This is a genomic window from Streptococcus sp. HPH0090, assembly GCF_000411475.1.
Taxonomy (GTDB): domain Bacteria; phylum Bacillota; class Bacilli; order Lactobacillales; family Streptococcaceae; genus Streptococcus.
In genome coordinates this window covers 575,016-632,686 of sequence record NZ_KE150464.1, presented here as the reverse complement: position 1 = coordinate 632,686, position 57,671 = coordinate 575,016, and the positions used below count along the sequence as shown (strand labels likewise).

The 57,671-nt window shown below is 36.3% G+C and carries 57 protein-coding genes and 2 other annotated features (2 of these 59 cut by a window edge); of the genes, 50 read left to right on the top strand and 7 right to left on the bottom strand.

Annotated elements, in window-relative coordinates:
* From uvrB to HMPREF1481_RS05065, 4 genes are all read left to right on the top strand, one after another.
* A protein-coding gene (uvrB, locus tag HMPREF1481_RS05085) for an excinuclease ABC subunit UvrB (RefSeq protein WP_016465974.1) crosses the window boundary here: on the top strand, nucleotides 1-318 show its 3' portion. It extends 1,671 nt beyond the left edge of the window; the window shows 318 of its 1,989 coding nt (coding positions 1,672-1,989); its start codon lies off the left edge, out of view; its stop codon occupies nucleotides 316-318.
* A gap of 42 nt (nucleotides 319-360) precedes the next feature.
* Nucleotides 361-1,365: an acyltransferase gene (locus HMPREF1481_RS05080; protein WP_016465973.1), complete on the top strand. Its 1,005-nt coding sequence runs from the start codon at nucleotides 361-363 to the stop codon at nucleotides 1,363-1,365.
* 920 nt (nucleotides 1,366-2,285) lie between these two features.
* On the top strand, nucleotides 2,286-2,720 hold the full coding sequence (locus HMPREF1481_RS05070) for a hypothetical protein (protein WP_016465970.1): 435 nt from the start codon (nucleotides 2,286-2,288) through the stop codon (nucleotides 2,718-2,720).
* 19 nt (nucleotides 2,721-2,739) lie between these two features.
* Nucleotides 2,740-3,207: an 8-oxo-dGTP diphosphatase gene (locus tag HMPREF1481_RS05065; RefSeq protein WP_016465969.1), complete on the top strand. Its 468-nt coding sequence runs from the start codon at nucleotides 2,740-2,742 to the stop codon at nucleotides 3,205-3,207.
* Here HMPREF1481_RS05065 and HMPREF1481_RS05060 read toward each other — a convergent pair.
* Together HMPREF1481_RS05060 and HMPREF1481_RS05055 are read right to left on the bottom strand one after the other, a co-directional pair.
* Nucleotides 3,204-3,719 carry a transcription repressor NadR gene (locus tag HMPREF1481_RS05060; protein WP_016465968.1) on the bottom strand — a complete coding sequence of 172 codons (516 nt, stop codon included), beginning with the start codon at nucleotides 3,717-3,719 and terminating at the stop codon, nucleotides 3,204-3,206. The genes HMPREF1481_RS05065 and HMPREF1481_RS05060 overlap by 4 nt on opposite strands.
* An 11-nt stretch (nucleotides 3,720-3,730) precedes the next feature.
* Entirely contained in the window at nucleotides 3,731-4,258 is a 528-nt protein-coding gene (locus HMPREF1481_RS05055) for an ECF transporter S component (protein ID WP_016465967.1), read from the bottom strand.
* A 691-nt stretch (nucleotides 4,259-4,949) separates the two neighbouring features.
* Nucleotides 4,950-5,085: a sequence feature (ribosomal protein L10 leader region), on the top strand.
* Between the two features lie 38 nt (nucleotides 5,086-5,123).
* On the opposite strand from HMPREF1481_RS05055, the gene rplJ reads away from it, so the two are divergent.
* The 14 genes from rplJ (at nucleotide 5,124) to HMPREF1481_RS04985 (ending at nucleotide 20,743) form a co-directional block, all read left to right on the top strand.
* Entirely contained in the window at nucleotides 5,124-5,624 is a 501-nt protein-coding gene (rplJ, locus tag HMPREF1481_RS05045) for a 50S ribosomal protein L10 (protein ID WP_004252632.1), read from the top strand.
* Nucleotides 5,625-5,700: 76 nt separating this feature from the next.
* A complete protein-coding gene (rplL, locus tag HMPREF1481_RS05040; protein WP_001196963.1) occupies nucleotides 5,701-6,069 on the top strand; it encodes a 50S ribosomal protein L7/L12 in 369 nt (122 codons plus the stop codon).
* Between the two features lie 158 nt (nucleotides 6,070-6,227).
* Nucleotides 6,228-7,196, top strand: coding sequence for a hypothetical protein (locus HMPREF1481_RS05035; protein ID WP_016465965.1), 969 nt, complete (start codon nucleotides 6,228-6,230; stop codon nucleotides 7,194-7,196).
* 230 nt (nucleotides 7,197-7,426) lie between these two features.
* Nucleotides 7,427-11,038 carry a type IIG restriction enzyme/methyltransferase gene (locus tag HMPREF1481_RS05030; RefSeq protein WP_016465964.1) on the top strand — a complete coding sequence of 1,204 codons (3,612 nt, stop codon included), beginning with the start codon at nucleotides 7,427-7,429 and terminating at the stop codon, nucleotides 11,036-11,038.
* Nucleotides 11,039-11,052: 14 nt separating this feature from the next.
* Nucleotides 11,053-12,099 (top strand): hypothetical protein, encoded by a 1,047-nt coding sequence (locus HMPREF1481_RS10570; protein WP_016465963.1) that lies wholly within the window; start codon nucleotides 11,053-11,055, stop codon nucleotides 12,097-12,099.
* 289 nt (nucleotides 12,100-12,388) lie between these two features.
* The gene (locus tag HMPREF1481_RS05025) at nucleotides 12,389-12,745 is read left to right on the top strand and encodes a hypothetical protein (RefSeq protein ID WP_016465962.1); all 357 of its coding nucleotides are present in this window, start codon (nucleotides 12,389-12,391) and stop codon (nucleotides 12,743-12,745) included.
* Nucleotides 12,732-14,006 carry an FtsK/SpoIIIE domain-containing protein gene (locus tag HMPREF1481_RS05020; protein ID WP_016465961.1) on the top strand — a complete coding sequence of 425 codons (1,275 nt, stop codon included), beginning with the start codon at nucleotides 12,732-12,734 and terminating at the stop codon, nucleotides 14,004-14,006. Before HMPREF1481_RS05025 ends, HMPREF1481_RS05020 begins: the two co-directional genes overlap by 14 nt.
* Before the next feature lie 326 nt (nucleotides 14,007-14,332).
* Nucleotides 14,333-15,016, top strand: coding sequence for a rolling circle replication-associated protein (locus tag HMPREF1481_RS05015; RefSeq protein WP_016465960.1), 684 nt, complete (start codon nucleotides 14,333-14,335; stop codon nucleotides 15,014-15,016).
* Nucleotides 15,003-15,227, top strand: a complete 225-nt coding sequence (locus tag HMPREF1481_RS05010) for a DUF3173 family protein (protein WP_016465959.1) — start codon at nucleotides 15,003-15,005, stop codon at nucleotides 15,225-15,227. The genes HMPREF1481_RS05015 and HMPREF1481_RS05010 overlap by 14 nt, the downstream gene beginning before the upstream one ends.
* Before the next feature lie 18 nt (nucleotides 15,228-15,245).
* Nucleotides 15,246-16,424 (top strand): tyrosine-type recombinase/integrase, encoded by a 1,179-nt coding sequence (locus HMPREF1481_RS05005; protein WP_016465958.1) that lies wholly within the window; start codon nucleotides 15,246-15,248, stop codon nucleotides 16,422-16,424.
* A 460-nt stretch (nucleotides 16,425-16,884) separates the two neighbouring features.
* Nucleotides 16,885-17,256, top strand: a complete 372-nt coding sequence (locus tag HMPREF1481_RS05000) for a GFA family protein (RefSeq protein ID WP_003097717.1) — start codon at nucleotides 16,885-16,887, stop codon at nucleotides 17,254-17,256.
* 35 nt (nucleotides 17,257-17,291) lie between these two features.
* Nucleotides 17,292-18,209: a glycine--tRNA ligase subunit alpha gene (glyQ, locus tag HMPREF1481_RS04995; protein ID WP_016465957.1), complete on the top strand. Its 918-nt coding sequence runs from the start codon at nucleotides 17,292-17,294 to the stop codon at nucleotides 18,207-18,209.
* A 212-nt stretch (nucleotides 18,210-18,421) separates the two neighbouring features.
* Nucleotides 18,422-20,458 carry a glycine--tRNA ligase subunit beta gene (glyS, locus tag HMPREF1481_RS04990; RefSeq protein WP_016465956.1) on the top strand — a complete coding sequence of 679 codons (2,037 nt, stop codon included), beginning with the start codon at nucleotides 18,422-18,424 and terminating at the stop codon, nucleotides 20,456-20,458.
* A gap of 27 nt (nucleotides 20,459-20,485) precedes the next feature.
* Nucleotides 20,486-20,743: a DUF896 family protein gene (locus HMPREF1481_RS04985; RefSeq protein ID WP_016465955.1), complete on the top strand. Its 258-nt coding sequence runs from the start codon at nucleotides 20,486-20,488 to the stop codon at nucleotides 20,741-20,743.
* An 84-nt stretch (nucleotides 20,744-20,827) separates the two neighbouring features.
* Here the strand turns inward: HMPREF1481_RS04985 and HMPREF1481_RS04980 are convergent, their stop codons facing one another.
* Genes HMPREF1481_RS04980 through HMPREF1481_RS04970 form a run of 3 tightly spaced genes read right to left on the bottom strand, consistent with a single transcriptional unit; the run spans nucleotide 20,828 to nucleotide 23,649 of the window.
* The gene (locus HMPREF1481_RS04980; protein ID WP_016465954.1) at nucleotides 20,828-22,072 is read right to left on the bottom strand and encodes an NAD(P)H-dependent oxidoreductase; all 1,245 of its coding nucleotides are present in this window, start codon (nucleotides 22,070-22,072) and stop codon (nucleotides 20,828-20,830) included.
* 17 nt (nucleotides 22,073-22,089) lie between these two features.
* The gene (locus HMPREF1481_RS04975) at nucleotides 22,090-22,695 is read right to left on the bottom strand and encodes an NADPH-dependent FMN reductase (protein WP_016465953.1); all 606 of its coding nucleotides are present in this window, start codon (nucleotides 22,693-22,695) and stop codon (nucleotides 22,090-22,092) included.
* 30 nt (nucleotides 22,696-22,725) lie between these two features.
* Nucleotides 22,726-23,649 (bottom strand): FAD:protein FMN transferase, encoded by a 924-nt coding sequence (locus HMPREF1481_RS04970; protein ID WP_025173271.1) that lies wholly within the window; start codon nucleotides 23,647-23,649, stop codon nucleotides 22,726-22,728.
* A gap of 318 nt (nucleotides 23,650-23,967) precedes the next feature.
* Here HMPREF1481_RS04970 and nox point away from each other — a divergent pair, with 318 nt between their 5' ends.
* Nucleotides 23,968-25,347 carry a H2O-forming NADH oxidase gene (nox, locus tag HMPREF1481_RS04965; protein WP_004252642.1) on the top strand — a complete coding sequence of 460 codons (1,380 nt, stop codon included), beginning with the start codon at nucleotides 23,968-23,970 and terminating at the stop codon, nucleotides 25,345-25,347.
* A 58-nt stretch (nucleotides 25,348-25,405) separates the two neighbouring features.
* On the opposite strand, the gene HMPREF1481_RS04960 is transcribed toward nox, so the two are convergent.
* Both HMPREF1481_RS04960 and HMPREF1481_RS04955 read right to left on the bottom strand, forming a co-directional pair.
* Nucleotides 25,406-26,266 carry a YitT family protein gene (locus HMPREF1481_RS04960; RefSeq protein ID WP_016465951.1) on the bottom strand — a complete coding sequence of 287 codons (861 nt, stop codon included), beginning with the start codon at nucleotides 26,264-26,266 and terminating at the stop codon, nucleotides 25,406-25,408.
* Between the two features lie 56 nt (nucleotides 26,267-26,322).
* Nucleotides 26,323-27,975: an Rqc2 family fibronectin-binding protein gene (locus HMPREF1481_RS04955; RefSeq protein WP_016465950.1), complete on the bottom strand. Its 1,653-nt coding sequence runs from the start codon at nucleotides 27,973-27,975 to the stop codon at nucleotides 26,323-26,325.
* 104 nt (nucleotides 27,976-28,079) lie between these two features.
* On the opposite strand from HMPREF1481_RS04955, the gene ybeY reads away from it, so the two are divergent.
* From ybeY to obgE, 31 genes are all read left to right on the top strand, one after another.
* Nucleotides 28,080-28,577 carry an rRNA maturation RNase YbeY gene (gene ybeY, locus HMPREF1481_RS04950; protein ID WP_016465949.1) on the top strand — a complete coding sequence of 166 codons (498 nt, stop codon included), beginning with the start codon at nucleotides 28,080-28,082 and terminating at the stop codon, nucleotides 28,575-28,577.
* Nucleotides 28,558-28,953 (top strand): diacylglycerol kinase family protein, encoded by a 396-nt coding sequence (locus tag HMPREF1481_RS04945; protein ID WP_016465948.1) that lies wholly within the window; start codon nucleotides 28,558-28,560, stop codon nucleotides 28,951-28,953. Before ybeY ends, HMPREF1481_RS04945 begins: the two co-directional genes overlap by 20 nt.
* A gap of 17 nt (nucleotides 28,954-28,970) precedes the next feature.
* Nucleotides 28,971-29,870, top strand: coding sequence for a GTPase Era (gene era / locus HMPREF1481_RS04940; protein WP_016465947.1), 900 nt, complete (start codon nucleotides 28,971-28,973; stop codon nucleotides 29,868-29,870).
* A gap of 48 nt (nucleotides 29,871-29,918) precedes the next feature.
* On the top strand, nucleotides 29,919-30,743 hold the full coding sequence (gene mutM, locus HMPREF1481_RS04935; RefSeq protein WP_016465946.1) for a DNA-formamidopyrimidine glycosylase: 825 nt from the start codon (nucleotides 29,919-29,921) through the stop codon (nucleotides 30,741-30,743).
* Nucleotides 30,743-31,348: a dephospho-CoA kinase gene (gene coaE, locus HMPREF1481_RS04930; protein ID WP_016465945.1), complete on the top strand. Its 606-nt coding sequence runs from the start codon at nucleotides 30,743-30,745 to the stop codon at nucleotides 31,346-31,348. Before mutM ends, coaE begins: the two co-directional genes overlap by 1 nt.
* Nucleotides 31,335-32,534, top strand: a complete 1,200-nt coding sequence (locus HMPREF1481_RS04925) for a multidrug efflux MFS transporter (protein WP_016465944.1) — start codon at nucleotides 31,335-31,337, stop codon at nucleotides 32,532-32,534. The genes coaE and HMPREF1481_RS04925 overlap by 14 nt, the downstream gene beginning before the upstream one ends.
* Entirely contained in the window at nucleotides 32,534-32,683 is a 150-nt protein-coding gene (gene rpmG / locus HMPREF1481_RS10645; protein WP_001809104.1) for a 50S ribosomal protein L33, read from the top strand. The genes HMPREF1481_RS04925 and rpmG overlap by 1 nt, the downstream gene beginning before the upstream one ends.
* Nucleotides 32,684-32,722: 39 nt before the next feature.
* Nucleotides 32,723-32,956 (top strand): preprotein translocase subunit SecG, encoded by a 234-nt coding sequence (gene secG, locus HMPREF1481_RS04920; RefSeq protein WP_016465943.1) that lies wholly within the window; start codon nucleotides 32,723-32,725, stop codon nucleotides 32,954-32,956.
* A 95-nt stretch (nucleotides 32,957-33,051) separates the two neighbouring features.
* On the top strand, nucleotides 33,052-35,394 hold the full coding sequence (gene rnr, locus HMPREF1481_RS04915; protein ID WP_016465942.1) for a ribonuclease R: 2,343 nt from the start codon (nucleotides 33,052-33,054) through the stop codon (nucleotides 35,392-35,394).
* A complete protein-coding gene (gene smpB / locus HMPREF1481_RS04910; RefSeq protein ID WP_006150623.1) occupies nucleotides 35,357-35,824 on the top strand; it encodes an SsrA-binding protein SmpB in 468 nt (155 codons plus the stop codon). Before rnr ends, smpB begins: the two co-directional genes overlap by 38 nt.
* Before the next feature lie 14 nt (nucleotides 35,825-35,838).
* Nucleotides 35,839-36,699: an SAM-dependent methyltransferase TehB gene (tehB, locus tag HMPREF1481_RS04905; RefSeq protein ID WP_016465941.1), complete on the top strand. Its 861-nt coding sequence runs from the start codon at nucleotides 35,839-35,841 to the stop codon at nucleotides 36,697-36,699.
* 187 nt (nucleotides 36,700-36,886) lie between these two features.
* Complete coding sequence (locus tag HMPREF1481_RS04900; RefSeq protein ID WP_025173270.1) at nucleotides 36,887-38,035, top strand: Card1-like endonuclease domain-containing protein; 1,149 nt, start codon at nucleotides 36,887-36,889, stop codon at nucleotides 38,033-38,035.
* Nucleotides 38,036-38,116: 81 nt separating this feature from the next.
* Nucleotides 38,117-39,073, top strand: a complete 957-nt coding sequence (locus HMPREF1481_RS04895) for a competence protein CoiA (protein ID WP_016465939.1) — start codon at nucleotides 38,117-38,119, stop codon at nucleotides 39,071-39,073.
* A gap of 18 nt (nucleotides 39,074-39,091) precedes the next feature.
* The gene (gene pepF, locus HMPREF1481_RS04890; RefSeq protein ID WP_016465938.1) at nucleotides 39,092-40,894 is read left to right on the top strand and encodes an oligoendopeptidase F; all 1,803 of its coding nucleotides are present in this window, start codon (nucleotides 39,092-39,094) and stop codon (nucleotides 40,892-40,894) included.
* Nucleotide 40,895: 1 nt separating this feature from the next.
* Nucleotides 40,896-41,609 carry an O-methyltransferase gene (locus HMPREF1481_RS04885; protein WP_016465937.1) on the top strand — a complete coding sequence of 238 codons (714 nt, stop codon included), beginning with the start codon at nucleotides 40,896-40,898 and terminating at the stop codon, nucleotides 41,607-41,609.
* A gap of 74 nt (nucleotides 41,610-41,683) precedes the next feature.
* The gene (prsA, locus tag HMPREF1481_RS04880) at nucleotides 41,684-42,673 is read left to right on the top strand and encodes a peptidylprolyl isomerase PrsA (protein ID WP_016465936.1); all 990 of its coding nucleotides are present in this window, start codon (nucleotides 41,684-41,686) and stop codon (nucleotides 42,671-42,673) included.
* A gap of 212 nt (nucleotides 42,674-42,885) precedes the next feature.
* Nucleotides 42,886-44,097, top strand: a complete 1,212-nt coding sequence (gene ftsW, locus HMPREF1481_RS04875; protein ID WP_016465935.1) for a cell division peptidoglycan polymerase FtsW — start codon at nucleotides 42,886-42,888, stop codon at nucleotides 44,095-44,097.
* A 23-nt stretch (nucleotides 44,098-44,120) separates the two neighbouring features.
* Nucleotides 44,121-46,946, top strand: a complete 2,826-nt coding sequence (ppc, locus tag HMPREF1481_RS04870) for a phosphoenolpyruvate carboxylase (RefSeq protein WP_016465934.1) — start codon at nucleotides 44,121-44,123, stop codon at nucleotides 46,944-46,946.
* Nucleotides 46,947-47,040: 94 nt separating this feature from the next.
* Nucleotides 47,041-47,255 (top strand) — a binding site (T-box leader).
* 134 nt (nucleotides 47,256-47,389) lie between these two features.
* Entirely contained in the window at nucleotides 47,390-48,388 is a 999-nt protein-coding gene (trpX, locus tag HMPREF1481_RS04865; protein WP_016465933.1) for a tryptophan ABC transporter substrate-binding protein, read from the top strand.
* A 61-nt stretch (nucleotides 48,389-48,449) separates the two neighbouring features.
* Entirely contained in the window at nucleotides 48,450-49,316 is an 867-nt protein-coding gene (locus HMPREF1481_RS04860; RefSeq protein ID WP_016465932.1) for an ABC transporter permease, read from the top strand.
* On the top strand, nucleotides 49,313-50,071 hold the full coding sequence (locus HMPREF1481_RS04855; RefSeq protein WP_016465931.1) for an ABC transporter ATP-binding protein: 759 nt from the start codon (nucleotides 49,313-49,315) through the stop codon (nucleotides 50,069-50,071). Before HMPREF1481_RS04860 ends, HMPREF1481_RS04855 begins: the two co-directional genes overlap by 4 nt.
* A gap of 242 nt (nucleotides 50,072-50,313) precedes the next feature.
* The gene (gene dnaG / locus HMPREF1481_RS04850; RefSeq protein ID WP_016465930.1) at nucleotides 50,314-52,074 is read left to right on the top strand and encodes a DNA primase; all 1,761 of its coding nucleotides are present in this window, start codon (nucleotides 50,314-50,316) and stop codon (nucleotides 52,072-52,074) included.
* Nucleotides 52,075-52,076: 2 nt separating this feature from the next.
* The gene (rpoD, locus tag HMPREF1481_RS04845) at nucleotides 52,077-53,186 is read left to right on the top strand and encodes an RNA polymerase sigma factor RpoD (RefSeq protein ID WP_004252673.1); all 1,110 of its coding nucleotides are present in this window, start codon (nucleotides 52,077-52,079) and stop codon (nucleotides 53,184-53,186) included.
* A gap of 17 nt (nucleotides 53,187-53,203) precedes the next feature.
* Nucleotides 53,204-53,533 (top strand): metal-sulfur cluster assembly factor, encoded by a 330-nt coding sequence (locus HMPREF1481_RS04840; RefSeq protein ID WP_000331926.1) that lies wholly within the window; start codon nucleotides 53,204-53,206, stop codon nucleotides 53,531-53,533.
* Nucleotides 53,534-53,634: 101 nt separating this feature from the next.
* The gene (locus HMPREF1481_RS04835; protein WP_033587487.1) at nucleotides 53,635-54,687 is read left to right on the top strand and encodes a glycosyltransferase family 4 protein; all 1,053 of its coding nucleotides are present in this window, start codon (nucleotides 53,635-53,637) and stop codon (nucleotides 54,685-54,687) included.
* Nucleotides 54,688-54,695: 8 nt separating this feature from the next.
* Nucleotides 54,696-56,012 carry a glycosyltransferase family 4 protein gene (locus HMPREF1481_RS04830; RefSeq protein ID WP_016465928.1) on the top strand — a complete coding sequence of 439 codons (1,317 nt, stop codon included), beginning with the start codon at nucleotides 54,696-54,698 and terminating at the stop codon, nucleotides 56,010-56,012.
* 25 nt (nucleotides 56,013-56,037) lie between these two features.
* Nucleotides 56,038-56,229 carry a PspC domain-containing protein gene (locus HMPREF1481_RS04825; RefSeq protein WP_006150624.1) on the top strand — a complete coding sequence of 64 codons (192 nt, stop codon included), beginning with the start codon at nucleotides 56,038-56,040 and terminating at the stop codon, nucleotides 56,227-56,229.
* 145 nt (nucleotides 56,230-56,374) lie between these two features.
* A complete protein-coding gene (locus tag HMPREF1481_RS04820; RefSeq protein ID WP_016465927.1) occupies nucleotides 56,375-56,824 on the top strand; it encodes a hypothetical protein in 450 nt (149 codons plus the stop codon).
* A 20-nt stretch (nucleotides 56,825-56,844) separates the two neighbouring features.
* The gene (locus HMPREF1481_RS04815) at nucleotides 56,845-57,282 is read left to right on the top strand and encodes a hypothetical protein (protein ID WP_016465926.1); all 438 of its coding nucleotides are present in this window, start codon (nucleotides 56,845-56,847) and stop codon (nucleotides 57,280-57,282) included.
* 170 nt (nucleotides 57,283-57,452) lie between these two features.
* Complete coding sequence (locus HMPREF1481_RS10640) at nucleotides 57,453-57,587, top strand: DUF4044 domain-containing protein (RefSeq protein WP_000863850.1); 135 nt, start codon at nucleotides 57,453-57,455, stop codon at nucleotides 57,585-57,587.
* Nucleotides 57,588-57,662: 75 nt separating this feature from the next.
* A protein-coding gene (gene obgE / locus HMPREF1481_RS04805; RefSeq protein ID WP_016465925.1) for a GTPase ObgE crosses the window boundary here: on the top strand, nucleotides 57,663-57,671 show its 5' portion. The gene runs 1,302 nt beyond the window's last position; only the first 9 of its 1,311 coding nucleotides appear in the window; its start codon is at nucleotides 57,663-57,665; the stop codon falls past the right edge of the window.

Here is a 57,671-nt window from a genome sequence, read left to right as displayed (position 1 = left end):
GCTGATACTATGACTCAATCTATGCAAAAAGCCATCGATGAAACAGCCCGTCGTCGTAAAATCCAGATGGCTTATAATGAAGAGCATGGTATTGTCCCACAAACCATCAAGAAGGAAATCCGTGACCTGATTTCTGTCACAAAAGCTGTGGCTAAGGAAGAGGATAAAGAAGTCGATATCAATAGTCTTAACAAACAAGAACGCAAAGAATTGGTTAAGAAACTGGAAAAACAAATGCAAGAAGCCGTCGAAGTGCTTGACTTTGAGTTGGCAGCGCAAATCCGTGATATGATGCTGGAAGTGAAGGCTTTGGATTAAAGAGAGAAAAAAGTAATAGAGTGGGAAGGGGAGGATATATTAGTGAAAAATTCTAGACATTTAGGGATTGAATTTTGTAGAATTTTAGCTATGTTGATGATTTGTAATTTACATGTTCTGGGCATGGGAGGAATTCTAGAGAAAGTTTCTACTCAAAAAAACCTTTATTATATTTTTGCAAATTCTTTAGAAGCTTTTTCATACTCAGCAGTAAATATTTATATTTTAATCAGCGGCTATGTCGGACTTAATTCAAAATTTAGTTATAAAAAAATGTTTAGCTTTTGGTTGCAAATCATTTTTTATACGATTTCAATTACATTAATCTTCGCATTTTTTTCAAAATTATCTGTTAACACAAGTGATTGGTTCTCTGCTTTTACACCAATTAGCCATGGTCAATACTGGTATATGAGTTGTTATTTCGCACTAATGTTAGTGGCTCCATTTTTAAATCAAGCTATATTAACAATAAAGCAAGAATTGTTATTACCTATTGTTATTGGTGGGTTTGTATATTTCTCGATTATTCCAACAATATTTAAACAAGATTCGTTAGGATTGTGGGGTGGTTATAGTGTATTGTGGATGATACTTCTTTATATGATAGGGGCTATCATTAATAGATTGGAATTTGCAAATCGTTTTAAAGTTTGGCAAGTTGCTGGAATTATTATCTTACTGACAAGTTTAACTTTTCTATTGCACAGCCTTGGTTATGACCAGTGGAGAAGTTATATATCTCCAACGGTAGTTCTTCAAGGGATTTCAATTTTTCTATTATGTTTAAATCTTAAAAATCTTCCTTTTACTTTGAAAAAAATAGTTTTATTGATATCTCCTTTAACATTAGGGGTATATCTGTTTCATGTTCACCCTCTTATTTTCAGAAGGATTTTACCTAACATCTATTCTTTAATTGACGGACAGAAATTCGTTATATTTGTTATTAACATTCTCTTAATGTCACTTCTAATATTTATTGTAGGTGCATTTATTGAGTATTTAAGAAAAAAACTATTTATATTTATTTCTGGTAAATTATAATATCAAAAATTATTCTCTAACAAAAAAACTTATATTAAATAGGTCGAATCTTTATTTTTAAATGATGAATTATAAGGAAAGATTAATAAAAAATGAGAAAGAATGACAGTACACAGAAAACATCAAAAAAACACTATAAGCCAAATCGAAAAATGAGCTGGCTAGATAAAGTAAAATTGTGGTTGCTACAGCATTCAAAAATAGCTTTTCTATTAGATAGTAGTATATTTTTTTTATCAGTTTTTGCGATACTCTATTTGTTGCTTGGGACAACTCTTCTTCCAAAACCATATCAAAACCTCAATTATGTCTTTCCACTTTATATGAATCTTGTATTCTTAGTGCAAGCTTGATCATATTAATTTCGCAGTATAATGATAATAAAAAGAGAGAAGAAGAAAATGGGGAAAATCAACTCAAATGAAAAATCATAAAGGAAAATTAAAAAGGAAAAAGAAATTATCCAGGTTAGAGAAGTTCAATCTGTGGTTAGATTCTCATAAGCTGTTGGCCTTCTTAGTGGATTTTATAGTTTTATTATCAATAACTGGACTAATAGGTATTGTTTTTCAAGTAATTATCCTTATACCAAGCCCTTATAAACATATGTACTACATGTTTCCGCTCTACTGTAATATACTTTTGATATTTGCTAGGTTCTATGCTTATTATCTGAGAGAAGTTTGTTCAACTAAGAAAAATTTTAAAGATTATCTGGAACCGTTTCTTTATAACTGTTTTATTTTTATAATTCACTTGACAATCGGAATTGGAACACCGACTCACCACGTTTTACCCTCTCTCTTATCCCTAGATCACCGTTACATTTGGTTCCCTATAGCAACCTATCTGGTCTTTTTTTCCGTAGCTGCTTTAACGATATTGTTTATGAACTATATTGAAAAGAAAAGGAGTTAATTATGAGAAAACATCTATCTATATTTAGGATTCTTTACTTACTGTTTTTGCTATTTGCCCTAATTCATTTTATCTTAGGTTTATTTGGTTTAGCTTTTACCCCAGTTTTGTGGAATGTCTGGTTCTTTGGCCTCTGCTTAACCCTATTTATTCATCCATGGACTATCTTCTATAAATCTAGAATCTTTCAATGGCATCATTTGATTTTTCAAGCTCTCAGCGGATTCTTTGCTCTCATAATCTGGTTTGTGGTATTTTTCTTTTTCTCCATGGTTCCAGATTCATCTATGCCTATCAATATAGACTATCAGGTGAATAGTAAAGATAAGGAAATCAGAATTATTAGAGGATCCCTGCTCCATGAAATTCATGAATATCATGACGTAGTTAATCCTTTGATTATGAAATCTAAAGTTAAGTATAAGATAGAAAATTAAAGATTAGAAAGTGAGTCCTATGTCTCGAGCACAATTAACCATTCTAACCAATATTTGTATGATTGAAGATCTAGAAAGGCAGCGCGTGGTTATGCAATATCGCTCTCCTGAAACCAACCACTGGTCTGGCTATGCCTTTCCAGGAGGACATGTCGAAGACGGAGAGGCTTTTGCTGAATCTGTCATTCGTGAAATATACGAGGAAACAGGTCTGACGATTCAAAATCCTCAACTTGTCGGCATTAAAAATTGGCCACTGGATACAGGTGAGCGCTACATTGTCTTTTGTTACAAGGCGACTGAATTTACGGGTACTCTCCAGTCCTCTGAAGAAGGAGAAGTGTCATGGGTACAAAAAGACCAGATTCCAAATTTGGATCTGGCCTATGATATGTTACCTTTGATGGAGATGATGGAAGCTCCAGATAAGTCAGAATTTTTCTACCGTCACCGTACAGAGGACGGCTGGGAAAAAAGAACTTTTTAATCCTTTACCAAATACCCTAACTTGTCCAAGGCCTTCTCGATATAGAGGAGGTCTTGTTTGCTTTCTGCCTCAACCAAATGATAGTGGATTCCATCTGTTAATTCTGACAATGGTCTAAAGTCTGAAGATTCAGCTTGGTTTAAAAAGTGTTCCACGTCTCGTCTACAACTCAACTTGAGAAGTGTTTCAATTTCTCCGTAGACAGGATGGTCAATGAGAATATTTTGTACCCGACCACCGTTATCAACAATAGCAAGTAGTTCTGGTTCCATGTCTTCCTCTTTATGTTTGACCTTAAAGAGTTTGTGAACAAAAGGATTGGCTTTATTTTCTTTATATATATAGCCACGATTGGTTGATAGAATGGGAGCTCCATTAGCGCGAAGTACAGCGATATCCTGGACAATAATCTGTCGAGTCACGTGAAAATATTCTGCTAAACTTTGGCCGTTCATTGGCTTTTGAGCTTCCTTTAAAAGTTGAATAAGTGATTCTTTGCGGTCTTTAGTCATGGTTTACTTTCTTAACGGCGTTTTTTTAAGGCTTTATACACAGCCAGTGCCAAGTAATAGTCTATCATACTATGAACAATAGTTCCAAAACCAACTAATACAAACAAAACGTAGAACATATTTTTTAAGTCTGTTCCTGTACTAGCATAGAAGATGATACAAGCAAAGACTTCCGCGATAGCATGTACTAAACCAAGTACAAAGTTGAAAATCAATGAAGATTTCTTATTGTCCAAGGTTTGAGGATGTTTTTGAAGGTAGAAAGCACCTAGCGTTCCAAAGAAGATGTGAGAGAAAGCGCGAAGTACGATGACAATTGGATAACCCGCTAGCAGGAAGCCGATACTAGAAGCAACGATGACAAAAATTGCCATCCAAGGCGAGAGAAACATAGCGATAAAAATAGCTACGTGACTTCCAAGAGTGTAGGAAGCGGGTGGGATAACGATTTTAAATGGCATCACTAAAGGAATCAAAATAGCGATAGCTGTCAGCAATGCGGTTAAAGTCATGAATTGGGTTTTCTTTTTTGTATTCATAATAACTCCTTTTCTGTATATACAGTTGTATAGTACACTAAATATTTTTCCTCGTCAAGAGAGAAATTGAATTTTGAAGGAAAAATAGTTAAAATAAAGTAAAGTATCTTAGAAAGAGTAGAGAGTCAAGATGATAGATATCATTTATCCAATTTTTATCATTCATTACATATCTAAGCAGAAAAAAACAGGATTCCAAGTATCAAAATTCACAACATTTACAGCCTATAGTTTTTTGATTATCTCTTTAATCAGAATTGCATTTGGATCCTTAGGACTATTCCTTTTCTCGATTCCCATATTCGGTTTCCTCTATTTTGCAGTTATAGGTGAAATTCTTTTTCATATTAGCATCATTTACGGAATCATTTTACTTTTCTTGTCCTTTACGCTATTCCTAGACAGTCAAAAAAGTAACCAAGAACTTCTAATCATGGAAAAAACTCCCTTTATCTTTTATCTACTAATGTTAAGTGTTCACGCACTCTTGATCTATTCAACATTAGTACCGATACTTTCTATTCATGATAAAATGTAAATGCCCTTTATCAATGACTTGTAGTGAAATATAAGAAACATCGAGACAATATACAGTATAATGAAGTGAATAGTCTATATGTTTTCTTTTAAAAAATTAAATTTTTTTTAATAAAAGTGCTTGCTTTGAAATGACAGATATGATATACTTATAAACGGTTTGAAAAAACTGCCTAAGACAGTAGGGGAGCTCGACTCATAAATATCCTACCGAGGACAAAACGTATCATGTAAAAAGAAGCGTATTGTACTTTCGTGTCTAGGTTTGGGCGCGTTTTTCTTTTGGAAAAATTCCCCAAGCAAAATAATTACGGAGGTGAACACACTAATGAGTGAAGCAATTATTGCTAAGAAAGCGGAACTAGTTGACGTAGTAGCTGAGAAAATGAAAGCTGCTGCATCAATCGTCGTTGTAGACGCTCGTGGTTTGACAGTTGAACAAGATACAGTTCTTCGTCGTGAGCTTCGTGGAAGCGAAGTTGAGTATAAAGTTATCAAAAACTCAATCTTACGTCGTGCAGCTGAAAAAGCTGGTCTTGAAGATCTTGCATCTGTTTTTGTTGGACCATCTGCAGTAGCATTTTCTAACGAAGATGTTATCGCACCAGCGAAAATCTTGAACGACTTTGCTAAAAACGCTGACGCACTTGAAATCAAAGGTGGTGCAATCGAAGGCGCTGTCGCATCAAAAGAAGAAATCGTTGCTCTTGCAACTCTTCCAAGTCGCGAAGGACTTCTTTCTATGCTCCTTTCTGTACTTCAAGCGCCAGTGCGCAACGTTGCTCTTGCAGTCAAAGCGGTTGCAGACAACAAAGAAGACGCAGCTTAATTATAAGCTACGCATCGTAGCCTAGCTACAAAAAATTATAAAAATTAAATTTAAACTTATTTTGGAGGAAATAACAATGGCATTGAACATTGAAAACATTATTGCTGAAATTAAAGAAGCTTCAATCCTTGAATTGAACGACCTTGTAAAAGCTATCGAAGAAGAATTTGGTGTAACTGCAGCTGCTCCTGTAGCTGTTGCTGCAGCTGGTGCTGCTGACGCTGGTGCTGCTAAAGACTCATTTGACGTTGAATTGACAGCTGCTGGTGACAAAAAAGTTGGCGTTATCAAAGTTGTACGTGAAATCACTGGTCTTGGACTTAAAGAAGCTAAAGAACTTGTTGATGGTGCACCAGCACTTGTTAAAGAAGGCGTTGCAACTGCAGAAGCTGAAGAAATCAAAGCTAAATTGGAAGAAGCTGGAGCTTCAGTTACTCTTAAATAATCGTTCATTGATTGTTTAAGGGGGAAAGCCGAGTTTAAAGGCCTTTAGTTAATAGTAAAGGCGATAGAATAGGAAATGTTTCTTTAGAAACTTCCCCACAAACACCCCCACAATTTTTTGTGGGGGTGTTTTCTAAAATTTATTAAGGATTTAAACTTATGGTTGATGTATTAATTTATAATACTGTTGGTAATTATATTAATAAGAAGTTTAATGGTAAAAAAACAATTCCTCTTTCAAAAAAGGATTTTATAAGATATCTTATAAATGCTGGTGGTTTTAGGAATAAAGGTGTGTCCTTTAACGGACAAAGATTTTATTTTCATTTAGTTAATATGGCTTTAACAGAGAGTAATCAGAAGTTTTATATGACAAGTGACTATTCTAACTCGGAATCATCTATTAAATCAGCTATCTCTTATTTTATTGGCATACTATCAGCATATGCAATTGCTGAAAAAGAATATAAAATTCCTTATTTGTATCATCTAAAGGATCCTGCTATCTCCAGAATAGTAAACACCACTAAACACTTTCCTGATTTCTTTGGTTTAGGATATGGTAGTATAAATAATGCTTATTTAATTGAAGCTAAAGGTAGTGTGAAGAGTAGTATAGATAAGAAAACTATAACTAAAGCAAAAAAACAGGTTAACTCAATTGGTCAATTAACATTTAAGGAGTCTTCTGGTAATTCCCATAATATAACTCGCTTTAAGAGACATATAACAGCTTCTTATTTCCAAAATGATGAATTAAAATTTTGTGATGTTGATCCTAACTTTGACGGAGACTTAGAATACTATTTAGACGCAAATGTGGCAATTCTTCGCTATTACAAAAATATAATGGAATTGTTAGTATATAGTAATAAAAAGATAGAAGTTAAAAAAATAAATGAAGTAGAATATTCTTTAGTTGATTTTGAAGGTTATCAGATTGGAATTAATACAAGGATATTCAAATTATTAAAAGAATACTCGGGTAATATTAATAATTTACCTGAAGATTGTAAACTTTATAATTCGATTACAGAAATTTCAATGTATAGTTATGAAAACACTCCAACTTCATTAAGAGAAAACAAATCAATTTCTCTAGGAAGAGATGGTATAATTGTCATCTAAATTTATTCTTTAAAAAAAGTATTAAATAGTATATTATTAATAGCCATAAGCGAGTGACAGTTTTAAAAAACTTTATTTCGTCTGAAAATACATAGAAACACCCCACCAACTTTATGTAGGGGTGTTTATTTTTTATAAAATTGATGTATAATTATATTGTGTTATTTACTAATCTATTTAAGAATTTATAGATTTTATTTTATCAATTAAAATTTTTTGTAGGAGTTATTATGGCGATAAAAGAATTAAGTTTAAAAGGTTCTATGAACCGTTCTGTTCAAGCGATTATGCCATTAGATGAAGATAAGGAAGCCTTTGGGAAAAAGTTAAACAATTATCTTACTCTTTTATATGATAATCAAAGGGAATCTGAGGAATATCAAAAGAATTTATTGAAATCTTTTCTCGAAAAGCTTTTACCACATAATTTTATAAATACATCAAATAGAATAGATTTAGCTATTTATAACGGGAAAGATTCAAATTCTACTTTAGGCGTTATTTTTGAACATAAAAGTTTAACAAATAAATCAGAGATGATGGCTAAAGATAAAATTAATTCTAAGGCTTTTCAAGAGATTGTAGCTTATTACTTAAGAGAAAGATTATTTGAACATAATCTAGAGATAAAAAAATGCATTGTTACAAACGGTCTATCATGGTTTGTGATTGAAGCGAAAGAAATCGAAAAATATTTTACAAAAAACAAGAAGTTAGTAGATCTTGTAACTAAATTTAAAAATAATCAACTATCTAGTAATACGACTGATTTTCTTTATAATGAAGTAATCTCTCCAGCAATAGATTTAGCGATTGATAAAGGGATAGAAATAGCCCATTTTGATTTACGAGATGCACTTGTCAAAAATAGTAAGTCAATTGAAATAAAGAAAAATAATCTGACTCAATTATACCGTTTCTATACTGCAGAAAATCTTTTAAATAAGGAGATATTTACTGATTCAAATAAGTTAAATAAGAATTTCTATGATGAGCTTTTATACTTGATGGGACTTGAAGAATCTAAAGTAGGAACTTCAAAAATTATTTCTCGATTGAAACCGTCTAAACGCCAACAATACTCATTTGTTGAAAATATTATTGATAAATTGGAAGTTAAAGATGTTCCAAAAGATAGACAAGAAGATATTGCGATTCAATTAACCGTCATTTGGATGAATAGAATTCTATTTTTAAAACTTTTAGAATCTCAGTTAGTTCTATTTAACAAAGACGAATCATATCGCTTTTTAACATATGATAAATTATCGAGTTTCGAAGAAATTTATACATTGTTCTTTGCTGTTCTAGCTAAAAAAATAACTGATAGAAAAGAACGGGTTCAAAAAGAATTTGGTTATATTCCCTATTTAAATTCATCACTTTTTGAAGAAAATGAATTAGAAGTTTCTCGTGATGGTATTGGTATTGATCGTTTACCAGAAGGTGATATTGAAATTTATTCGAAAACATCGCTTAAAGGTTCTAATAATAAAAGAAAAAGTGGAAAAATAAATTTTATTCAGTATTTATTTGAATTTTTGGATTCCTATGATTTCTCGACTAGTATTTCTCATCACGAAAAATCAAAAAATGACCTTATTAATGCTTCAGTACTAGGTTTGATTTTTGAAAAAATTAATGGGTATCGAGATGGTTCTTTCTATACACCAGGTAACATTACTATGTATATGTCTCGAAAAGCGGTTCGAATGGCAGTGGTTGATAAAATAAATGATGCCATGTCATGGAACTGTAGAAGTATAGAGGATGTGAAATTTCAAATTCGATCTACGGAAATCGCTAAAAAGGTTAGTGATATAATTGACCAGATTAAAATTTGTGATCCTGCTGTAGGTTCAGGGCATTTTTTAGTATCCGTTTTAAACGAAATTATTGCCCTAAAAAGTGATTTAAATGTTCTTTTTGATTCTGAAGGAAATTATATCGGTAATATAATTCAATGTTACGTTATTAATGACGAGTTAATTATTCAAGATATGTCTGGTAATAATTTTGTGTATCAGGTAGGGAATGATTTATCAGAACGAATTCAAAAAGCTATATTTACTCAAAAAAGGATAATTTTAGAAAACACTTTATTTGGTGTAGATATTAATCCAAGTTCAGTAAATATTTGTCGTTTGCGTCTATGGATTGAACTATTAAAATCTTCATACTACTATAAGGATGATGAAATTAATCAACCAGTTTTAACAACTTTACCAAATATCGATATTAATATTAAGGTTGGGGATAGTCTACTTCATAAATTTGATTTTAATTATGAGTTTGATCTCCGTAGAAATGATTTTAAAGAATACTTAGATTTAGTTCGTGAATATAAAGATACAAATAATAAGGCAACAAAGGCAAACATTTGGGATAAGATTGAAAGACTTAAATATTCTTTTGATGATTTGGCATCTAGTCCTGAATTAAAGAAACTTCATAAGCTGATATCGGAGAGAAACAAAGCTGGTGCGATTAGTCTTTTTGAAGAGGAAAACAATAACGATAAAGAGTATTTAAGATTAAACAAGCAACTTGAACAAGCTCAAAAAGAATTTGAAGAGCGCTTGAAAAATCCACTTTATGCAGGTGGTATGGAATGGAGAATGGAATTTCCTGAAATTTTAGGAGAAAATGGTGAGTTTATTGGTTTTGATCTTATAATTGGAAATCCACCTTATATATTTACTAGAAACCAATCATTCACAAGTGAAATGAAAGATTATTATATAAAAAATTATATAAATTCTAGTGAATTTAAAGCTAATACTTATACACTATTTATTGAATTGGCTTTTCAACTAATGAAAAATGGTGGTTCATTTTCGTATATTGTTCCTAATAATTTTTTAACTATTCCTAATAACTCAAAAATTAGAACATTTATTACTAAGAATACAAGTAATGTAGTTTTTATTAACTCATTAGATAAGATTTTTTCAGATGCTTCAGTTGATAATTGTATCATCTTTTTTAAGAAAAATACCCCTAATTGGATTGAAGTTGCAGAGTTAAAAAACGGAGAATTTAATACAGTTGCTAAAGTGGATTCGGATTTCTTTATAGATGATGATATAATTAGTTTTTCTAAAGCTAAATATCCTCAGTTAAGTTCTATTTTTTCAAAGGTGGATGAATCACCCGTATTGGAAAGAGAAGGCGTAGCTGTAGTTAAGACAGGAGTTCAAGTATATGGAAAAGGTCAGGGAACTCCCAAACAAACAAAGGAAGTAGTTGATAATAGAGCTTTTCACTCCTTATCGAAACTTTCTGATGAATATAGGAGATATCTTGATGGTGAGAACGTTAGTAGATATAAATTAACATGGAATGGGGAGTGGGTAAAATATGGAAATCATATGGCACGTATGAGGAATCCTGAAATTTTCAAGCATCCTAGAATTCTAGTTAGACAAATTCCTTCAAATAAAACTTATTCTATTGAAGCTGTTTTAGTTGATGGAGATTACATAAGTGATGTTAATTCTCATATTATTACAAATATAGAGATAAATCCTTATTATTTATTAGGGGTAATAAATTCTAAAATAATTTCGATATGGTTTATATTGAAATTTGATAAGTTCCAAAGAAGAATCTTCCCACAGTTTAAAATAAATGAACTTGGAGAGTTTCCAATTCCAGAAGCTAGTAATTCTCAACAAAATTCGATAGCATTATTGGTAGAGCAATTGATGGATGAAATGAAGAAAGAAACACAAGATTCTGAGTTGATTAACAAGCTTAATCTTGATATTGATAATCTAGTTATGGACTTATTTGATTTAACAGATGATGAGAAAAAAATTGTTTCTGAATTTAATTTATAAATATTGGAGTTGGAATGAGTTTTTTTGAAGATGAATTAATAAAAAGGGTATCAGTAAGATTTCGAGAGTTAAGAGGTTCAAGGCAAATAGAAACGATTTCGTACGGACAAAAATCTACAATAAAAAGAATAGAATCTGGGAAGAATGTAAAAAGTGGTAATTTTATTCCAGATAGTTTATTGGAAGATTACTCCCGAATTTTTAATATAAAAAAAGTTCGTTTAATATTTGGTACAGATAGTGAAATTGAGAATTTTTTAGAAGTTACATTTGATAACTATTTTCAAGAAATACTATCAAATAAGAAAATTATTGATGAATTAGATAATTTTAATAAATCTTTTATCGATTATTTATGTATTTTTACTGAGTTTTCAACTTGGTATAACTTAAATATGGATCAAGAATGTTCTTTATCATTTATTATTCCATGGTATCTTATTAAGAGGAAGTTAGTAAATTCATTTAAAAATCGTGTAATTAATAACATATTTAAAGATGAAGATTCAAAATTTCTTTTTAAAGAAATAGATGAACAATATACACAGTGGTTAAATTATGAATTGGCTAATGTATTATTTCCTGAGGTAATTAATAAGTTAAAAGAAGAAACTATTTTTAAAATTGGATTTATGATTAATTTTCTAACTAAAGAGATTATAGAGCCTGAAATACCGATTTTAGAGAATGATTCAATACCTCTTAAATATTTGAGATTGAAAAAAAATTCGGACTACATTAAGACTGTTATGGTTAAAACAGATAGAGGGGTAAGTTTTAAAAGAAAATATAGTCCTCCTAAAAATAATGGAGTTCGTAAAAAAGAACTAGTTTCTGAACAGAAAGATTTAAATAGAAATGATTTTTTAAATTATATTAGAAGTGATAGAGAGAAACTTGGTGGTCATGTCCCTGGTATTTTAACAGTAAATAGCAGAGCATCAAAGTATATACAGTTAGAATTAAATGATTTAATGATTAATCATGTGAAAGAGTTTACTGCATATCAAAAAAAACTTTTAAATTTAATTGAAATTTCGGAATTAGAAAATTTTTTATAAGTTAAAGAAAAAGAAGTATAAGTGTATTATATTTCTTTTTTTATTTGAATAATTTATTCAAATTATTGATATCAATGGATTTTATAAGACAGTCTATAATTATGTCTACAATTTACTATTAGATTGTAGACGAAAGTTTAGACTAAATTATTATTTTTTTTACTTATAATTAATTTATCAGATCACAGCAATGATTTGATAGAAAATTGATAATAGAGTTGCAAATCTATTTTCAAAAAATAAAGAAGTTGCTGATTCTTTATTTCAAAATAAAAAGAGGTAAAAAATTATGACACTAAAAAATTTAAGAAGTTTTTTAAAATTCGATAAATCATTCTTCGAAAAAAAAGAGTTTGTTTATTTAAATTGTAGACTTACACAAGATAATCATTTAAAAGTAACGTTACTTATTGTTGAAGATAAAACAGTGTATCAAAACGAACAGAATAACCTTGGTGAACAAGTGGTCATTACTGTTTTAAACAAAGGGATTGATGATTATTCTTCATTTAAACCACTTCAAACAGTTTGTAAAGTCGTAAATATAAGTAAAGCAACCGTCTATGGCGAATATCAAAATCAATTGTCAATTACTGCCGATGTAATTTTAGACTCACAAGGAAATAAGCAACATGAAAAGAGTTAGTATAAATTGGGTGTATCCTTTTTGGGGAAGTCGAATAATATTTTTTCTCTTTATAGTAGTAGTTCTTTTTATTGATTTATATTTTCTACCATTGATCGATTTGAAATTAAGTATAAATCAAATTTTACTTATATATTCTTTAGAAATATTACTAGGTTCTTTGTTTGTTTTCGGTCAGTTTAACAGAAGTAAATATTTAAAACAGAAAAAATTATTTAAATTTATTAAATTAAACCAATTATATATTACACAGATAACTGAAACTAAAGAAAAAAAATATATTGAAACTTTGGAAATGGAATGGATTGAAAATAAAAAAGATACGAGTACATTTACAATTAGAGTATACAATATAGGTGGACTTCTAAGCCATAAAGTTAATGATCTTGGAAGCAAGCTGGAAGCATATTTAGGGAAAAAATTGATATCTAATACAAAACAGTTAACATACACCGACTATACTTTTGAATTAATAAAAGATGAACGTTTAAAAGTATCGGATTTGAATTTAGAAAAAGGCAGAAATTCGACAGTAATTCAACTCACAAAAAAAATATCATACGATATTAGAAAAGTTCCCCATGGATTAACAGTTGGTACAACAGGTTCAGGAAAAAGTATGTTCTTAAACTATAAACTTTTGCAATATGCATCAATGGGTGCTGATATTTATATCTGTGATCCGAAAAATGCAGATTTAAGTTTATTGAGGTATGTTAGTGGTTTTCCAGAAGAGAATGTCGCTGTAACTTCTAACCAAATCTGTAAAATACTGAGAGTTGTAAATTTTCAAATGATGAATAGATACGATAAATATTTTTCTAGTCAAGAATCATTCGGTAAAGATTTTACAGATTTTGGATTAAAACCAATCGTAGTTTTTATTGATGAAGTTACTGCTTTTGTAAAAGTATCTGATAAAAAAATTGCTGCAGAAGCCATGTCTTACCTCTACAACTTAGTGATGATGGGAAGACAAGTTGGCATATTAACCGAGATCTCCTTGCAGCGCCCAGATGCGAGTATTCTTGATGGTGCTATTAGGGATCAATTGGGTTGCCGAGTTGCACTTGGCAATCTATCAGAAGATGGATACAGAATGGTTTTTGGTTCTAATTTTAAGGACTATAAATCAATTGAAATAAAAGGAGGAGGGCATGTACAGATTGATGGGAAAATGACTTTACCAACTTATTTTGAAACCCCATTCTTTGATAAAAATTTTGACTTCCTAAAAGAATTGGAGGAATATTATTCATAGAGCACTTTCGAAAGTAAAGAATAGGGGTGCTCAGCTCAGAGAGCTAGAGCAAGTGGAACGTCCCTCTTTCTTTACTTTAAGAAATGTGCCCAGCAATAGAAGCTTGCTTCTATTGCTTTTAACTTGATAAACGTCAAACATTAGAACAATAACGAAAGCGAGGAGTAAAAATAAATAATCCAAAAGTAAATTCAGAAAGTATCGTTAAATCTTATAGATATGGTAATACACTTGAATTAACAACTTCGAATGGATTACATAAGCAAACTATAAAAGTACTTCCGAATAGAAAATATGTCGTTTTAGATACTGGAGAAATATTTGATATGGATACAAGCGGAGTTACACGAAGTGATAATATCAAATCTACTCGTATAACGATGAGAAAATTAAGGAGGCTTATCGCTCATAATTTTAGGGGAGAGAAGAATGAACTTTGGATAACATTGACTTACGCTAAGTACACTAATGAAATAGAAAATGTATATAGAGATTTTAAATTATTTATAAGAGATTTAAGAAAACAATATTCAGATTTAGAGTATATCAATGTTATTGAACCGCAAGCTAGTGGGAGTTGGCATTGTCATCTGCTTATAAAAGCACCTAAAAGGAGTTCTCTTTATATCCCAAATAAAATTATTGAAGAATGCTGGAAAAAAGGCTTTACCAAAACTAAAAGACTTAAAAATAGTGATAAAGTTGGTAATTACGTTATTGCGTATTTAACTAATTTGGAGATAGATGATAATCAGAATTCAAAAAAATACATTAAAGGTGCACGCCTATATTTATATCCAAAAGGTGTCAGGATTTATAGGTGTTCTAGAGGAATAAAAAAACCAATTGAAATAACAGCTACTAAAGGAGAAGTAATGACTATCAATGGGCTAGATATTGATTTAGAAGCTAATTATTCGAAAAAAACAAATCATATTATTAGCACAGGAGATGAAATTAGTTATATTACAGAATTCTACAATATAGGAGATAAAAATGAAGACAGTTAATCATAGAGATATTATGAAGCTTGGTTTTTCAAAAACAGCTTCAAAAGAAATAATTAAGCAAGCTAAAAAGATTGCTATAAATCAATTTGATGAATCTTTGAATTCTTCAAATAATATGGTAAAATTAAGTAAATCGCCTTTCGATAACAAAAGACTTGATCTTGCACCTAGTTTTATTGTGGAAGAATTACTCGGCTTTCAATTTACTTAATGAAAGGAATTGAAAGCAATGTCAAAGAAATATAAAGGAGTATTTAGAGATAGTAAAGGAAGAATTTACTGTCAGACAGAATTCAAAGCATCAGCTACAGGTAAACGTCAAAGATTTAAAAGATATCGAAATATATGGGGAAAATCTTTTTCAACTGAAAAAGAGGCATATGATGAGTTATGTCGAGCAAGAGTTGAATTTTACGACAAATTTGATTATAGTGATTATAATCTAAATTTTGAACAGTATATGTTGGAGGTTTTTTTACCTTACTACAAACAAACGGTACAAGATAGCACATATAGAACTGCGATCACTCAATTTGATACATTTATTGAGAGATTTGGAAAAATGAAATTACGAGACATTAAACCTCGTGACTGTGAAAGATTTCGTTTAGAACTTATTAATAAGTATTCTGCGAATTATGCAAAATGTGTTTGGATTCGTTTTAAACAATGTTTAGGCTATGCTGAGAGAATGGAATATATCAAAACATTCCCTTGTAAAAGTCTAGATAATCCAAAAGGTAAAAGACCAGATACAAAATTCTGGACTTTTGAAGAGTTTAAGAAAGTTATCTCTACTTTTGATTTAACTGATTATGAAGATCTTCACCGTTTTACAACCACTTGGTTATACTATATGACTGGTGTACGTGTTAGTGAAGGTTTTGCATTACTTTGGTCAGATTTTGATAAAGAGAATAAACGTATCTTTGTTCACTCAACCTTAGAAGCTTTAAAGGGTGGTGTCTACAAACGTAAAGAGCAGACAAAAACCGAAGCAGGTATAAGATATATAGACTTAGATGATGAAACAATAAAAGTACTTGAACGATGGCGCTCAATTCAGATTTCTAATTCTAATCAGGATTATATTCTATCTAAGTTTGGTGAACCAATGGTAAAAAGTACTTTGACAAGAATGTTGAAGCGTCATGCAAAGTTGGCTGGAGTTCCAGAAATAACTGGCAAAGGATTGCGTCATTCACATGATTCATTTATGATCAATGTTCTGAAAAAGGATGTTTTAGAAGTATCACAGCGTTCTGGAAGAATTGATAAAGCTACAACATTAAACACATATAGTCATTACTATAATGCAAATAATACAACTCTTGGAAATGAAATTACTCAACTTCTTAAACAGGAAGGAGTTGGAGCGACACCCCCATTCACACCCCTACAAAAATAAAATAATAAAAAATAAGCTTTATACTTAGTCTTTTGAGTATCACGCTCAAATTACTCTTAAATAATAGAGCGACTACATTTATAGCTTAAAAACATGATTAAACCGCTATTCTTAGGAGTAGCGGTTTTTCTTTTTGTTCTAGAAGAGGCAAAAAAGGGGCAGTTAAATTAATTTGGTTAAGAAATATATAGGACTAGTGATAAAATAATTTTACTTTTTAATTGCATTTTGTTATAATAGACGCAAGAAGGAATATCTTATCGGTAAATCCTAAGCGAGCCTGAGATAGTGAGAGTCAGGTGATTGAGAGATAAGTGTGGCGCTTTTGGTAGTATTTTCAAAAACAATGAAGTAATAAATTAGGGTGGAACCGCGTTTCTGACGCCCCTAGTCGCAAGGCTTGGGTGTTGAAATTCGGTTCTTTTTGAATTCGTCTAATGCCTAAGTAGAAAGGAGTACAATGCTTAAAGGATCTTGTTTATGTAAAGCAGTGACTTACACTCTGGATGAGGAATTATCTGAATTAGTTTTTTGCCACTGTTCATTCTGTCGGAAAGCAACTGCGTCTGCCTATACAGTTAATGCCAAAGTTAGTAGTAAAAATCTAGTATTGCATGGAAAAGAAAAGCTTGTTACGTATAGTTCTTCTCCAGGAAAACAGCGTTATTACTGCCAGAACTGTCATAGTCAAATTTTCACTGTTCAAGAAAATATACCAGAAGTCTGTGCTTTGAAATTAGGTACAATAGATGAATGCGATCAGAATTTACAAACTGTTCCTAAACGTCATATTTTTCAGGACCCAGCCTTTTCTTGGTTGCTTGATAAATAAATATAAGAAGATAATATAAATTAAAGGAGAAAACAATGTCTAAAAAATTGACTTTCCAGGAAATCATCCTAACTTTGCAACAATACTGGAATGATCAGGGTTGTATGCTTATGCAGGCTTATGATAACGAAAAAGGTGCGGGAACCATGAGTCCTTATACTTTCCTTCGTGCCATTGGTCCTGAGCCATGGAATGCGGCTTATGTAGAACCTTCTCGTCGTCCAGCGGACGGTCGTTACGGAGAAAACCCAAACCGTCTCTACCAACACCACCAATTCCAAGTAGTTATGAAACCATCACCATCAAATATCCAAGAGCTCTACCTTGAGTCTTTGGTAAAATTAGGTATCAACCCATTGGAACACGATATTCGTTTCGTTGAAGATAACTGGGAAAACCCATCAACTGGTTCAGCTGGTCTTGGATGGGAAGTGTGGCTTGACGGTATGGAGATCACGCAGTTCACATACTTCCAACAAGTCGGTGGTTTGGCAACTGGTCCTGTTACTGCTGAGGTAACCTATGGGCTAGAACGTTTGGCTTCTTATATCCAGGAAGTAGATTCTGTTTATGATATCGAATGGGCTCCAGGAGTTAAATACGGAGAAATCTTCCTTCAACCAGAATATGAGCATTCAAAATACAGCTTTGAAGTTTCTGACCAAGACATGCTTCTTGAAAACTTCGAGAAATTCGAAAAAGAAGCAGGACGTGCTTTGGAATTAGGCCTTGTGCACCCAGCCTATGACTACGTTTTGAAATGTTCACATACCTTCAACTTGCTTGATGCTCGTGGAGCGGTATCAGTTACAGAACGTGCAGGTTACATTGCCCGCATCCGTAACTTGGCCCGTGTCGTAGCCAAAACCTTCGTCGCAGAACGTAAGAAACTCGGTTACCCACTTCTAGATGAAGCCACCCGTGCTCAACTCCTAGCAGAAGAGGAAGAATAGACAGAATTACAGGAATAAATGACTGAAAGTCGACCGTAGGTCGCTAAATATAACAAGACCGCTGTAGTGAAAATCGGATAAGAAGTTTCTTATCCGATTGGGGAACCGACGAGACTTAAGGCTTGACAGTTAGCAATGAAACCGAAGGTTTGCTTGCGTCCCCCACTACTAAAGGTCTTGTTGAAGAACATTAATTGTGTAAAGGAAAAAACATGACAAAAAACTTATTAGTAGAACTAGGACTCGAAGAGTTGCCAGCCTACGTTGTCACACCAAGTGAAAAACAACTAGGTGAAAAAATGGCAGCCTTCTTGGATGACAACCGCCTTTCATATGAAGGGATTCAAACATTTTCAACACCACGTCGTTTGGCTGTTCGTGTACTTGGTTTAGCAGACCAACAAACAGATTTGACTGAAGATTTTAAAGGTCCTTCAAAGAAAATCGCATTGGATGCAGAAGGAAACTTTTCTAAAGCTGCTCAAGGCTTCGTCCGTGGAAAAGGCTTGACAGTTGATGATATTGAATTCCGTGAAATTAAAGGTGAAGAATATGTCTATGTAACCAAGCATGAAGCTGGAAAACCTGCTGAAGAAGTGTTGACAGGAATTCCAGAAGTATTGGCTAGCCTTAGCTTCCCAGTAAGTATGCACTGGGCAAATAATACCTTTGAATACATTCGTCCTGTCCATACTTTGATCGTCCTTTTGGATGATGAAGCTCTTGATATGGACTTCTTAGATATTCATTCAGGAAGAGTTAGTCGTGGACATCGTTTCCTTGGACATGAAGTGGAAATTCGTCATGCTGATAGTTACGAAGAGGATTTGCGAAAAGTCTATGTCATTACTGACAGTATAGAACGCGAAAATATGATTCGGGAACAAATCAAGGCTATTGAAGTAGAACAAGGTGTTCAGGTTCAAATTGATGAAGGACTCTTGAATGAAGTTCTGAATTTGGTTGAATACCCAACTGCTTTTATTGGGAATTTTAATCCTAAATATCTAGAGGTTCCAGAAGAAGTTTTAGTTACTTCAATGGAAACTCATCAACGTTACTTTGTAGTCCGTGATCTTGAAGGAAATCTAAAACCAAACTTTATTTCTGTTCGAAACGGTAATGCAGAGCATTTGGAAAATGTTGTTCGAGGGAATGAGAAAGTCTTAGTTGCACGTCTTGAAGACGGAGAATTCTTCTGGCGTGAAGATCAAAAATTGAAAATTGAAGATTTAGTAGCTAAACTATCACATGTAACCTTCCATGAAAAGATTGGTTCATTACGTGAACACATGATCCGTACAGGACAAATTGCTATTCTATTAGCAGAGAAAGCTGGTTTATCAGTTGATGAAACTGTTGATCTTGCTCGGGCTGCAGCCATTTATAAATTTGACCTTTTGACAGGTATGGTTGGTGAGTTTGATGAGCTTCAAGGGGTCATGGGCGAGAAGTATGCTCTTCTTGCTGGGGAGAACGCAGCAGTGGCACAAGCTATTCGTGAACACTATCTTCCGGATTCGGCTGACGGAGCTCTTCCTGAGTCTAAAGTCGGAGCTATTCTTGCACTAGCTGATAAATTAGATACTCTCTTATCTTTCTTCTCGGTTGGCTTGATTCCATCAGGTTCAAACGACCCATATGCTCTTCGACGTGCAACACAAGGAATTGTTCGAATCTTGGAAGACTTTGGTTGGAAGATTCCAATGGACGAATTGATTGCGAGCCTTTATGCCTTATCATTTGATAGTCTAACTTATGTTAATCAAGAAGAAGTGCTTAATTTCATCAAAGCTCGTGTCGATAAGATGATGGGTTCTACTGCAAAAGATATTAAAGAGGCTGTTCTTGCAAGTTCAAACTTTGTTGTTTCTGATATGATTGAAGTAGCAGAAGCCTTAACTGAAGCAGCAAAATCTGAAGATTATAAATCATCAGTTGAGTCTCTATCTCGTGCCTTTAACTTGGCAGAAAAAGCAGAAGGATCAGTCAAAGTCGATTCAAGTCTCTTTGAAAATGAACAAGAAAGAGAACTTGCTCAAGCAGTAGAAAGTCTTGAATTACAAGGTTCAGCTAGTGATAAATTAACGCAACTATTTGCTCTTAGTCCAGTAATTGATGCATTCTTTGACAATACTATGGTTATGGCAGAGGATGTGGATGTTAAAAATAACCGTTTAGCTATTCTTGCTGAGCTTGTAAATAAAGCAAAAACAGTGGCTGCTTTCAATCTTCTCAATACAAAATAAAATTAAAAAATAATTGGAGGTCCTAATATGACACCAGAAAAAATTGCTCGTATTAATGAGCTTGCTAAAAAGAAAAAAACAGAAGGGTTGACTGCTGAAGAAAAAGTAGAACAAGCCAAACTTCGTGAAGAGTATATCGAAGGCTATCGTCGTGCGGTTCGTCACCACGTTGAAGGAATTAAAATCGTGGATGAGGAAGGAAATGACGTGACACCTGAAAAACTTCGACAAGTACAACGCGAAAAAGGTTTGCATGGTCGCAGTCTTGATGATCCAAATTCATAAAATAAATAAAACCTCGGTTAGTGCAAGCTAACCGAGGTTTTTGTATTGAAAAAAGGAACCAAGAATGGTCCCTTTATATTGGTTTTAGTTACTTGCACCAGAAGTAGCATCAGCAGCTCCGTGGCCACCGTCACCATGTCCTCCAGCGTCAGATGCACCAGAAGTAGCATCTGCCTCACCATGACCTCCAGCAGGAGCAAATGGTCCGCTACCTCCTACCAAACGTTGACCAGTTTCTTTCAAGTACCAGTCAAGCCATGGTTGGAAGTTAAAGACGATTTCATTAATACCAGCATATGATCCATCTGGATAGTACATTGCTTGGTAGTTGTGAGTATTGATAACACCTGCAGGTGAACCAGGAACGATTGTACGTACATATTCTTGGTTACCATTACGAAGTGTTCCAATCACCCATTCAACGTTTTTCATACGTGCTGGCGGAAGTGATCCGTGAACAGTTGACATACGGCTACCTGATTGAGGTGGCACACGTTTCGCAAACATGGTTTCTGGATCTTGATGAGCGTTGTTGTAGTAGAGGAATTGGTTGTTATCATCAGCATATGTCAATTCAAAAGGCATAGCTTTCAAGAACATATCAATTTGATTAACTGTCAAGATACCATGGTCAAGTTTAACGTATGTATCACCAGATACAGCTCCTGTGATTTCTGCAACTTTTTCTACCCATTCTGGATCATCAGGGTCAACTTCTGTAATAGTTGTGGCAATTGGTTTTCCACAATCCAAGTCTTCTGGTTCAATTGGTTTTGGTTTTTTCAAATTAGAAACGACTCCTACGTATTTGACAAAGTTATCTAAGCAAGTTTCAAGGAATTTAACAGTTCCTTCGTTAATAATATTTCCTTTTGCATCAAAAGCTTCTTTGGCTTTTCCAAGAAGGAACTCATTACCTGGTAATGTGTAGGCATTTACTCCTGGTGCATCAAGAATTTTACGAAGGTGAACTTGAGCACGTGAAGTTCCCTGATCGTAGTATGAAGCACCCACAATCATAACTGGTTTGTTTTCAAATGGATGAACTTCGTATGAAAGCCATTCAAGGACTGACTTAAGTGAAGCAGAAATAGTGTGGTTGTGCTCTGGAGTAGCAATAATCACACCATCAGCTCGAGTAATTTTGTTGTAAAGAAGGCGCAACTGGAAGCTCTCGTCCCATTTTTCGTCTTGGTTAAACATTGGAACTTCATCGATTTCCAAAACTTCTAGTTCAAATTTAAATTTAAACTGACGGCGGATGAACTCCAAGAGTTTGCGGTTATATGATTGATCGTAGTTTGATCCAACAAGTCCAACAAATTTCATTCTTTCGATCTCCTATCTTACAAATTTTCCCAATCAAAATCTTCAGCATCTTTGCGAAGAAGCTCTTGTGCGTTACGCAATTTCTCAGTAACTTTAACAAAGATACGGAAGTCATCAAAGATGGCATCCAATTTCTTGATGACATCAAGATCTACCAAGTCACCATTTTGATCAAATGCTTGAAGAGAATGTGAAAGCAAGAATTCATCTGGGAGAACGTTTGCTTTGATTTCAGGAGCATTAAGAATTTGACGAAGTTGCAATTGAGCACGTGATGAACCGAGTGTACCATATGAAGCACCTGTAATCATGACAGGTTTGTTCAAAAGCGGGAATACACCATATGAAATCCAAGCAAGAGCGCTCATAAGAACAGCTGGGATTGAGTGGTCGTATTCTGGAGTACCGATAATAACTCCATCAGCGACTTCGATTTTAGCAGCGATTTCCGTAGCTTCAGCTGGGATTTGTTTGTCAGCTGGTTTGTTAAATACAGGTAGATCTTTAATTTCTACCAATTCGATTTCTGCTTTATCAGCAAAGTGTTTCTGCATATATTGAAGCAGTTGGCGGTTTGTGGAACGTTTTGAGTTAGTTCCTACAATAGCAATAAGTTTAAGCATGGGCTTTCCTTTCTCTTTTTGCATTATTAATTATTTATCTTGGATACCAGATGAACAAGCTAAGCGTCCATCTTTGTCAATGAGGATGGCTTCGATACCATCAATATTTTCGACTTGCCACATAATAGACGCGCTACGTTCGCCAAATAATCGTGTGGTCCATATCTCACCGTCAACAGAGCGGTCAGATATAATGGTTAAACTAGCTAAATCCGTTTCAATAGGATAGCCTGTTTCACTATCGAAAATGTGGTGATAATCCTTGCCATTGATTTCAAGATGCCGTTCATAAATCCCAGATGTAACCACTGATTTTCCAGTAATGGATAAGGTCATCAGGTGATTACCACGTGGATTACTTGGATCTTGAATGCCGATTTGCCACGGACGTCCATCTTTTGATTGGTTGTTTCCAATTGTGAGGATGTTTCCTCCAAGATTGATAAGAGCAGAAGTGACACCGTTTTCTTTTAAGAAAGCTGCAACCTTATCTGCACTGTACCCCTTTGCTAAACACCCTAAGTCAATTTTCATTCCCTTTTTTTCTAGGAAAACTGTAGAATTGACTGAATCGAGTTTAATAAAATGAGGGTCTATTAGTGCTAAGGCTGAATCGATTTCTTCAGGGCTTGCAACCTTTGCATCGGAAAAACCAATACGCCAGGTCTGAACCAAAGGCCCTATACTAATATTGAGATGACTTCCAGGTGCTAGACTGTGGTCCAGACCTAATGAAATTAGTTCAAACAAATCAGGATGGACTTTGACTGGTGCAATACCTGCCTGATGGTTAATTTTCATTAATTCTGATTCAGCACTGTTAGCGTTGAAGCGAAACTCAAGTTCCTTTAGCAAATCAAAAGCTTGACGGAGAAGATTATCCGCTTGTTCATGTACTAAGGAAATAGTAATCGTAGTTCCCATTAATCGCTCAGATGATGAACTAAGAGACAAAGAATCAACTCCCTTCGAATCATTGGGAAATAGCTACAAATCTTGAATTAATAAGAAATTTAAAATTTATAATTTATTTCCATATAAATAGAATATCATAAAGTCAGCGTTTTCACAAATCATTTTTTACAAAAAGTCAAGAAATATGCTTAAAAAATTAAAAACAGCTCCAAATCAATAAGAAGTCTTTGAAAACAAATTGATATATCTTTCAAAAACTTTCTTAAATAACATCAAACGGGTCAAAAGTCTTGAAAACGTTCACAGATAATGGTATACTTGAGAGGTAAATAAAAAAATAAAGGTAGGATTTATCTTATGAGTAAAATCGTAGTCGTGGGTGCTAACCACGCTGGAACTGCATGTATCAACACTATGTTGGACAACTTTGGAAACGAAAACGAAATCGTTGTATTTGACCAAAACTCAAACATTTCATTCCTTGGATGTGGAATGGCTCTTTGGATTGGTGAACAAATCGACGGCGCTGAAGGATTGTTCTACTCTGATAAAGAAAAATTGGAAGCAAAAGGTGCTAAAGTTTACATGAACTCACCTGTTCTTTCAATCGACTATGACAATAAAGTTGTGACAGCAGAAGTTGAAGGTCAAGAACACAAAGAGTCTTATGACAAATTGATCTTTGCGACTGGTTCAACTCCAATCTTGCCTCCAATCGAAGGTGTTGAAATCGTTAAGGGCAACCGCGAATTCAAAGCAACACTTGAAAATGTTCAATTTGTTAAGTTGTACCAAAACGCAGAAGAAGTTATCAACAAACTTGCTGACAAGAGCAAACACCTTGAGCGTATCGCTGTTGTAGGTGGTGGTTACATCGGTGTTGAGCTTGCTGAAGCTTTCGAACGTCTTGGAAAAGAAGTTGTACTTGTTGATATCGTTGACACTGTATTGAACGGATACTATGACAAAGACTTCACACAAATGATGGCTAAAAACTTGGAAGACCACAACATCCGTTTGGCACTTGGTCAAACTGTTAAAGCTATCGAAGGTGAAGGAAAAGTTGAACGCTTGATCACTGACAAAGAAACATTTGATGTGGATATGGTTGTTCTTGCAGTCGGTTTCCGTCCAAACACTGCACTTGCTGATGGTAAGATCGAACTCTTCCGTAACGGTGCTTTCCTTGTTGACAAGAAACAAGAAACATCTATCCCAGGTGTATATGCTGTTGGTGACTGTGCGACCGTTTATGACAACGCTCGTAAAGACACTAGCTACATCGCACTTGCATCAAACGCTGTTCGTACTGGTATCGTTGGTGCTTACAACGCTTGTGGACATGAGCTTGAAGGAATCGGTGTTCAAGGATCAAATGGTATCTCAATCTATGGTCTTCACATGGTTTCAACTGGTTTAACACTTGAAAAAGCAAAAGCTGCAGGTTACAATGCAACTGAAACTGGATTTAACGACCTTCAAAAACCAGAATTTATGAAACATGACAACTATGAAGTAGCTATCAAGATCGTCTTTGATAAAGATAGCCGTGAAATCCTTGGTGCTCAAATGGTATCTCGTGATTCAGCAATTAGCATGGGAATTCACATGTTCTCACTTGCTATTCAAGAACACGTTACAATTGATAAATTAGCATTGACAGACCTATTCTTCTTGCCACACTTCAATAAACCATACAACTACATCACAATGGCTGCACTTACAGCAGAAAAATAATTGATGATATGACAAAAAAAGTAACTTCAACTATTGAAGTTACTTTTTTATTTTAAGGTTAAGAAACCTCGTCTCTTGCTGGGAAAGTAAACCCTTCTCCAAGGATTTCGTGAGCTTCCGTGATAGTGATAAAGGCCATCGGATCAACTGTATGAATCATTTCTTTCATCTTGACAATTTCATTTCTTGCGACAATACAGTAAATAATCTTTAAGTCCTTTTGGCTATAGTAGCCTTGTCCTGAGATAAAGGTAACACCACGACCGAGTTCTTCGTTAATTTTATCGGCTAATTCCATCGGTTTTTGAGTGATAATCATAAATCCTTTTCCAGCATATCCACCCTCACCGATTAAGTCAATAACTCTTGAAACGATGAAGTCAAATAAGAGAGTATAGGTTACAAGACGTAGGTCTTGGAAGATGATTAAAATCAACATTAGAATCAGAAAATCAAGTCCAAAAAGCAATTTTCCAACAGAGATATTGGTGTATTTGTTAAGGATACGAGCGACGATATCAGTGCCACCAGTTGTTCCACCCGCGTTGAAAATAACACCGAGCCCAACACCTAGGAGGACACCAGCTACTAAAGCAACCACAACCAAATCACCTTCAAGGTTAAACTGAAGAGGAATCTTCTCAAAGATAGCTAACCAGACGGAGACGGCAATAGTTCCAAGTAGACTGGAATATAGTGATCTTAGTCCAAATATTTTCCAAGCTAGTAGGAAGAGAGGGATATTAATCAAGATATTCATCAGCGAGATAGGGATGTTAAAGAGGTAAAAGGTAATCAAGGTTATCCCTGTTGCTCCACCTTCGAACAAGTGATGTGGAACAACAAAATAAGTAAGTCCGAAGGCGAAGATAGCAGCTCCGAATATAATAGTTACAGTTGATTTAATATGCCGTAGCATTGAGCTCCCCTCCTTTATATAAAAGTGTAGTAAGAGTTTCACTACAAATTTTTATTTTATAATTTCATGGATTGAATTTTTTCAGAATCAGGTGTCACACGTAGCGTCTTTTGACCTGTATAAGTCACGAATCCTGGTTTTCCGCCAGTTGGTTTATTAAGCTTTTTAACCTCAATCATGTCAACTTGAACGAGATTTGAAAGGCGTCCTTTGGAGAAGTAGGCGGCAAGTTCTGCAGCATCCGTCTTGACTTCGTCAGAAGGATTCAGATTTCCTGAGATGACAACGTGGCTTCCAGGAATATCTTTAGCATGGAACCAAAGTTCCTCTTTTCGTGCTATTTTAAAGGTTAATTCTTCGTTCTGCAGGTTATTTCGCCCAACGAGGATAATGGTTTTACCATCACTAGCTAGATACTTCTCAGGTTTTTTACGCTTCTGGATTTTCTCCCGTTGGCGTCTTCTGATAAAGCCTGTTTGAATTAATTCTTCACGAATTTCAGCTATTTCATCTAGACCAGCCTGGTTTAGAACCGTCTCTACGCTTTCCAGATAAAGTATAGTAGCCTTGGTTTCCTCTATCAACTCTGTCAGATATTTAACAGCCTCTTTTAACTTCTGATATCGTTTGAAGTATTTTTGCGCATTCTGATTAGGTGTCAATGCTTTATCGAGTGCGATAGTGATGGGCTGATTGGTGTAGTAGTTGTCTAAGATAACTTGGTCTTTGTCATTAGGGACTTGATGAAGGAAGGTTGTTAGCAACTCCCCTTTTTGTCTGAATTCTTCAGCGTTTTCGGTAGCTTGAAGTTCTTTTTCTTGTTTATTAAGCTTTTGGCGATTCTTTTGTAGTTCATTTTCGACACGACGAATGAGTTCGCTAGCTTGTTGTTTGACCCGGTCACGCTCAGCCTTATCTTTGTAAAAGGTATCCAGTAATTGAGAAAGGCTTGAGAAATGATCATCAATGGTATTAGAAAAAGGGACACAAGAAAAAGACTTATCCGTTAAGCAAGGTTTAGTTTCTTGTTTAAAAAAGTTACGGAAATTGGAGAGTTTATCACTGACCAATAATGTTTCCAATTCGTTTGCCGTATCACGACCTAATCCTTGAAAGAGAGTCTGAAGATTTTTGGCCTTCAGTTCCTGTGTTTGTAGTATTTCAAAGAGTTTTTCATCCTTGATGGTAAAAGGATTCAGAGTCTTTGTACTCGGAGGAGCTATATAGGTAGCACCAGGCAGGAGTGTTCGGTAACTATTTTGTGAAAAGCCGATATGTTTAATAACTTCAAGAATTTTGTGATTACTCTTGTCGACAAGGAGAATATTACTATGTTTACCCATAATCTCAATGATGAGGGTGGCTTGAATATCGTCTCCAATCTCATTTTTGTTAGAAACAGTAATTTCAACAATTCGGTCATTTTCAATCTGCTCGATAGACTCGATAAGAGCGCCCTGTAAATATTTCCTTAAAACCATGATAAAAGTAGAAGGTTGAGCAGGATTTTCAAAGGTCGTTTCTGTCAACTGGATGCGTCCAAAAACAGGATGAGCAGACAGGAGCAGACGATGACTTTGGCGATTGCTACGGATTTGTAGGACCAATTCTTGTTCAAAGGGTTGATTAATCTTTTGAATGCGACCATTTAGTAATTCGGTACGCAATTCCTCAACCATGTGGTGTAAAAAAAATCCATCAAATGACATCGTTCTCTCCTTGTGAATGTATTCCATAGTATTATATCAAAAAGGTAGAATAAAATCATAGAAATATGGTATAATAAAGCCAAGTAAAGAGAATCGAGAAGCACATGTATATTGAAATGGTAGATGAAACTGGTCAGGTTTCTAAAGAAATTTTAAAGCAAACACAAGAAATTTTGGAATTTGCTGCGAAAACGATTGGAAAAGAAGACAAGGAAATGGCAGTAACTTTCGTGACCAATGAACGCAGTCATGAACTCAATCTAGAGTTTCGTGATACTGATCGTCCAACAGATGTCATCAGCCTTGAATATAAGCCTGAAATAGAAATTGCTTTTGATGAGGAAGATTTGGCAGAAGACCCTGATTTAGCAGAAATGATGTCAGAATTTGATGCTTATATCGGTGAGCTATTTATTTCAATTGACAAGGCTAAGGAGCAGGCTGAGGAGTATGGCCATAGCTTCGAACGTGAAATGGGCTTTCTAGCGGTTCATGGATTTTTACATATTAACGGTTATGATCACTACACTCCGGAAGAAGAAGCGGAGATGTTCGGTTTACAAGAAGAAATTTTGATAGCCTATGGACTCACAAGACAATAAACGAAAATGGAAAAATCGGGATTTGCTCTCAAGTTTAGATTTTGCCCTAACAGGTATTTTTACGGCCTTCCAAGAAGAGCGTAATATGAGAAAGCATGCGGTAACATCACTTTTGGTTGTTCTTGCAGGCTTTGTTTTTCAGGTTTCAAAAATTGAATGGCTATTTCTCCTACTAAGTATTTTCCTAGTAATTGCTTTTGAGATTTTGAATTCAGCCATTGAAAATGTGGTTGATTTGGCCAGCCATTATCATTTTTCTATGTTGGCAAAGAAGGCTAAGGATATGGCTGCCGGTGCGGTACTTGTCGTGTCTTTATTTGCTGCAGTGACTGGACTTATCATTTTCATCCCTAGGATTTGGGATTTGCTATTTTAAATATTAAAGAGGTAACTATGACATTTAAATCAGGCTTTGTAGCCATTTTAGGACGTCCCAACGTTGGGAAGTCAACTTTTTTGAATCATGTCATGGGGCAAAAAATTGCCATTATGAGTGACAAGGCTCAAACAACCCGCAACAAAATCATGGGTATTTATACTACGGATAAGGAACAAATTGTCTTTATCGATACACCAGGGATTCACAAACCCAAAACGGCTCTTGGAGATTTCATGGTGGAATCAGCCTACAGCACACTTCGTGAAGTCGATACGGTTCTTTTCATGGTACCAGCTGATGAACCACGTGGAAAAGGCGACGATATGATTATCGAACGTCTCAAGGCTGCTAAGGTTCCGGTTATTCTTGTGGTCAATAAGATTGACAAGGTACACCCTGACCAACTCTTGGCTCAAATCGATGACTTCCGTAGTCAAATGGACTTTAAGGAAATCGTGCCGATTTCAGCGCTTCAAGGAAATAATGTTTCACATTTGATTGATATCTTGAGTGAAAATTTGGAAGAAGGATTCCAATATTTCCCAGCAGACCAAATTACCGATCACCCAGAACGTTTCTTGGTTTCTGAGATGATTCGTGAAAAAGTGTTACACTTAACTCGTGAAGAAATTCCACACTCAGTTGCAGTAGTGGTAGATTCTATGAAACGAGATGAGGAGACTGATAAAGTTCATATCCGAGCAACTATTATGGTCGAGCGCGACAGTCAAAAAGGAATTGTCATCGGTAAAGGTGGTGCTATGCTCAAGAAAATTGGTACCCTTGCGCGTAAGGATATCGAACTCATGCTAGGAGACAAGGTCTTCCTAGAAACATGGGTCAAAGTTAAGAAAAACTGGCGCGATAAAAAGCTAGATTTGGCTGACTTTGGCTATAACGAAAAAGAATATTAAGAAGAGGTGGGCGGTAGCCTGCTTCTTGTTTTTAGAGAAGGAGGAGCTATGCCTGAATTACCAGAGGTCGAAACGGTTCGACGCGGACTGGAAAAATTGATTCTGGGAAAGAAAATATCAAGTGTTGATATCAGTTATCCCAAGATGATTAAGACGGATTTTGGACAATTTCAAAAGGAATTGCCAGGACAAGTTGTCGAGTCAATGGGCCGTCGTGGAAAATATCTACTTTTTCACTTATCTGATAAGGTTTTAATTTCTCATCTGCGAATGGAGGGTAAATATTTTTATTATCCTGATGAGATTCCTCCACGAAAACATGCTCATGTATTTATCCACTTTGAAGACGGAGGCACTCTAGTCTATGAGGATGTACGCAAATTTGGGACCATGGAACTATTAGCACCTGAACTCCTAGAGGCTTATTTTCTCTCTAAGAAATTAGGTCCGGAACCAAGAGAATCAGATTTTGATTTAAAAATCTTTAAACAAGCCTTGAAGAAATCCAAAAAGCCCATTAAGTCTCATTTACTTGACCAGACCTTAGTTGCAGGATTAGGAAATATCTATGTTGATGAAGTACTCTGGAGAGCTAAGGTTCACCCTTCAAGACTTTCTAACAGTTTAACTTCTCAAGAGGCCAGAAAAGTCTATGATGAAACGATTAAGGTTTTAGGAGAGGCTGTTGAAAAGGGTGGTTCAACGATTCGTACCTACACCAATGCTTTTGGCGAGGACGGGACCATGCAAGAGTTTCATCAGGTCTATGATAAAACTGGACAAGCTTGTTCTCGCTGTGGGGCTATTATCGAAAAAATTCAGCTTGGTGGTCGAGGAACCCACTTTTGTCCCAAATGTCAAAGGAGAAAGTGATGGGAAGAATAATTGGAATCACAGGTGGTATTGCATCCGGTAAGTCCACCGTTACAGAATTTCTAAGGCAAAAAGGGTTTCAAGTAGTGGATGCGGATGCCCATGTCCACCAACTGCAGAAACCAGGAGGTCGACTTTATCAGATGTTAGTTGCGCACTTCGGTGCGAAAATTCTTCTTGAAAACGGGGAACTGAATCGACCATTACTTGCCAGTCTTATCTTTTCTAACTCTGAGGAAAGAGAATGGTCTAAAGAAACTCAAGGCAAAATCATCCGTGACGAATTGAGGGCTTTGAGAGACAAGTTAGCTCAAACTGAGGATGTATTTTTCATGGATATTCCATTACTGTTTGAGCAAGACTATGCTGATTGGTTTGATGAAACTTGGTTGGTCTACGTATCACCTGATGTTCAATTAGAACGTTTGATGAAAAGAAATCATCTATCAAAAGAATCGGCTGAAGCTCGGTTGGCTTCTCAATGGCCTTTAGAAGATAAGAAAAAATTGGCTAATCATATCTTAGATAATAATGGCAGTCGTGATCAGCTTCTTAGTCAAGTAGTGACTTTACTTGAAGGAGGCGATGTCCATGCAAGAACTTAGTTGGAAGGATAATCTTCGTATTGCTTGGTTTGGTTGTTTTTTAACAGGAGCTAGCATTTCTCTTGTTGTTCCTTTTATGCCTATTTTTGTGGAACAATTAGGAGTTGAAGGGGATCAAGTTGCTTTTTATTCAGGTTTGGCTATTTCTGTTTCTGCTATTTCTGCAGCCTTTGTATCACCAATCTGGGGTATCTTTGCAGACAAATATGGTCGTAAACCTATGATGATCCGTGCGGGACTAGCCATGACTATTACCATGGGAGGACTGGCTTTTGTTCCAAATGTTTTCTGGCTCTTGTTTCTACGTTTTCTCAATGGCGTTTTTACAGGTTTCGTACCAAATGCAACAGCTTTGATTGCGAGTCAAGTTCCCAAAGATAGGTCAGGATATGCTCTAGGGACTTTATCAACTGGCGTTGTCGCTGGAACTCTAACAGGTCCATTTGTTGGTGGTCTTATTGCAGAATTTTTTGGAATTCGTAATGTCTTTTTATTGGTAGGCAGTTTCTTGTTTTTAGCTGCTATCCTAACCATTCTTTTTATTAAAGAAGACTTTCAACCTGTGCCGAAAGAAAAAGCACTCCCGACCAAAGAGCTTTTTACATCTGTTAAGTATCCTTTTCTCTTGATAAATCTATTTCTAACTAGTTTTGTAATTCAGTTTGCTGCACAATCGATAGGGCCTATTCTTGCTCTCTATGTACGAGATCTTGGGCAGAAAGAGAATCTTCTCTTCGTCTCTGGCTTGATTGTATCCAGTATGGGATTTTCAAGTATGATGAGCGCAGGAGTTATGGGTAAACTAGGTGATAAAGTGGGAAATCATCGACTACTTGTCGTAGCTCAGGTATATTCAGTTTTCATATATCTATTATGTGCAAATGCGACGAGTCCATTCCAATTAGGTTTCTATCGTTTTCTATTCGGGCTAGGTACAGGCGCTCTGATACCGGGTGTCAATGCACTCCTCAGTAAAATAACTCCCAAAGCTGGTATATCAAGAGTATTTGCCTTTAATCAAGTTTTCTTTTATCTAGGAGGAGTGATAGGCCCCTTGGCAGGATCAGCAGTAGCAGGTCAATTTGGTTACCATTCAGTATTTTATGCAACAGCTCTCTGCGTAGCTCTTAGTTGCTCTTTTAACCTTATCCAATTTAAATCATTATTAAAAGTGAAGGAAATCTAGTGCGCGTAAAAATTAATTTAAAATGCTCCTCTTGTGGCAGCATCAATTATCTAACCAGTAAAAACTCTAAAACACATCCAGATAAGATTGAAGTCTTAAAGTATTGTCCTAAAGAAAGAAAAGTGACTCTACATCTTGAATCTAAGTAGAAATTATGGTAGAATAATAGGGATTTTAAGGAGTTTGATATGTATAACCTATTATTAACTATTCTATTAGTATTATCTGTTGTGATTGTGATTGCAATTTTTATGCAACCGACTAAAAACCAATCTAGCAATGTGTTCGATGCCAGTTCAGGTGAATTGTTTGAACGTAGCAAAGCGCGTGGCTTTGAGGCCGTAATGCAACGTTTGACAGCGATCTTAGTCTTTTTCTGGCTAGCCATTGCCTTAGCATTGACGGTATTATCAAGTAGATAAGAAAATAATGGGCGAGACTAGGTCTTAGCCTATTTTTATTTTAAAGAGAAATACGGTTTTACACCAAAAGAAATTTACAAATCTAGAAAGAAAACATGAAAGATAAAATAAAGGAATTTATAGAAGAGAAAGGGCAAGCAACAGTAAATGAGCTAGCTCAAGCCCTGGGAAAGGAGAGCTCTAAGGATTTTAGTGAGCTCATCAAAACTTTATCACTGATGGAAAGAAAACATCAGATTCGCTTTGAAGAAGATGGTAGTCTCAGTCTAGGTCAAAAGAAGAAGCATGAAATTACACTAAAAGGAACTTTTCATGCTCATAAAAATGGATTTGGTTTCGTTAGCTTAGAGGGAGAAGAAGACGATCTTTTTGTCGGAAAGAATGATGTTAACTATGCTATTGACGGAGATACTGTTGAAATCGTAATTAAGAAGGTTGCGGATCGTCAAAAAGGAACTGCTGCAGAAGCAAAGATTATCGATATTCTAGAACACAGTTTAACGACTGTGGTTGGGCAAATTATTCTTGATGAAGAAAAGCCCAAGTATGCTGGTTATATCCGTTCTAAAAATCAAAAAATTAGCCAACCAATTTACGTAAAGAAACCAGCTCTCAAGCTAGAAGGTACAGAAGTTCTCAAGGTCTTTATTGAAAAGTACCCAAGTAAAAAGCATGATTTCTTTGTCGCAAGTGTTCTGGATGTGGTAGGACATTCAACTGATGCAGGGATTGACGTTCTTGAGGTCTTGGAATCAATGGATATTGTGTCAGAGTTTCCAGAAGCTGTTTTGCAGGAAGCAGAGAGTGTTCCGGATACTCCATCAGGGAAAGATATGGAAGGTCGCTTAGATCTTAGGGATGAAATTACATTTACGATAGATGGTGCGGATGCTAAGGACTTGGATGATGCTGTTCACATAAAGCACTTGAAAAATGGAAATTTTGAACTTGGAGTTCATATCGCTGATGTCTCTTACTATGTGACAGAGGGTTCTGCTCTTGACAAAGAAGCTCTCAATCGTGCGACCTCTGTCTATGTGACAGACCGTGTAGTTCCAATGCTTCCAGAACGCCTCTCAAACGGAATCTGTTCTCTTAACCCTCAAGTGGACCGCTTGACTCAGTCTGCGATTATGGAAATTAATAAGCAGGGTCGTGTTGTGAATTATACGATTACTCAGACTGTTATCAAGACAAGTTTTCGTATGACCTATAGTGATGTGAATGACATTTTAGCTGGTGACGAGGAGAAGAGACAAGACTATAAGAAAATTGTTCCTAGTATCGAACTTATGGCCAAACTCCATGAAACATTGGAAGGTATGCGAATTAAGCGTGGTGCTTTAAATTTTGATACCAATGAAGCTAAGATTATAGTCGATAAAAAAGGCAAGCCAGTTGATATTGTTCTTCGTCATCGTGGTGTTGCTGAACGTATGATTGAGTCCTTCATGCTGATTGCCAACGAAACGGTTGCCGAGCACTTTAGCAAGCTGGACCTACCTTTTATCTATCGGATTCACGAGGAGCCTAAGGCTGAAAAAGTTCAGAAGTTTATTGATTATGCTTCGAGCTTTGGTTTGCGAATTTATGGGACTGCCAGTGAGATAAGTCAGGAAGCTCTTCAAGACATCATGAGTACTGTTGAGGGAGAGCCATATGCGGATGTATTGTCTATGATGCTTCTGCGTTCGATGCAGCAGGCTCGTTATTCTGAGCATAATCACGGTCACTATGGTCTAGCTGCGGACTATTACACGCACTTTACCAGTCCGATTCGTCGTTATCCTGACCTCTTGGTTCACCGGATGATTCGAGACTATGGACGTTCTAAGGAAGTAGCCGAGCATTTTGAACAGGTTATTCCAGAGATCGCGACCCAGTCTTCTAACCGTGAGCGCCGTGCTATCGAGGCAGAGCGTGAAGTCGAAGCCATGAAAAAAGCTGAATACATGGAAGAGTACGTTGGTGAAGAGTATGATGCAGTTGTTTCAAGTATTGTTAAATTTGGTCTTTTTGTTGAATTACCAAATACAGTTGAAGGCTTGATTCACATCACAAATCTTCCTGAGTTTTACCATTTTAATGAACGCGATTTAACCCTCCGTGGGGAGAAATCAGGAATTACTTTCCGAGTGGGACAACAGATACGTATTCGTGTCGAAAGAGCGGATAAGATGACTGGTGAGATTGATTTCTCCTTTATTCCAAGTGAATTTGATGTCATTGAGAAAGGTTTGAAAGGCTCTGGTCGTAAGGATAGAAGTCGTCGTTCAGATAAGAAAGAAGACAAGAGAAAAGCTAGTCGCTCAAGTGATAAGCGCAAGCATTCTCCAAAAGACAAGAAGAAAAAGAGCAAGAAACCTTTTTACAAAGAAGTAGAAAAGAAAGGAGCCAAGCATGGCAAAGGGCGAGGGAAAGGTCGTCGCGCAAAATAAAAAGGCGCACCACGACTATACAATCGTAGATACGCTAGAAGCAGGAATGGTTCTGACAGGAACTGAGATCAAGAGTGTTCGAGCAGCCCGCATCAATCTGAAAGATGGGTTTGCCCAAGTGAAAAATGGGGAAGTTTGGCTGAGCAATGTGCATATCGCTCCTTATGAAGAGGGCAATATCTGGAATCAGGAACCCGAACGTCGTCGTAAACTTCTCCTTCATAAAAAACAAATCCAGAAATTAGAGCAAGAAACCAAAGGAACAGGTATGACCTTGGTTCCTCTTAAAGTTTATATCAAAGATGGCTATGCCAAGCTTCTTTTAGGACTTGCAAAAGGGAAGCATGATTACGATAAACGTGAGTCTATCAAACGACGTGAGCAAAATCGTGATATTGCGCGTGTTATGAAAGCTGTTAACCACCGATAGAAAGAGTGAAGAATATGGAAAAACTAGTTGCCTACAAACGCATGCCTGTCTGGAATAAAGACACCATGCCAGAAGCTGTTCAAAGAAAACACAATACTAAGGTCGGAACCTGGGGCAAGATTACCGTATTAAAAGGGACTCTAAAGTTTATTGAGTTGACTGAAGACGGGGAAGTTTTAGTCGAGCACTTTTTTGAAGCAGGTGCTGATAATCCTATGGCACAACCTCAAGCTTGGCACAGAGTAGAAGCTGCCACAGAAGATGTGGAATGGTACTTGGAATTTTATTGTAAAGCAGAGGATTATTTTCCCAAGAAATACAATACTAATCCAGTCCATTCGGAAGTTTTAGAAGCTATGGATACAGTAAAACCATGTAAGGCACTAGACCTAGGATGTGGTCAAGGAAGAAATGCACTCTTTCTAGCTCAACATGGATTTGATGTCACAGCTGTAGATCAAAATGAGCTATCTCTTGAAATCTTGCAAAGCATTGTGGAGCAAGAAGATATAGAAATGCCTGTAGGTCTCTACGATATCAATTCAGCTAGCATTGGACAAACTTACGATTTTATCGTATCAACGGTTGTTCTCATGTTTTTACAAGCAGATCGCATTCCAGCTATTATTCAAAACATGCAGGAACAAACCTCAATTGGAGGTTACAATTTGATTGTGTGTGCCATGGATACGGAAGATTATCCATGTTCTGTTAATTTCCCCTTTACCTTCAAAGAGGGTGAGTTGGCAAATTACTACAAGGACTGGGAATTGGTTAAGTACAATGAAAATCCAGGGCATTTACATCGTCGTGACGAAAACGGCAATCGTATTCAACTACGCTTTGCGACCATGTTGGCAAGAAAAGTAAAATAAAAGACTAAGGGAATAGAAAAGGATTTTTCTATTTCCTTTTTTGTTACCCTAATAAGAAAGGAAGTTCTCAATTTATGCTATACTAGAAGTAGGAGAAGTCGATGAAATGAAACAGAATCGTGATAGTTTTAAAATGATTCTAATCGACCACTATTCTATCGGACTTTTTTGTCTAGGAGGTCTTAGGATGACTAGTCTTTTAATTGAACTGTATGACCGTCATACCATTGAGAAAAATGTCTACCAAGCTTTTGTCAGTGATTGTGATGAAATTTTATTTTTATCTTTGAAAAAAATTGCTGAAGAAGAAAGAGTATCCCTGAAACATTTTTTATTGGAACAAGTACCCCACTTAAAACAAGTACATTTTCGTCAATTTAAGCTAAATAAAGTCTGGCAGGATTTAGACGTGTTTATCAATGATTTTCAGACAGTGACCATCGATATTTTTGGTGGAGATAATCTATTAGCAATAGTTCTATATCAGTATGGTTTGGAGAAAGGTATTCCCATTATTGCTATGGATGTAGAACAAGGAAAACAGTATGCATTAGGGAGGACTAAAATCGAGGATGAAGTCCTAGACATTCCTAGTCTATCCATTGAACAGTTGGTAGCCTTACGTGGTGGGAAAATTTTGAAATCAAGACGACCTCAGCATACGGTTAAGCAAATTGAAGCTATCAAAAAATTGGCCAAGTACGCTATTGAGAATCCAGAAGAATGGTATCAGATTACTCAATTTTTTGCGATAGCAAAAACAGCCGATTTTCACTCTGAAACAGCAAAAGTTTTGGAAAGTAACGGAAAAACCTACTCCTATCCAGCTAAATTGATTCCTCTATTTAGGGATGCCAATTTACTAAAAATAGAAGAGGAAAAAAGTGATAGGGTTGCCTATACATTTCTCAGTTCAGAAGCACATTTATTATGTCGCACCAAGGGACATATTTTGGAGCTTTATATCTATTTACTAGCCCTTGAGTCTGAGTATTTTGACGAATGCCTGATTGGCGCTGAGATTGATTGGAATGGTATCTTTCCTGAGATGGACAATGTTCAAAATGAGATTGATGTTATCTTTCGTAAAGGTCATTCAGTAGTATTCATTTCCTGTAAAATGACAGATTTATCTGTTGAAGCTATTAACGAACTTGAAGTTTATGCCAATCATTTTGCAGGTGATAATTGTTTGAAGATGATTGTTTGCTCTGGTAGGATTAATCCCGTCTACAGCAATCGTTGTCAGGAATATGGTGTAACTGTGATTAAGCAGGATCAAATACAAAATCTCATCCCTATGGTTCAGAAATATATTAAAAATCATAGAAAATAGTTGAGAATTATATAGTATAAAAGGTTGAATCTATCAGCCTTTTTTTTCTTCTTTTCGAATGGAATAGAAAAGGAGGTCTCTATGTTTCTAGCGAGGGATAAAAATGGGAATTTAATCAGCGCTTTAGGGGATGAAGTAAAGAAACAAACTTATTATTGCCCAGCTTGTGGAGCACGTGTTCGCTTGAGAAAAGGGAAAAATGTACGAACGCATTTTGCTCATGAAAGTCTAAAAAAATGTGATTTTTTCCATGAAAATGAAGGACCAGAACACCTGGAAAACAAGGAGCAATTGTTTTATTGGGCTAAGAAGAATGATGAGGTTGAAATGGAATATCCGATACCTGAACTGAAGCAAATTGCTGATATCTTTGTCAATAAACAACTAGCCCTAGAAGTTCAGTGTAGTCCAATTTCTTGTGACCTTTTAAGGGAGAGAAGCAATGGTTATCGAAGTCTCGGTATTCAAGTTTTGTGGTTACTTGGAGAAAAACTATGGATAAAAGAGCGACTAACTCAACTTCAGAGAGATTTTCTTTATTTCAGTAATAACATGGGCTTTCATATTTGGGAGTTAGACCATAAAAGACGAGTTTTGAGACTTAAGTACTTACTCCACCAAGATTTGAAAGGAAAACTTCATTATCAGGTCAAGGAATTTTCTTATGGCAAAGGGAATCTTCTAGAAATATTACGGACTCCTTATCAACAACGAAACCTGATTTCTTTTTCAGTTGAGCAAGACAGAGATATTTGTTATTACATTCAAAAACAGCTTTACTATCAAAACCCCTATTGGATGAAACAACAAGCCCAAGCTTACTTGAGAGGAGAAAACCTATTAAATTTGAAGACTCAAGACTGGTATCCCCAAGTAAGGCCGATAGAATATGGTCATTTTTGTCAGATAAGTCAAAATCTATATGATTACTACCGCAACTTTCAGGCTTATTATGAACTGAATTCACAAAATCAGCAACAAAAGCTCTATCCACCTGCCTTTTATCAGCATTATTTCTCGAAAAATATGGTAAAATAGAAAGGATGGAGGAAATTTATGGTATTACAACGAAATGAAATCAATGAAAAAGATACATGGGATCTATCAACGATCTTTGAAACAGACCAAAAATGGGAAGAAGAATTAGCTCTATTAACCGAGGATACAAAAGAAACAGCTAGCCTTGAGGGACATCTTTTGGATAGTGCAGAGAGCCTATTAAATATTACAGAGCGTTATTTGGATTTGAGCCGTCGTCTTGAAAAACTCTATGTCTACGCTCATATGAAAAACGACCAGGATACACGAGTTGCTAAATATCAAGAATACTATGCAAAGGCAATGACTCTTTATAGTCAACTCGACCAGGTATTCTCTTTCTATGAGCCAGAATTTATGGCAATTACTGAAGAGCAGTATCAAAACTTTTTAGCAGAAGAACCAAAACTCCAGCCTTATAAACACTTCTTTGATAAACTCTTGCAAAATAAGGAACATGTCCTTTCACAACGTGAAGAAGAGTTGTTAGCAGGTGCTGGTGAAATCTTTGGTGCTGCTAGTGAAACTTTCGCTATCTTAGATAATGCAGATATCGTCTTTCCACTAGTTAAAGATGAAGATGGAAATGAAGTGCAGTTGTCACACGGTGTCTATATGCGCTTAGTAGAATCTAAGAACCGTGAGGTTCGTCGTGGTGCATATGAAGCCCTATACTCTACCTATGAGCAATACCAGCACACTTACGCTAAAACACTACAGACCAATGTCAAAGTACAAAACTATCGAGCTAAGGTTCGTAACTATAAGAGTGCGCGTGAAGCTGCTCTTGCGGCCAACTTTGTTCCAGAAAGTGTCTATGACAACTTAGTATCTGCTGTTCGTAAGCATTTGCCATTATTGCATCGTTATCTCTCACTTCGTTCAAAAATCTTGGGTATTCCAGACCTTAAAATGTACGATGTCTATACACCATTGTCTTCAGTAGAATACAGCTTTACTTATGAGGAAGCCTTGAAGAAGGCAGAGGAAGCTTTAGCTGTTCTTGGTGAGGATTACTTGAGTCGTGTTAAACGCGCCTTTAGCGAACGTTGGATTGATGTGTATGAAAATCAAGGCAAGCGTTCAGGTGCATACTCTGGTGGTTCCTACGATACTAACGCCTTCATGCTTCTTAACTGGCAGGATAATCTCGATAATCTCTTTACTCTCGTACATGAGACAGGTCATAGTATGCATTCTAGCTACACGCGTGAAACACAACCTTATGTATACGGAGATTACTCAATCTTCTTGGCAGAAATTGCTTCAACAACCAATGAAAATATCTTAACTGAAAAATTATTGCAAGAAGTTCAAGATGACGCAACACGCTTTGCTATTCTCAACAACTTCTTGGATGGTTTCCGTGGAACAGTGTTCCGCCAAACTCAATTTGCTGAATTTGAACATGCTATTCACCAAGCCGATCAAAATGGTGAAGTCTTGACAAGCGAGTTCTTAAACAATCTCTATGCTGACTTGAACCAAGAATATTATGGCTTGAGCAAGGAAGACAATCCTCAAATTCAGTACGAGTGGGCTCGTATCCCTCATTTCTACTATAATTACTATGTATATCAATATTCAACAGGCTTTGCAGCAGCTTCGGCCTTGGCTGAAAAGATTGTTCACGGTAGTCAAGATGATCGTGACCGTTATATTGATTACCTCAAGGCTGGGAAGTCAGACTATCCTCTAAATATCATGCGAAAAGCTGGTGTTGATATGGAAAAAGAAGACTATCTTAATGATGCCTTTGCAGTCTTTGAACGCCGTTTGGATGAGTTCGAAGCCCTTGTTGAAAAACTAGGATTAGCATAAAATGGTTGAGTCATACAGTAAAAATGCTAACCATAACATGCGACGGCCTGTTGTTAAGGATGAGATTGTGGAATTTATGCGCCACAGACAAGAGCAGGTGACTGGTTCTTTAAAAGAACTAGAAAACTTTGCTCGCAAGGAGAATATTCCTATCATTCCTCATGAAACAGTCGCCTATTTCCGTTTCCTAATGGAAACAATTCAACCAAAAAGTATTTTAGAAATTGGAACGGCAATTGGCTTTTCGGCACTTTTGATGGCTCAACATGCCCCAGAGGCTAAAATTACAACCATTGACAGAAATCCTGAAATGATTGGTTTTGCCAAGGAAAATTTTGCCAAGTTTGATAATCGCCAACAAATCACTCTTTTGGAAGGCGATGCGGTAGACGTTTTGTCAACATTGACAGAGACCTATGATTTTGTTTTTATGGATTCTGCAAAATCCAAATACATCGTATTTTTGCCAGAAATCCTAAAACACCTTGAGGTTGGTGGAGTAGTTGTCTTGGATGATATTTTCCAAGGTGGAGACATTGCTAAGGATATTATGGAAGTCCGACGCGGGCAACGAACCATTTATCGTGGTTTGCAAAGACTATTTGACGCAACTCTAAACAATCCGGGATTAACAGCTAGTCTAGTTCCTCTTGGAGATGGAATCTTGATGCTAAGAAAGAATCAAGCAGAAATAGTACTGCCTGATGTTGATTAATTTCAGATATTTTTAAGACAATTTAGTAAAATAGATAAGGTAAACATTTATCTAGTGTATAAAAAGGAGTAAACATGAAGAAAAAATTATTGGCTGGTGCCATCACTTTGTTATCAGTAGCTACATTGGCTGCTTGTTCAAATAGCTCTCAAGGAGCTGACCTCATCAGTATGAAGGGTGATGTCATCACTGAGCACCAATTTTATGAAGAAGTGAAAAACAACCCAACTGCTCAACAAATCTTGCTCAATATGACAATCCAAAAAGTTTTTGAAAAACAATATGGATCTGAAGTAAGTGATAAAGAAGTAGAAGATGCGGTAGCAGAAGAGCAAAAAAGATATGGTGATAGCTATCAAATCGTTCTTTCTCGTGCTGGTATGACAGCTGAAAGTCGTAAGGCTCAAATTCGTACAAGTAAATTGGTTGAGTATGCTGTTAAAAAAGCTGCAGAAGCTGAATTGACAGATGAGAACTACAAAAAAGCTTACGATGAGTACACACCAGAAGTTACAGCTCAAGTGATTAAACTTGACAGTGAAGATAAGGCTAAGGAAGTACTTGCGAAAGCACAAGAATCTGGAGCAGACTTTGCACAATTGGCTAAGGATAATTCAACTGACGAAAAGGCAAAAGCAAATGGTGGTGAAATCACCTTCGACTCTGCATCAACAGAATTGCCAGATGTTGTTAAAAAAGCAGCCTTTGCCCTTAATGTTGATGGAATCTCAGATGTGATCACAGCTCCGGGTACACAAGCTTATTCAAACAGTTTCTATATTGTGAAATTGATCAAGAAAACAGAAAAATCTTCTAACTGGGAAGATTATAAAGAAAAATTGAAGACAGTTATCCTGACTCAAAAACAAAATGATGCTACTTTTGTTCAAGGTGTAATTAGTAAAGAGTTGCAGGCGGCAAATATCAAGGTTAAAGACCAAGCCTTCCAAAATATCTTTACTCAGTACATCCAAAGTGATACAACAACTCAAACGACAACTACATCAGCAGCAACTGAAACGACCACAACTGCAACTGAAACGACAACAACATCTTCAAACTAAAGATGAAAACTCTATCTTTCTACTCTTGAAAGGTAGAGTTTTTTTGGAGTTTTCTTAGCTAAAAGCCCAAAATATAAATAAATGTTTGTGAATTCTAAAAGCTTAAATTCTAGGCTTTAACGGATAAGAGTTTTTTTCTAGTCTAAAAAGTGGTATAATAGCATGTAAAACTAGAATTAATAGAAAATTAAAAATTTAGTAGATGGTGAAATATGAAAATTAGTAAAAGGCACCTGTTGAATTACTCTATTTTAGTGCCCTATATTCTCTTATCCGTTCTGGGATTGATAGTGGTATATTCGACAACGAGTGCATCCTTGATTCAGGAGGGTAAGAGCGCCTTTCAATTGGTTCGAAATCAGGGCTTGTTTTGGATTGTTAGTTTGTTGCTTATTGCAGTAATCTATAAGCTGAAACTTGGTTTTCTTCGAAACGAACGTTTGTTATTTATTGTTATGTTTGCTGAGTTAGTGTTACTAGCTTTAGCTCGTTTGATTGGGATTCCCATCAATGGTGCATACGGTTGGATCAAAGTAGGACCTATTACTGTTCAACCTGCGGAATACTTGAAAATTATCATCATTTGGTACTTGGCTCAACGTTTTTCAAAACAACAAGAAGAAATTGCCGTTTATGATTTCCAAGTATTGACTCAAAATCAATGGTTTCCTAGAGCATTTAACGATTGGCGATTTGTACTTCTAGTCATGATTGGTAGTTTGGCTATTTTCCCTGACCTTGGAAATGCTACAATTCTCTTTTTGGTAGCATTGTTGATGTACTCAATTAGTGGGATAGCTCACCGATGGTTTGCAACTATTCTTGGAGTATTGACCAGTTTATCCTTTGTTTCTCTAACAACCATTAAGCTTGTTGGTGTTGATAAGTTTTCTAAGATTCCAGTATTTGGATACGTAGCTAAACGATTCAGTGCTTTCTTTAATCCCTTTGATGATGTCGCTGGTGCAGGACACCAGTTGGCAAATTCATACTATGCTATGGTAAATGGAGGATGGTTTGGACTGGGATTAGGAAACTCTATCGAAAAACGAGGCTATCTACCTGAGGCACACACGGACTTCGTTTTCTCTATTGTGATTGAAGAGTTTGGATTTGTTGGTGCCAGTCTTATCTTAGCTCTATTATTCTTCCTAATTCTTCGTATTATTTTAGTGGGGGTACGAGCAAAAGATCCGTTCAACTCTATGGTAGCAATCGGTATTGGTGGAATGATTTTAATTCAGGTATTTGTTAATATCGGAGGGATTTCAGGATTGATTCCTTCAACAGGTGTAACCTTCCCATTCCTTTCACAAGGGGGGAATAGTCTCCTGGTTCTATCAGTAGCTATCGCCTTTGTGTTAAATATCGATGCTAGTGAAAAACGTGCAAAACTATACAGCGAATATGAAGCACAACTCTAAGAAAATGTGACAAGGAGAAAAATATGTCTCTTCAAAAACTAGAAAATAACAGAAACAAAACTGTAGTCCAAGAAGAAGTTCAAATCTTGACAGACTTACTTGAAGATATCACGAAAAATATGCTTCCTGCTGAGACTTTTGACAAGATTATGCAGTTGAAGAAGCTATCATCAAATCTAGACTATCAAGGACTAGATAAGGTAGTGAGAAGTCTTTCAAATGATGAAATGGTCTACATCTCCAGATATTTCTCTATTTTACCACTTTTGATTAACATCTCCGAAGACGTAGACTTAGCTTATGAGATTAACCATCTAAACAATATTGATCAAGATTATCTTGGTAAATTGTCAACAACCATTGAAATGGTTGCTGAAAAAGAAAATGCGGCTGAAATTCTTGAACATCTGAACGTGGTGCCAGTATTAACAGCCCATCCAACTCAGGTTCAACGTAAGAGTATGCTGGACTTGACTAATCATATCCATACTCTCTTGCGTAAATACCGTGATGTGAGAATGGGGCTTATTAACAAAGAAAAATGGCATAATGATCTTCGTCGCTACATTGAGATTATCATGCAGACGGATATGATTCGTGAGAAGAAACTAAAAGTAACGAATGAAATCACAAACGTGATGGAATATTACAATAGTTCTTTCCTACAAGCTGTACCAAATCTAATGTTAGAATATAAGCGTCTTGCAAAAGAGCAGGGAATTGACCTAAAACAAGCAAAACCTATCACCATGGGAATGTGGATTGGTGGAGACCGTGATGGTAATCCATTTGTAACTGCCGAAACTCTCATGCGTTCAGCAACCATTCAAAGTGAAGTCATCTTCAACTACTATATCAGCAAGATTTCTAGTCTCTATCGAACTTTCTCTCTTTCTACTAATTTATCCAAAACAAGCAAGGCTGTTGAAGAAATGGCTGCGCAATCTAGTGATACATCTGTCTTCCGTGAAAAAGAACCTTACCGTCGTGCTTTTCACTTTATCCAATCTAAATTAATTCAAACGCTTTTGAATTTAAAAGAGTGGGCTCTTATTGGTTCATCAGCAGATGAACGACATCATGTTGAACGTCTCCTTGGTGCTCAAGGATACCAACAGGGAGAGATAACAGACTATATCAGTAGCCGACTTACAGGTGCTATCCAAGACTTAGCAGATGAGCGCCCACCCTACTATGAAACGATTGAAGAGTTTAAGCATGATTTAAATGTTATTAAGGATTCATTGCTTGAGAATAAAGCAGAAGCATTGTTGACTGGTGAGTTTGCAGAATTACTAGAAGCAGTTGAGGTCTTCGGTTTCTACTTGGCATCAATTGATATGCGTCAAGACTCAAGTGTCCACGAAGCCTGTGTTGCTGAATTGTTAGCATCTGCTGGAATCAATGACCACTATAGCGATTTGTCAGAAGATGAAAAGTGCGAGTTGCTTTTACATGAATTGTTAGAAGATCCTCGCATCTTGTCTGCAACTCATGCTGAGAAGTCTGAACTGCTCGAAAAAGAATTGGCTATTTTCCAAACTGCTCGTGAATTAAAAGATCGTTTGGGAGAAGATGTTATTCGTCAAACAATTATCTCTCACGCAACTAGCGTATCTGATATGCTGGAATTGGCCATCATGCTCAAAGAAGTCGGTCTGGTGGATGCTGAAAAAGCTCGTGTTCAAATCGTTCCTCTTTTTGAAACGATTGAGGACTTAGATCATTCTGAAGAAACAATGAGAAAGTATTTCTCTTTACCACTTGCTAAGAAGTGGATTGCTTCTAGAGATAATTACCAGGAAATCATGCTTGGCTACTCTGATAGTAACAAAGATGGTGGATATCTCTCATCTTGTTGGACACTCTATAAGGCTCAAAAACAATTGACCGCTATTGGTGATGAATACGGAGTCAAAGTAACCTTCTTCCATGGTCGTGGTGGTACCGTTGGCCGTGGTGGTGGACCAACTTATGATGCCATTGCTTCTCAACCGCTCAAATCAATCAAAGATCATATTCGATTGACTGAACAAGGTGAAGTTATCGGAAATAAATACGGAAACAAGGATGCAGCCTACTATAACCTTGAAATGTTGGTTTCAGCGGCTATCAACCGTATGATCACTAAAAAGAAGAGCGATACCAATACTTCAAATCGCTATGAAGCTATCATGGATCAAGTGGTGGAACGCAGTTACGATATCTACCGTGAGCTTGTATTTGGAAATGAACATTTCTATGATTATTTCTTTGAATCTAGTCCAATCAAGGCTATCTCAAGTTTCAATATTGGGTCTCGTCCAGCAGCTCGTAAAACGATTACTGAAATTGGTGGTCTACGCGCCATCCCTTGGGTATTCTCATGGTCACAAAGTCGTGTTATGTTCCCAGGTTGGTATGGAGTGGGTTCAAGCTTTAAGGAATTTATCGATCAGGATCCTAAAAATATCGAAACGCTTAGAGAAATGTATCAAAACTGGCCATTCTTCCAGTCTCTTCTCTCTAACGTAGATATGGTTTTGTCAAAATCTAACATGAACATTGCTTTTGAGTACGCTAAACTATGTGAAAGTGAAGAAGTACAAGCAGTCTTCTATACTATCTTAGATGAATGGCAATTGACCAAGAACGTTATTTTAGCCATCGAAGGATATGATGAACTTTTGGCAGAAAATACATACTTGAAAGATAGTCTAAACTATCGTATGCCTTATTTCAACATTCTGAACTATATCCAGTTGGAGTTAATTAAGCGTCAACGTCGTGGTGAACTATCCTCAGATGAAGAAAGATTAATTCATACGACTATTAACGGAATTGCTACAGGATTACGTAATTCAGGTTGATATAAGCCCCATTTTCCAAAAACCGTAGGAATTTTTGTAATTTTTAAAAATAATTCATGAAAACCCTTGACAAGCTTTAGGAAAATGATATAATTTAAGCATTCAGAAAGTAATCATCGAATTTTTCTAGCGAGTCTGTGGTTGGTGAAAACAGGCAGATGAAGATGATGAAATTGGGCTGGATGTTATTAAGAATTTGAAATCATAAGAATTCGGTGAGCACACCTTACAGTGCAACTCGTGAAGCGAGTAAGAGTGATAGGACAAGTTCCTATAATTGAGGTGGCACCGCGCATCGACGTCCTCACACAAGTTTTTTGTGTGAGGACTTTTTCTATGAGGAGGAAAAAAATTATGGAAATCAAACGATGGCGACGCTTGGTAAAGTTATATTGAAAGTGAAATGAACATTACTAAGTTTAATAAAATAAGGAGAAATAGATATGAATAAACGTTTAATTGGTATTATCGCAGCATTAGCACTTGTAGTTGGAGGAAGCTTGGTCTACTCTAACTTGACGAAACAAGAAACTAAAACAGAGACAGCTAACAAGACAGCTAAAGTTGGTGTCCTACAATTTGTCAGCCATCCATCGCTCGACTTGATTTACCAAGGAATCCAGGATGGTCTTGCTGAAGAAGGTTATAAAGGCGACCAAGTTAAAATCGACTTTATGAACTCTGAAGGTGACCAAAGTAAGGTTGCGACAATGAGTAAACAATTGGTGTCAAATGGAAATGATGTTGTTGTCGGAATTGCGACACCTGCAGCTCAAGGTCTAGCAAGTGCAACAAAAGACCTACCTGTTATCATGGCAGCTATTACAGACCCAGTTGGAGCTAACCTTGTACAAAACTTGGAAAAACCAGGTGGAAACATCACTGGGGTATCTGACCACAACCCTGCTGAACAACAGGTTGAATTGATCAAAACGTTGACTCCTGATGTTAAGACTGTTGGAGCTCTTTACTCAAGTAGTGAAGATAACTCAAAATCACAAGTTGAAGAGTTCAAAGCTTACGCTGAAAAAGCAGGTTTGAAAGTAGAAACTTTCGCAGTTCCATCAACGAACGAAATTGCTTCAACAGTAAACGTTATGACTGGTAAAGTTGATGCAATTTGGGTTCCAATCGATAACACTATTGCGTCAGCATTCTCAACTGTAGTATCAAGTAACCAAACAGCTAAAAAACCAATCTATCCAAGTGCAACTGCCATGGTAGAAGCTGGAGGTTTGGCATCAGTTGTTGTGGACCAACACGATCTTGGTGTGGCTACTGGTAAAATGATTGCCAAAGTCTTGAAGGGTGAAAAACCTGCAGATACACCAGTTAATGTCTTCTCAACTGGTAAATCAGTTATCAACAAAAAAGTTGCTCAAGAGCTTGGAATCACTATTCCAGAATCAGTTCTTAAAGAAGCTGGTCAAGTAATCGAATAAGAATAAAGGAGGAGTTGGAGACATCTCCTCCAATTTTTAGAATAAAGGAAACGAATCATACATGCTAATATCTATTATTTCACAGGGATTGGTCTGGGCTATCCTAGGTTTGGGAATCTTTATGACCTTTCGTATCCTAAACTTTCCAGATATGACAACTGAAGGTTCCTTCCCTTTGGGAGGAGCAGTTGCAGTTACTCTCATTACCCAAGGTGTTAATCCTTTTCTTGCGACTTTAGCAGCTGTAGGAGCGGGTTGTCTTGCTGGTTTAGCAGCGGGTCTTCTTTATACGAAAGGGAAGATTCCTACCCTTTTATCAGGAATTTTGGTCATGACTTCTTGTCATTCTATCATGCTCATGATTATGGGACGGGCTAACCTTGGACTCTTAAACACCAAGCAAATCCAAGATGTTCTTCCTTTTTCATCTGAGATTAATCAATTACTGACAGGTTTGATTTTTGTGACTTTGGTCATTTTACTCATGCTTTTCTTCCTAGATACTAAACTTGGACAGGCCTATATCGCTACAGGAGATAATCCAGATATGGCTCGTAGTTTTGGTATCAATACAGGACGCATGGAGCTTATGGGGTTGGTCTTGTCAAATGGTGTAATTGCACTTGCTGGTGCCCTTATTGCTCAACAAGAAGGCTATGCCGATGTCTCTCGTGGTATCGGAGTTATCGTAGTTGGTCTTGCTAGTCTGATTATTGGTGAAGTCCTCTTTAAGAGCCTTACCCTAGCAGAGCGTTTGGTTACTATTGTCGTTGGTTCTATTAGTTACCAATTCTTAGTATGGGGAGTTATTGCTCTCGGCTTTAATACTAGCTACCTCCGTTTGTACAGTGCTCTTATCCTGGCTACTTGCTTGGTAATTCCAACCCTTAAGGATAAATACTTGAAAGGAGTCAAGTTAAGCAAATGACAGCAATTGTAGAATTAAAAAATGCCACAAAAATTGTGAAAAATGGCTTCAACGAAGAAAAAATTATCCTAAACGATGTTTCACTTGAAATTTATGAACATGACTTCATCACAATCTTGGGTGGAAATGGAGCAGGGAAGTCAACTCTCTTTAATAGCATTGCGGGAACTCTACCATTGACAAGTGGTAGCATTCGTATCATGGGTGAAGATGTAACTCATTTTAGCCCTGAAAAGCGTGCCAAGTATCTTTCTCGTGTTTTTCAAGATCCAAAGATGGGGACAGCTCCACGTATGACAGTCGCAGAAAACCTTTTGATTGCCAAGTTCCGTGGAGAAAAACGTGGACTTTTCCCAAGAAAATTGTCTTCCTATAAGGAAGAATTTCAAGCGACCATTGAAAAGGTTGGCAATGGTCTAGAGAAGCATTTGGATACTCCGATTGAATTCTTATCAGGTGGACAAAGACAGGCTTTGAGTCTCTTAATGGCAACACTAAAACGTCCAGAGCTACTTTTGTTAGATGAACACACGGCTGCACTTGACCCTAAAACAAGTGTTGCCTTGATGGAATTGACAAATGACTTTGTTAGCAAGGATCATCTAACAGCTTTGATGATTACCCACCATATGGAAGATGCTCTCAAGTATGGAAATCGCTTGATTGTTATGAAAGATGGACAAATCATCCAAGATTTGAATAAGGATGAAAAAGCTAAAATGAAGATTTCTGATTATTATCAACTGTTTGATTAAGAATTCACATTAACTATAAGCTTAGAGGTAGTATTTACCTCTAAGTTTTTTGTTTTTGAAACGAATAGAAAATTTTAGCTATGATTTTTTTTCAAGGTTATTTGCTTTTAAATAAAATTTTACTTTAAAAAAGTTCATAATCTATGAAATAGGAGTATGTAAAGGGTATGAAATGGTTTACTTTTTTTCAGAAATAAAGTATACTATATAAAGTAAACTGTGATAAAATGGAGGTATTGTCTATGGTTGACAAGAGAGTCATCGAAGAAATCAAAAACAATACCAATATTGTCGAAATCATAGGAGAAGTAATTTCCTTACAAAAATCTGGACGGAACTTTTTAGGGCTCTGTCCTTTTCATGGTGAAAAGACCCCTTCCTTTAACGTGGTCGAAGATAAGCAATTTTACCACTGTTTTGGTTGTGGTCGTTCTGGAGATGTCTTTAAATTCATTGAAGAATATCAACAAGTAACCTTTGCCGATGCCGTGAGGATTCTAGGTGAACGTCTTGGGATGCACCTTGAAACTCCTGTACACAATATTGCTCAACATACGTCCCCTCATCAAAATCTTTATGAGATGCATGATAAGGCTGCACGCTTTTATCATGCTATTCTCATGACAACAAAAATGGGTGAGGAAGCAAGAAACTATCTCTATAAACGTGGCTTGACCGATGATGTCATTAAACATTTTATGATTGGTTTAGCCCCTGCTGAACGTTCTTATCTCTACCAACGTTTAGCTGATGATTATAGCGAAAAGGACTTGCTGGATTCAGGTCTGTTTTATCTTTCCGAGAGTAATCAATTCTTTGATACCTTCCATAATCGGATTATATTTCCACTCTCTAACGATCAAGGTAAGGTAATTGCTTTTTCTGGTCGTGTTTGGCAAGAGACGGATTCTCAAACTGCCAAGTATAAAAATAGTCGCGCAACGGCAATTTTTAATAAGAGTTACGAATTATATCATTTGGATAGGGTAAAAAAAGGGTCTGGTAAGGCTCCTGAAATTTATCTGATGGAAGGTTTTATGGATGTCATTGCAGCCTACCGTGCTGGTATTGAAAATGCCGTAGCTTCCATGGGAACAGCCTTGACTGCTGAACACGTTGAACATCTCAAACGCTTTACAAAAAAAGTGATTATCACTTATGATGGTGACAAGGCAGGACAAGCAGCAACTGCTAAAGCTCTAGAGGAACTTGGTGATTTACCAGTTCAAATTGTTCAAATTCCCGATGCAATGGACCCTGATGAGTATTTACAAAAGAATTCTCCAGAGGATTTGGCTTATCTTTTATCCAATACTCGAATCAGTCCGATTGAATTTTACATTCACCATTACAAACCAAGTAATAGTGAAAATCTTCAAGCACAGATTGATTTTATCGAGAAAATTGCACCTCTTATCGTCAAAGAACCTTCTATCACAGCTCAGAACACCTATATTCATTTACTGACTGATCATTTACCATCTTTTGATTATCAACAAGTAGAGCACATTATTAATGAAAGTCGTGTCAGACAGAGACAAGAGAAGGTTAAGCAAGTCGTTAATCCGACACCTGTCACCATGTCAGTTTCTAAACAATTGTCGGCAGTCATGAGAGCTGAAGCGCATATTCTTTACCGTATGATGGAACATCCTTTGGTGCTCAATGATTATCGCTTGAGAGATGATTTTGTATTTGAAACACCTGAGTTTCAAACCTTGTATGGACTCTTGATTGATAATGGCTCGATATCTTCTGAGGACTTAGCAAATCAGACTAGAGAAGTGGAAAATGCTTGGTACCAAGTGTTAGCCTTGGATTTACCTTCTGAAATGTCTCCAGAAGAACTAAAAGAAGTGGAAGAGTCTCGTAATCGTGCTCTTTTGAATCAACAAAATTTGCAAATCAAAAAGAAGGTTCAGGAAGCTAGTCATGTAGGTGATACAGAAACTGCTTTAGAAGAGCTTGAACGCTTAATTGCCCAAAAAAGAAGAATGGAGTAAGAATGGCAAAAAAACAAAAAGAAGTAACTACTTTTGATGTCCAAGTCGCTGAGTTTATTCGTAACCATAAGAAAACTGGTACTGCGACAGATGACGAAATTAACAATGTCCTAGTAATTCCTTTTGCACTGGATGTTGAAGGAATTGAAAACCTTTTGCAACGTATTCAAGATGCTGGGATTGCAATCACTGATAACGAAGGAAATCCAAGTGAGCGTGTTCTAAGTACAGAAGAAGAACCAGAACTTAGTGATGAGGATTTAATTGGTTCTACATCTGCTAAGGTTAACGATCCTGTTCGCATGTATTTGAAAGAAATTGGGGTTGTACCTCTTCTTACAAACGAAGAAGAAAAAGAGTTGGCCCTTGCTGTTGAAGCAGGCGATGTTGAAGCTAAGCAACGTCTAGCAGAAGCTAACCTTCGTTTGGTAGTATCTATCGCGAAACGCTATGTTGGACGTGGAATGCAATTCCTTGACTTAATCCAAGAAGGTAACATGGGGCTTATGAAAGCCGTTGATAAATTTGACTACTCTAAAGGGTTCAAATTCTCAACTTATGCAACTTGGTGGATCCGTCAGGCTATTACCCGTGCCATTGCTGACCAAGCTCGTACCATCCGTATCCCAGTTCACATGGTAGAAACAATCAACAAGCTTGTTCGCGAGCAACGTAACCTTCTTCAAGAGTTGGGACAAGATCCTACTCCAGAGCAAATTGCAGAACGTATGGATATGACACCTGATAAGGTTCGTGAAATCCTTAAGATTGCTCAAGAACCAGTTTCTCTTGAAACTCCTATTGGTGAAGAAGATGATAGCCATCTTGGTGATTTTATCGAAGATGAAGTGATTGAAAATCCAGTTGATTACACAACTCGCATCGTTTTACGTGAGCAGTTGGATGAAGTGTTAGACACATTGACTGACCGTGAAGAGAATGTTCTTCGTCTTCGTTTTGGTCTCGATGATGGGAAAATGCGTACGCTAGAAGATGTGGGTAAAGTCTTCAACGTTACTCGTGAGCGTATTCGTCAGATTGAGGCAAAAGCTTTGAGAAAACTTCGCCAACCAAGTCGAAGCAAACCGCTTCGTGACTTTATCGAGGATTAAGATAGAGGAGACTGAATATGGCTTACACAGAAGAGCAAATTGAAAACATCAAAACACGGATTTTGACAGCTTTAGAAGAAGTTATCGACCCAGAATTAGGAATCGATATCGTCAACTTAGGTCTTATTTATGAGATTCGTTTTGATGGTGATACAGGTGAGACAGAGATTGATATGACCTTAACGACTATGGGTTGTCCTTTGGCAGATCTCTTAACTGACCAAATCTATGATGCAATGACAGATGTTCCAGAGGTTACCAACGTCGAAGTTAAATTAGTTTGGTATCCAGCTTGGACGGTTGAAAAAATGAGTCGCTATGCACGTATTGCTTTAGGAATTAAGTAGAAACATATCAAAAAGAGAAATAGTATAATTGTTAGGAATTTCCCTAGCTTTTATGCTATCTCTTTTTTAATTTGCTGATTTTCTTTCAAGAAAATGATATAATGGAAAGTATGGAAAAAGAGAAATTACGCATCAATATGCTAAGTTCAAGTGAAAAGGTAGCAGGACAAGGTGTATCTGGAGCTTACCGTGAACTTGTGCAACTTTTGAAACGTGATGCGAAAGACCAACTAATTGTAACGGAGAATCTTCCTGTAGAAGCTGATGTTACTCATTTTCATACAATCGACCTTCCTTATTATCTGTCAACTTTTCAAAAGAAGCGTTCAGGTCGTAGGATTGGTTATGTTCACTTCTTACCTGATACCTTAGAGGGCAGTTTGAAAATTCCGTTCTTCTTAAAAGGGATTGTTAAGCGCTACGTATTTTCTTTTTATGACCGTATGGAACACTTGGTTGTGGTTAATCCTACTTTTATCGAAGATTTGGTTGCAGCTGGTATTCCTCGTGAAAAGGTGACCTATATCCCTAACTTTGTTAACAAAGAAAAATGGCACCCACTTTCTGCAGAAAAAGTAAGTCAACTTCGACAAGATATGGGGTTGAGTGAAAATCAATTTGTAGTCGTAGGAGCTGGGCAGGTTCAGAAGCGCAAGGGAATCGATGATTTCATCACTCTTGCTGAGGAACTACCGGACATCACCTTTATTTGGGCGGGAGGCTTTTCATTTGGTGGGATTACAGATGGTTATGAACGCTATAAAAAAATCATGGATAATCCTCCAGAGAATCTGATTTTCCCTGGAATTGTTGAGCCAGAACGGATGAAAGAACTCTATGCTTTGGCAGATCTGTTCTTACTTCCTAGCTATAATGAGCTCTTTCCGATGACTATTCTAGAAGCTGCAAGTTGTGAAGCACCCATTATGCTTCGGGACTTAGATCTTTATAAGGTTATTCTAGAAGGCAATTACAGACCAACCACCGATGTGGAAGAGATGAAACAAGCTATTATGGAATATAGAGAGCATCCAGAAGCTTTGAAAGAGTTAAAAGAAAAGGCCAAGGCTATTTCAAGAGAATACTCAGAGGAGCATCTCCTTGAAATATGGCTAAAATTCTATCGGGAGCAAGCGGCTTTAGGAAAAAAATGAGGTAGTATATGCGAATTGGATTATTTACAGATACTTATTTCCCACAGGTTTCGGGTGTTGCAACTAGTATTCGAACCTTAAAAACAGAGCTTGAAAAGCAAGGGCATGCAGTCTTTATCTTCACGACAACCGATAAGGATGTCAATCGTTATGAAGACTGGCAGATTATTCGTATTCCTAGTGTTCCTTTCTTTGCCTTTAAAGACCGTCGTTTCGCTTACCGTGGATTTACGAAAGCTCTTGAGATAGCTAAACAATACAAACTCGATATTATTCATACCCAAACTGAATTTTCTCTTGGTTTATTGGGAATTTGGATTGCTCGAGAATTGAAAATTCCAGTCATTCATACCTATCATACCCAGTATGAGGATTATGTTCACTATATTGCTAAGGGGATGTTGATTCGTCCAAGTATGGTCAAGTATCTTGTTCGAGTTTTTTTGCATGACGTTGATGGAGTTATTTGCCCGAGTGAAATTGTACGCGATCTTTTATCTGACTATAAGGTAAAAGTTGAAAAGCGTGTTATTCCTACAGGTATTGAACTCGCTAAGTTTGAACGACCTGAGATTGGTCCTGAACACATCAGTGATTTACGGGAAAAACTCGGTATCAAGAAAAACGAAAAGATGCTTCTAAGTCTTTCTCGTGTTTCGTACGAGAAGAACATTCAAGCAGTTCTGGCAGCTCTACCAGAAGTTCTAAAAGAAGAACAAAATGTTAAATTGGTTGTAGCTGGTGATGGTCCTTATTTGAAAAATCTTAAGGAGCAGGCAGAAGACTTGCAGATTCAAGATTCTGTTATCTTTACAGGTATGATACCACCAAATGAGACGGCACTTTATTATAAGGCAGCTGATTTCTTCATATCGGCTTCAACAAGTGAGACTCAAGGATTGACTTATCTTGAAAGTTTGGCAAGTAAGACTCCTGTTATTGCCCATGGGAATCCTTATCTGGATAATCTAATCAATGATAAAATGTTTGGAACCCTTTATTATGAGGAAAGGGACTTGGCAGGAGCGATTCTTGAAGCCTTACTTGCTACACCGCCAATGGACGAAAAACATTTGTCTGAAAAATTATATGAAATCTCAGCTGAGAATTTTGGTAAAAGAGTTCATGAATTCTATCTAGATGTCATTATTTCAAATAATTTTGCCAAAGAAACAAGAACTGACGAACCTGTTACAAAACGAATTTTAAAGACAGTCTTTTATATTCCACAACAGGCCGTTAAGATGCCAGTTAAAGGTTCTAGACGTATGCTTAAGGCATCAAGAAAACAATTAAAAAATTTAAGAAAATATTTGAATGACTAAATTCTTCCGATGAAAGGATAAAACAATGAATAAGAAATTGATGAGAAGTGGTAGAGATCAAAAAATTGGTGGTGTCTGCGCAGGAGTAGCACACTATTTTAATATTGACCCTACCATTGTTCGTGTTATTTGGGGAGTTTTGGCTTTCTGTTATGGAGCTGGAATCGTTGCTTACTTGATTTTGTGGGCAATTGCTCCTGTATCAGATGAATTTTAAGAAAAAGATTAGAGTAGAAGCAAGACTAATAATATTCAATGATTTGAAACTTCAAATCGGTGAAATGGGATTCATTTGGGGTTGATTTCTGGTGCGGGATATTAAATTTCATTAAATAGATTTGTCCGTTAAAGGAGTTGAGATAATGAAAAAGAAAAGATGGGCCAAAATCAGTGCGTTTGTAGGGATTCTAGGTGGGCCTTTAGCGCTCTTCTTTATATGTGCGTTATTGGCATCTGGGATTGGCGCCAGTCGTTCGGGGGTAGAGGAATCTCTTAGTTTATTAGTGACGACATTTGGAATTATTTTTTTAGTAGCGTTGAAAAGTGCGTGCTATTATAAAAAGGATGAACGTGTGAATTCAGTGATGGTCAAGCTGTTTGCAGCCTCAAGCGCAGTAGGGTTCTTTGTAAGCTTACTGATTGCCTTGGCAAATATTCCGATGATTAGCGAACTCTTTGAATTGATAATGGATGCCTTGTTCGACGGAAGCGATGGCTTTGCACGTGCACTCGGTTTCATGTTTCTATCAGCGATTTTATCCGTTGTCTGGGGCATTTATTATGCTATGTGCCTAAGGAAATTTGAGGACTAACACTTAAGGGAGACGAGAACATGCAAAGTAAGAAATGGGCAATCTGGTGTGTTTTTGTGGGCATTGTGGGAGGAGCATTTTTAATGATATCTCCCGTGGGATTACTCGCAGCAGGAATCGGAGCAAATGGCCAGATGTTTGATTCTATATTAATTCTAATACTGTGTACGTATTTGGCGATTTTCTGTGTAGCTTTGAAGAGTAAGCTTTACTATAAAGGCGATGATAGAGTCTCTAAATTCGTAACCAATACGTTTTTAATAGCAGGGACGATTGGATATGCCCCAATCTTTATTTGGTTTATAGGATATATTCCCTTCTTATATGACTTGTTTAGTGCGGTTTTTTCTGGCCAAGATGCCTTCTCTCTATTGTTTCTAGTGGTAGAGTTTGTCGCGTTTCTATCGATTGTCAGTGGCATTGGATATGCGGTCAGCTTGAAAAACTTCAGAAAATAATGTAATGCGGATTTTTTCGAGGCTTTTATTGATAAGATATTCGGAAATTACAAATAGAGAGGAAATGAGAATTTGACAGATATAAAATAGGGAATCTGATGTGTTTTTGTTTTTGATACATCTGTATCAAATGATTTTTAAAATTAGAAAAAAATAATAAAGGAGAGATTATGGCATTCGGTGATAATGGTAAACGTAAAAAAACTTTCTTTGAAAAACTAACAATGTTTGTCGTACTAATCATGTTGTTTGTTACTTTAGCAGGTATTTTTGCGACTGCAATTGGTGTATTTAGCAGATTCTAAATTGCTAGTTGTAGGATTTATTTCAAATAGTTGGTGACTGGGATTTCCCAGCCCTTTTTAAAGTGAGAAGAGAATATGAGTATG

Coding starts and splice junctions, on each gene's coding strand:
- rpoD (WP_004252673.1), top strand. CDS start 52,077: ATGGCAAAAAAACAAAAAGAAGTAACTACTTTTGATGTCCAAGTCGCT.
- rplJ (WP_004252632.1), top strand. CDS start 5,124: ATGAGTGAAGCAATTATTGCTAAGAAAGCGGAACTAGTTGACGTAGTA.
- glyQ (WP_016465957.1), top strand. CDS start 17,292: ATGTCTAAAAAATTGACTTTCCAGGAAATCATCCTAACTTTGCAACAA.
- pepF (WP_016465938.1), top strand. CDS start 39,092: ATGGTATTACAACGAAATGAAATCAATGAAAAAGATACATGGGATCTA.
- rnr (WP_016465942.1), top strand. CDS start 33,052: ATGAAAGATAAAATAAAGGAATTTATAGAAGAGAAAGGGCAAGCAACA.
- HMPREF1481_RS05065 (WP_016465969.1), top strand. CDS start 2,740: ATGTCTCGAGCACAATTAACCATTCTAACCAATATTTGTATGATTGAA.
- HMPREF1481_RS05015 (WP_016465960.1), top strand. CDS start 14,333: ATGGATACAAGCGGAGTTACACGAAGTGATAATATCAAATCTACTCGT.
- nox (WP_004252642.1), top strand. CDS start 23,968: ATGAGTAAAATCGTAGTCGTGGGTGCTAACCACGCTGGAACTGCATGT.
- HMPREF1481_RS04820 (WP_016465927.1), top strand. CDS start 56,375: ATGAAAAAGAAAAGATGGGCCAAAATCAGTGCGTTTGTAGGGATTCTA.
- glyS (WP_016465956.1), top strand. CDS start 18,422: ATGACAAAAAACTTATTAGTAGAACTAGGACTCGAAGAGTTGCCAGCC.
- HMPREF1481_RS04840 (WP_000331926.1), top strand. CDS start 53,204: ATGGCTTACACAGAAGAGCAAATTGAAAACATCAAAACACGGATTTTG.
- HMPREF1481_RS04830 (WP_016465928.1), top strand. CDS start 54,696: ATGCGAATTGGATTATTTACAGATACTTATTTCCCACAGGTTTCGGGT.
- HMPREF1481_RS04980 (WP_016465954.1), bottom strand. CDS start 22,072: ATGAAATTTGTTGGACTTGTTGGATCAAACTACGATCAATCATATAAC.
- rplL (WP_001196963.1), top strand. CDS start 5,701: ATGGCATTGAACATTGAAAACATTATTGCTGAAATTAAAGAAGCTTCA.
- HMPREF1481_RS05070 (WP_016465970.1), top strand. CDS start 2,286: ATGAGAAAACATCTATCTATATTTAGGATTCTTTACTTACTGTTTTTG.
- prsA (WP_016465936.1), top strand. CDS start 41,684: ATGAAGAAAAAATTATTGGCTGGTGCCATCACTTTGTTATCAGTAGCT.
- HMPREF1481_RS04860 (WP_016465932.1), top strand. CDS start 48,450: ATGCTAATATCTATTATTTCACAGGGATTGGTCTGGGCTATCCTAGGT.
- HMPREF1481_RS05025 (WP_016465962.1), top strand. CDS start 12,389: ATGACACTAAAAAATTTAAGAAGTTTTTTAAAATTCGATAAATCATTC.
- tehB (WP_016465941.1), top strand. CDS start 35,839: ATGGAAAAACTAGTTGCCTACAAACGCATGCCTGTCTGGAATAAAGAC.
- secG (WP_016465943.1), top strand. CDS start 32,723: ATGTATAACCTATTATTAACTATTCTATTAGTATTATCTGTTGTGATT.
- coaE (WP_016465945.1), top strand. CDS start 30,743: ATGGGAAGAATAATTGGAATCACAGGTGGTATTGCATCCGGTAAGTCC.
- HMPREF1481_RS04925 (WP_016465944.1), top strand. CDS start 31,335: ATGCAAGAACTTAGTTGGAAGGATAATCTTCGTATTGCTTGGTTTGGT.
- HMPREF1481_RS04985 (WP_016465955.1), top strand. CDS start 20,486: ATGACACCAGAAAAAATTGCTCGTATTAATGAGCTTGCTAAAAAGAAA.
- HMPREF1481_RS05030 (WP_016465964.1), top strand. CDS start 7,427: ATGGCGATAAAAGAATTAAGTTTAAAAGGTTCTATGAACCGTTCTGTT.
- HMPREF1481_RS05035 (WP_016465965.1), top strand. CDS start 6,228: ATGGTTGATGTATTAATTTATAATACTGTTGGTAATTATATTAATAAG.
- trpX (WP_016465933.1), top strand. CDS start 47,390: ATGAATAAACGTTTAATTGGTATTATCGCAGCATTAGCACTTGTAGTT.
- HMPREF1481_RS04815 (WP_016465926.1), top strand. CDS start 56,845: ATGCAAAGTAAGAAATGGGCAATCTGGTGTGTTTTTGTGGGCATTGTG.
- HMPREF1481_RS04955 (WP_016465950.1), bottom strand. CDS start 27,975: ATGTCATTTGATGGATTTTTTTTACACCACATGGTTGAGGAATTGCGT.
- HMPREF1481_RS04895 (WP_016465939.1), top strand. CDS start 38,117: ATGTTTCTAGCGAGGGATAAAAATGGGAATTTAATCAGCGCTTTAGGG.
- HMPREF1481_RS04900 (WP_025173270.1), top strand. CDS start 36,887: ATGACTAGTCTTTTAATTGAACTGTATGACCGTCATACCATTGAGAAA.
- mutM (WP_016465946.1), top strand. CDS start 29,919: ATGCCTGAATTACCAGAGGTCGAAACGGTTCGACGCGGACTGGAAAAA.
- HMPREF1481_RS05060 (WP_016465968.1), bottom strand. CDS start 3,719: ATGACTAAAGACCGCAAAGAATCACTTATTCAACTTTTAAAGGAAGCT.
- HMPREF1481_RS10640 (WP_000863850.1), top strand. CDS start 57,453: ATGGCATTCGGTGATAATGGTAAACGTAAAAAAACTTTCTTTGAAAAA.
- HMPREF1481_RS04960 (WP_016465951.1), bottom strand. CDS start 26,266: ATGCTACGGCATATTAAATCAACTGTAACTATTATATTCGGAGCTGCT.
- HMPREF1481_RS05000 (WP_003097717.1), top strand. CDS start 16,885: ATGCTTAAAGGATCTTGTTTATGTAAAGCAGTGACTTACACTCTGGAT.
- HMPREF1481_RS04835 (WP_033587487.1), top strand. CDS start 53,635: ATGGAAAGTATGGAAAAAGAGAAATTACGCATCAATATGCTAAGTTCA.
- HMPREF1481_RS05005 (WP_016465958.1), top strand. CDS start 15,246: ATGTCAAAGAAATATAAAGGAGTATTTAGAGATAGTAAAGGAAGAATT.
- HMPREF1481_RS04885 (WP_016465937.1), top strand. CDS start 40,896: ATGGTTGAGTCATACAGTAAAAATGCTAACCATAACATGCGACGGCCT.
- HMPREF1481_RS04945 (WP_016465948.1), top strand. CDS start 28,558: ATGGACTCACAAGACAATAAACGAAAATGGAAAAATCGGGATTTGCTC.
- HMPREF1481_RS05010 (WP_016465959.1), top strand. CDS start 15,003: ATGAAGACAGTTAATCATAGAGATATTATGAAGCTTGGTTTTTCAAAA.
- dnaG (WP_016465930.1), top strand. CDS start 50,314: ATGGTTGACAAGAGAGTCATCGAAGAAATCAAAAACAATACCAATATT.
- HMPREF1481_RS04855 (WP_016465931.1), top strand. CDS start 49,313: ATGACAGCAATTGTAGAATTAAAAAATGCCACAAAAATTGTGAAAAAT.
- HMPREF1481_RS05020 (WP_016465961.1), top strand. CDS start 12,732: ATGAAAAGAGTTAGTATAAATTGGGTGTATCCTTTTTGGGGAAGTCGA.
- HMPREF1481_RS05055 (WP_016465967.1), bottom strand. CDS start 4,258: ATGAATACAAAAAAGAAAACCCAATTCATGACTTTAACCGCATTGCTG.
- ybeY (WP_016465949.1), top strand. CDS start 28,080: ATGTATATTGAAATGGTAGATGAAACTGGTCAGGTTTCTAAAGAAATT.
- ppc (WP_016465934.1), top strand. CDS start 44,121: ATGTCTCTTCAAAAACTAGAAAATAACAGAAACAAAACTGTAGTCCAA.
- smpB (WP_006150623.1), top strand. CDS start 35,357: ATGGCAAAGGGCGAGGGAAAGGTCGTCGCGCAAAATAAAAAGGCGCAC.
- era (WP_016465947.1), top strand. CDS start 28,971: ATGACATTTAAATCAGGCTTTGTAGCCATTTTAGGACGTCCCAACGTT.
- HMPREF1481_RS04825 (WP_006150624.1), top strand. CDS start 56,038: ATGAATAAGAAATTGATGAGAAGTGGTAGAGATCAAAAAATTGGTGGT.
- HMPREF1481_RS04975 (WP_016465953.1), bottom strand. CDS start 22,695: ATGCTTAAACTTATTGCTATTGTAGGAACTAACTCAAAACGTTCCACA.
- HMPREF1481_RS10570 (WP_016465963.1), top strand. CDS start 11,053: ATGAGTTTTTTTGAAGATGAATTAATAAAAAGGGTATCAGTAAGATTT.
- ftsW (WP_016465935.1), top strand. CDS start 42,886: ATGAAAATTAGTAAAAGGCACCTGTTGAATTACTCTATTTTAGTGCCC.